The sequence below is a fragment of the Chryseobacterium sp. ERMR1:04 genome (assembly GCF_001297705.1).
Lineage (GTDB): Bacteria > Bacteroidota > Bacteroidia > Flavobacteriales > Weeksellaceae > Chryseobacterium.
The window spans coordinates 346,029-403,699 of record NZ_LIRF01000003.1; the positions used below are offsets into that span (position 1 = coordinate 346,029).

The window sequence follows — 57,671 nt, forward strand, 5'->3', positions numbered from 1 at the left end:
AAAGTATTAAATCAAGATCCTTCTGCAAAAATGGTAGATTCATTTATAAGTAGTATAGAAGATGATATTAATTTGAAGAAAATTACTTTTAATAATATTATTGATATCCTTAGAAAACAAAGAGATACATCTGATTATATATATTATATAGTTTATAAAAAAAATAATATTTATTACCAGATGAATGTTTTTAAAAATCAAACAATGTATAAAGTAAATAAAGATTACAAGGCCACTAAATAATTTATACTATGAAAAAAATATTTACACTATTAATACTTCTACTTTCAACCTTTATCTTTTCTCAGGAATTTATTATGACAAATGATAATTATAAATTAAAAGCTGATAATTCAAAAGATTATATAGTCGTAGAAATTCCTGAGAAAACGAAAGAAGAGCTTTTCATTATGTCTAAAAAATATTTGAACTTCAATTATAAAGGTATTAGGAATGATGGTTATAATGAAGTTGAAAATGAGCAGATTATTATTGATGTTTTGAGTAGAGATTACAGAAAAATTTGGATCAATTTACAAGGTGGTAATCTTTGGAAAGTTTCTAATAGATATGAGTTTAATTTCAAAGATGGTAAGCTTATGATTAGGCCATATTTTTCTCATTTTTCTAATACAGAAAACAATTCTATAGCTAAAATAACGGTACTTTATGATAGTAGAGGAGAAGTTAGAAAAGAGAATATTATGTCATTTGTTGAAGCACTTGCAAATAATTTTATTAGAGATTTTAAAAAAGGAATTGAAGAGTATAAAAGTAACGATTGGTAGTAAGAAATAATAAAACAATATATACAGTACTATCAATTTAAAAGCAACATGAGATCATTGAACAATACATAATTTATTAGTAACGATTATTACATTGAATTAATAATAATTTTCAGCCCACATTCGCTCAGAAATATTATTTTTGTGAGATGGAGCTAGGCCAGGAAATCTTATTTTTTTTTAGTGCATTAGGGGTGTTTAATGGATTCATCATTAGCATTTACCTGTTGTTGTTTAAGAAATCGAAAACTCCAACATCCTATTTTTTCGGATTACTGCTCCTCGTCCTGTCTATCAGGATTGTTAAATCTATCTTTCTGTATTTCTATCCGGACTTACCCCTTATTTATATTCAAATAGGATTGTCAGCTTGCTTTATGATTGGTCCGTCATTGTATTACTTTACGAAATCTGCATTGATTGAACCTGAAAAAACACCTGTTGTATGGAAACGGACTTATTGGGGGTGGTTTTTAGCGATTGTTCTATTCGGTATTATTTTTCCCTATCAAAACAATCCACATATCTGGAAATACCTTTGTCCGCAGTTGATTTATATTCAATGGTCAGTTTTTGTAATCCTGTCGGGATGGCAACTTAGAGGATTATTTGCTAAATTATTTAACTCAACAGAAAAATTATCGGAGACTGAAAAATCACTACTATCGATTTTTATTGGGGTTTTAATTATTCATATTGCTTTTGTTTTATCCATAATGGGAGCCTTTAGAGGGATGTATATTAGTGGAGCGCTCTTCTTTTCTTTCATTTTATACTTAAATATACCGTTGTTCATCAACAGAAAAAAAAGCAATACCGTCTTTTTGGTAGATCAGGATGAAAAACGATATGTTAATAAGAAGATTTTAGACGAATATGCACTGCCTTTAACAGAAAAACTTGAAAGAATAATTACAGAGCAGGAATTGTATAAAAATCCAGATCTTAAATTAGGTGATCTGGCTAAAAAAATGAATATTTCTGCACATCAGCTCTCGCAATTACTCAATGATAATTTAGGAAAGAGTTTTACTGTTTATATTAATGAGTACCGCATAGAGGAGGCTTGCCAACTGATGGTAAGAGAACATGCGATTAAGCTTGAAGCCATAGGATATGAGGTAGGATTCAATTCTAAATCTACTTTTTACGCTGCATTTAAAAAACATAAAAATACCACACCTAAAGGCTACAAAGAACAGCTTTCAGCGAGTTAACATATCTTTATTTCGTAGGGTTTTATAAATTGAAACTCCTGATTTTTAAAATCAGAACCTCGTAGATTTTCTTTTTCTATAGTTTTGGATCATTCCAATAATGGGATAAAAATTTAACTCATTTTAATCCAAAAACTATGAAGAAACTCTTTCTTTTATTCTATCTATTTACGGGATCTCTCGTCATTTTCGCTCAACAAAGACAATCAGATAAACAATTGATCAGGAAAGTCCTTACAAACTATATCGAGGGAAGGAATAATGGAGATACAGCACGTTTGTCAAGTGCATTTCATCCTCAAGCAGATCTTCGCTCGCGCGATGAAAAAACCGGGAAGCTTATGATTTGGCCTATTGCTGATTATATCAGCAGGTTTACTCCCGGAGCAAAAATTAACTGCACCGGCAAAATCATTTCTATCAATATAGCAGGAAACGCGGCTCAGGCAAAAATTAAACTTTACTACCCTGATAAGACGTATGCAGACTATTTTAACTTGCTAAAGATCGATGAAAAATGGGTAATTGCCAGTAAGATATTTTCCATTTACCCAGCTCATCAATAGATTTCATTTTCTTTTTTACTAATAGAATACACTCCAGAGGAGATGATTCGTCCTATTTTATAAATTGAAACTCCTGATGTTAAAACTCAGGACCTCTTGGATTTTCTATTCCTATAATTTTGCACTACTCCAATAAAGGAACATTTTTTTTAACTCATTTTAATTCGAAAACTATGAAAAAACGCTTACTTTTCATTTACCTATTTACTTGTTCGATTCTCACTTTTGGTCAACAAGAGCAATCTGATACAGAACTTATCAGGATAGTCCTCACCAACTATATTGAAGGAAAAATTAACAGCGATACAGCCCGCTTATCAAGTGCCTTTCACCAAAAAGCAGATTTTCGGTATCATGATCTAAAAAGTGGGAAACTTGTCATTTGGCCTACTGCCGATTATGTTCGCTCATTCACACCGGGAAAAAAGAACAATTTTAAAGGTGAAATTATTTCCATTAATATTGCAGGAACTGCTGCTCAGGCAAAAGTTGATATCATGTATCCTAACGCCACCTATGCAGATTATATGAACCTGCTGAAAATAGATGGTAAATGGGCTATTGCCAATAAGGTACTCGGCCAACATGCCATTCGTAGAAAGGTATTGTTTATTACGACCAGTCATGAAAAATTGGGCAACAGTGGTGAAAAGACAGGGTATCATTTCGGAGAAGTAGCTCAGGCTTATAAACCTTTTTATGAAGCAGGTTATGATATCGATTTTGCCAGTCCTAAAGGAGGTAAAACCTACCATTATGGGGCTGATATGAATAATGAAACAGATGCTTGGTTTATGCAGAATATTGAGGCTACTGATAAATTGTTTAATGCGCTAAAACTATCTGAAATCGTACCCGAAAAATATGATGCCGTTTATTTTGCGGGGGCCACGGTGTAATGTGGGATTTGGCTAATGATACCATCAGTGAAATGATCACAAGAAAGATTTATGAAAATAATGGAGTAGTGGGTGCCGTATGTCATGGGCCTGCAGCGCTAACGAATGTAAAACTTTCTAATGGCCAGTTTTTGGTTAAAGGTAAAATATTAACTTCATTTACCAACAAGGAAGAAAAATACATTAAACTGCATAAGATAGTGCCCTTTTTACTACAGGATGAACTAGAAAGAAAAGGCGGTGTATTTAAATCTGTTGACAATTGGCAGCCAAATGTGCAGGTAGATCAGCGTCTGGTTACGGGGCAAAATCCTGCTTCTACAGGAAAACTGGCAGAGGAGATGATTCGCCTTATGGTAAGTAAATCTGATGTGAAATAAAAATAATAAGCCTAAAATTCCTGAATTTTTCAAAATAACGTATCGAGTTTAAAATAAAAATGCACAAAAAGTGCACAAATTAAATTAATATTATATATTTGCCAGATTCTTAAAGTATATAGATAAATATTTTAAGATATAAGAGGTAGAATAGTGGTTTTTCCATATTCACCATAAAATATCAGAATTTATTCCATATAACTATTATAAAAACTATGAAGAAACTATTTTTACTCTTGTTTACCGCTTTTTTGTTTGTTGGTTGTAGCTCTGATGACGATACGATTTACGATTTTATCGGAACATGGTCTGGAACTTATGATGGAAGTGACAAAGGCGATTTTAATTTTGTGGTCGCTAGTGACGGAAAACTAACAGGGACGATGCATTCTACAGTAAAAAATGAAAATTATGTTATTTCAGGAAAGGTAACGAATGCAGGAGATATTACCGGAGTAGTAGGTTCACCTTCAGATGGTGACTTTCATGGGGCTTTAACAAGAGATAAAAAAGGAAGCGGAGGCTGGACGAATTCTGTGCCTACCCCTTCAAGATCTGGAACTTGGTCTGGAGAAAAGAATAAGCAATAAGATAATTATTACAATATACAAAAAGACTATCTACTTGGATAGTCTTTTTTTTGTTTTAAATCTGTAAAAGTGATTTCCTAATCTAATTCATTTACAAACCCCATATTCAAAATTTTTTCATCCTTTTTTGCAATCATAAAATAAAGAATCAGATCTTCTTCCAGAAAATGCTTCCCAAAAGATATTTTTTTCTGGTGTTCTAATAAAATGGCTTCTTCAAAAGATTCTGTTATATAGTTTTCACAATCCACTTTTATAGTCAGCATGACAACTTCATCACTGGATAATTGATTTTCAATAGAAAGGTTATTTCCTGCTGAATCTAAAGAAATTGAAGCCCTGTTTTCAAAATTAGGTTTTATTCCAAATTGAAATTTTCTGAGGAGTAGTTTTCCTTTTTCTGTAATCATTCCTTTGGCAACATTTCTTTTTCCTCTCTCTGAAATGAGGTCTAAGTCTTTAATCTCTGTCATCAATTTGGCAAATTTCTGATAGAGTAGAGGATCTTCCGCCTGTTTAATATAGGGCTCTAAAGCATGTCTGATCATCTTTCCAACTTTAGAACAATGGCCGAATTCGGAGCTGTTTTGTCGTACTTTTTCATAAGCAGGACTTTTCTTAAAAGCCGTTTTATTGAACCCGCTTTTCTTTCGAACAACATTTTTGCCATTCAAAGTATAAAAAACAAGGTCGCCAACAGCACCTTTAATTTTAATTAGACTTTCATAGGTTGCCATATCCAAAATTGAATTCAAATATAATGATAATTAGTTGAATATCATATTTTAACATATATTTAGTATATAGTTCTAGTATAGTTTAAACATAATTTAAATATAAAATGTATATTTGTAAATAATTAGGTACAGTGTTAAAAATCAGATGAATATGAAAATGGGATTATTTAAAGACAACTTACAAATAAAGCAGCTATCTGTTTTACTGATTGCATCTTCACTTATTATTTCTTGCGGAAGTTCAAAAAGTGTTGCGAGTAAAAGAAACACAAGCAATAAAACAATTGCTAAATCTGAAAACATCAGAAAGTTAGATTCCAAGTTCGACGGAAAAGTCCCTAAATCCATCAATAGTGTTTTGAAAGATGCTGAAAAGTATATGGGAACACCTTATAAATTTGGAGGGAATACTTCTTCAGGATTTGATTGTTCAGGCTTCACCGTAAAAGTTTTTGAAGAAAATGATTTTAACCTACCGCGCAGGTCATCTGATCAGGCAGAAGCAGGTCAGAAAATAGATATCAGTGAGGTCAAACCGGGAGATCTTCTGTTTTTTGCCACAGCTGGCGGAAGCAGAGTTTCACATGTAGGTATTGTTCATGATATCAATACGGATGGCGAAGTGAAATTTATTCATGCCTCTACTTCAAAAGGGGTTATCATTTCTTCATTGAATGAAAAATACTGGAATAAAGCATATCTTCATGCACAAAGAGTTTTGTGAAAGTCACCAATAGCAGAAGAAAACAGCGAGGATGATAAATAAAACGTTTGCTTTTATTAAGACTGATAAGAAGTTTGTTAAACTTTTCTTTGATGATATCACAGCCATAAAAGGATTGGGAAACTACGTTGAAATTTACACCACTTCTGATAAAAAATACATTTACTATAAAACACTTAAAGACTTAATTGAAAGTCTTCCTGATGAATTCATGCGGATTCATAATTCCTACATCGTTAATGTAACAAACATTGATTCTTTCGAGGACAACCATATTATATGCAAAGATTTAAAATTGACCGTGGCCAAAAGCTATCGGGAATGTTTGATGAATACTTTGCAGAAGATGATGTTGTAATCCATCTACATCAGTAATTAGGCTAACGGAATAATATTTCCTACAGACCAAATAATAATATTTTCTGATATTCATATTCACTTTAGTTTTGTTAAAAATTAAAATAAAATGAATAAAAATACGGTCTTAGATTACATCAAAACGCATAATCTAATAGGAATAAAAGCAGGTACAAATCGTTCTGCTTTTTTAGAAATTTGGATGGTTGTGGTTGATAATCGAATTTTCGCGAGATCCTGGGGCTTAGCTGAAAAAAGCTGGTACAATAGTTTCCTTCAAAATCCAGAAGGTCAATTACAATGTGGTGATCTTATTGTGAATATCAACGCCATCGTTCCGACAGACATGGATGAACTTACAGAAGGTATTAACAATGCTTACCTAACGAAATACAATTCTGAACATAATATGGAGTACGCAAAAGGAATAATCCAAACAAAGCATGTAGAAAAAACGATGGAGTTTATTATTGATGAATCATAATCCATCTTTCATAGTGCTTCTATATTAAGATAATTTAATGATAAATTTCAACGCTTTCTCCCAGAATTCAACTTGTATACTATAACAAACTTTCGTATTTTTATCGCCTCAAATAACGGGCACATAAGGTTGTGTTGGGTACTGAGAAAATAATTTAAAACAGAAATATGTCGTTACAACAAACAATTGAAAACATTTGGGACAATAGAGAGTTACTACAAAATGAAGATAGCAAAAAGGCAATAAGAGAGGTTGTATCTTTATTAGATTCTGGAGAACTTCGTGTTGCTGAACCTACAGAAAACGGATGGCAGGTAAATGAATGGGTGAAAAAAGCTGTAGTAATGTATTTCCCAATTCAGACAATGGAAACTATTGAAGTAGGTCCGTTTGAATTTCATGACAAAATTCCTTTGAAAAGAAATTATGCTGCAAAAGGAGTGAGAGTTGTACCTCATGCAATTGCGAGAGAAGGTTCTTACATTGCTCCAGGAGTAATTTTAATGCCTTCTTATGTAAATATTGGAGCGTATGTAGATTCAGGAACAATGGTTGATACTTGGGCTACGGTAGGAAGTTGTGCACAGATTGGTAAAAACGTTCACTTAAGCGGTGGTGTTGGAATCGGTGGTGTTTTAGAGCCTCTTCAAGCGGCACCGGTAATCATTGAAGATGATTGTTTCATCGGATCAAGATGTATCGTTGTAGAAGGAGTTCACGTTGAAAGAGAAGCTGTTTTAGGAGCTAATGTTGTATTAACTGCTTCTACAAAAATTATTGATGTAACAGGTCCTGAGCCTATTGAAATCAAGGGAAGAGTTCCTGCGCGTTCAGTAGTAATTCCTGGAAGTTATACAAGACAATATCCGGCTGGAGAATATCAGGTTCCTTGTGCTTTGATTATTGGTCAGAGAAAAGAATCTACAGATAAAAAAACATCTCTTAATGATGCATTGAGAGAGAATAATGTAGCGGTTTAAGATTAATTCTTTACACTAATACCACGCAATTTTGAAAGAAAAATTTCTTAAGATACTATTAAACCCTAAATATATATTTGGGGTTTATCTTATTATATCGGTTGTTACCGCGATTTCCAAATACTTGAGAGGAGATTATGCGATCAATAATTATCTCATTTTTAAGAATGTATTTTTTAATACCATTCATCAGAAAAACCTATTTATTCATTATCCTGATCTCTATTTTGATCTCAACCATTATGGCATATTTTTCAGTGCATTGATTGCACCTTTTGCCATGATGCCAGATTGGTTAGGAATTTCTCTTTGGAATTTAGCGAATACCTTTATTTTCGTGTATGCGATTTATAAATTACCGTTTTCAGATGCTAAAAAGGCAATTTTTGCATTACTTTGTTTGCAGGAATATATTACAGCAGCTTTAAGTTTGCAGTTCAATGTGGCTTTAACAGGGCTTTTATTATTATCTGCAACCTATATTTATGAAAGGAAAGAGATAAAATCTGTAACAGCAATTTTAATCGGAGTTTTCGTTAAAATCTATGGAATTGTTGGTCTTACCCAGTTTTTCTTTATTAAAAATAAGATTAAATTTATTCTTTCAGGAGTAGTAATTGCAGTGGTGTTTTTTGTGCTTCCGATGGCGTATTCCAGTCCGCAGTTTGTGATTCAAAGTTATGCAGATTGGTTCCATTCAATTGTTGAAAAAAACAGTGAAAATCAGGTATTAGGAAACATGCAGGACATTTCTTTGATGGGATTTTTTAGAAGAATTTTAGGAGATGCTTCTATTTCTAATTTGGTATTTTTAGCCGTAGGGTTACCCTTATTTGCAGCACCTTATATCAGAATTAAACAATATAAAAATTATGCTTTCCAATTGATGATCTTGGCTTCCACATTACTGTTTTTGGTATTGTTCAGCTCAAGTTCTGAGTCTCCTACGTATATTATTGCCGTAACCGGTGTTATGATTTGGTTTTTCCTTCAAAAAGAAAGAACACCTTTTACCATAGGATTATTGGTTTTTGTTATTATATTCACTTGTTTTTCAAGTTCAGATTTGTTCCCGAAAAGTGTAAAAAATGCTTACATCATCAAATATTCTTTAAAAGCTGTACCTTGCGTCATCGTTTGGTTTAGGATTATTTATGAGCTTTTAACCAAAGATTTTGAAAAAAACTACAGTCTCAATTAATTATTTATGAAGAAGATTTCTATCGTAATTCCCGCTTATAACGAAGAAGGAAATGTTGCTATGATCCATCAGAAAATCAAAGAGGTTTTTGAAGGATTAAGCAATTATGATTTTGAAATTATATTCGTTAATGATGGCAGCAGAGACAATACGCAACAAAAATTAGAAGAACTTTCCCGACAATTTGATGAAGTAAAGTTCATCGAATTTTCAAGAAACTTTGGACATCAGCCAGCCGTCAAAGCAGGAATGGACAATGCCTATGGAAACGCTGTCATTTCAATGGATGGTGATCTGCAGCATCCGCCTGAACTGATTCCGGATATGATTAAAAAGTGGGAAGAAGGCAATGATATTGTTTTTACCATACGAACGTATCCAAAAGAAATTTCTTTATTTAAAAGAAAAACTTCTGATTTTTTCTACAAACTTTTATCTAGCCTTTCTGATGTAAATCTTACAAAAGGAGGCGGTTCAGATTTTAGGTTAATGGATGCCAATGCGGTAGAGGTGATGCGAGGTTTCAATGAAGATGACCTTTTTCTGAGAGGATTAACAAGCTGGATGGGCTTCAAACAAACAGGAATCGAATTTACAGCGTGTGAAAGATTATCGGGAGAAAGCAGCTATAATCTAAAGAAAATGATCACTTTTGCTTTTACAGGAATTACAGCTTTTAGTGTAAAACCGTTGTCAATTGCAGCTTATCTTGGGTTTATATTCTCTGCATTTTCAGTGGTTGGATATGGCTTGTATGTCCTATATGCGTTCATTGCTAAAACAGAAATCTCAGGTTGGGCATCGTTAATTATGACTATTGTTTTCTTTGGTGGATTACAATTAATTATCTTGGGAATAATTGGGATTTATTTAGGTAAGATCTTTAAAGAAGTGAAACAGAGACCTAATTATATTATAAAAAATAAAAATTTTCAATAATGGTTTTATTAAGTTTTGACATTGAAGAATTTGATATGCCATTCGAATATAAAGGTGAAATATCCTTTGAAAAGCAGATCTCGATCTCACAAAACGGACTAGAAAGAATACTTGATATTCTTAAAAAATATAATGCAAAAGCTACCTTTTTTTCGACTGTAGTTTTTGCAGAAAATAGCAAGCATCTTATCGAAAGATTGCTAAAGGAAGGTCACGAATTGGCTTCTCACACATGGTTTCATTCTGAATTTGAAGAGAAACATTTAAAAGAATCCAGAGAGAAATTAGAAGAATTATTTTCTACGAAAGTAACAGGACTAAGAATGCCCAGAATGATGCCCGTCGACGAAAAAGAAGTTGAAAAAGCTGGATATTCTTACAATTCATCTGTGAATCCTACTTTTCTTCCGGGAAGGTATAATAACTTAAAAGTTTCAAGAACCTATTTTAAAGAAGGAAATGTAACACAGATTCCGGCTTCGGTTTCGCCTAACTTTAGAATTCCTTTGTTTTGGTTGAGCTTTCATAACTTTCCGCTGTCATTTTATAAAAAATTGACTTCAGATACCTTAAAGAAAGATAATTATCTGAATGTTTATTTCCATCCATGGGAATTTGCAGAAATCAAAGATGAAGCATTTAAATTGCCTGGTTTTACAGTGAAAAACTCCGGAAAAGATATGGTAAAAAGGTTTGATGAGTTTATTTCTTGGTTAAAAAATAAAAACTATTCATTCGGAACATTTCAGGAATTTCAAAAACAAATAGAATCATGAAAATAGCTTTCGATGCCAAACGTTACTTTCACAATACCTCAGGTTTAGGGAATTATTCAAGAGATCTCGTAAAAATTCTTGCTCAATACTTTCCTGAAAACGAATATCTTTTACTTAATAAAAATAGATCCGAAAGAGGTTCTGGAATTCTTGATAATCCGCATGTTCAGTTTGTTGAAACATCAAAAGGAACAATGTCTCGCCAATTCAAAATGGGAAAAGATGCACAAAAGCAAAATGCAGATATTTTCCATGGTTTGTCGGGTGAATTACCTTTAAAATGGGATAAAAAACCAATTAAAAAGGTGGTGACTATTCATGATTTAATATTCATGCGTTATCCACAATATTATTCTTTTTTTGATCGGAAAATCCACTTCTGGAAGTTCAAAAAAGCAGCGCAAACTGCCGATAGGATCATTGCGATTTCAGAACAGACGAAAAGAGATATTATTAAATATTTAAAAGTTCCTGAAAGTAAAATTGAAGTTATTTATCAAGGATGTCATCATGCTTTTAAAGAGCAGCAATCAGAAGAATTTATTCAACAAACAAAAGAAAAATTCCACCTTCCTGAAAGATTTATTCTTAATGTAGGAACCATTGAAGATCGTAAAAACTTGTTGAATGTTGTAAAAGCCATCAACAAAACAGAAATTCCATTAGTTGTCGTTGGAAAAAAGACAAAATATTACAGCAAAATAGAGCAATACATCAAGAAAAATAAAATGGAAAATCAAGTTCATTTCCTTGAAGGTGTTTCTATGGATGAGCTTGCTGTGATCTACAAATTAGCCGATATTTTTGTCTATCCAAGTTTCTTTGAAGGTTTTGGAATTCCTGTAATTGAAGCTTTATTTTCAAAAACGGTTGCCATTACAAGCAATACAAGTTGTCTTCCTGAAGCGGGTGGAAAAGACTCTGTTTATATTGATCCTAAAAATTATTTAGATATTCAGTCAAAAATAAAATTTTTATGGGCTAATGAATCGGAGAGAAAACGCCGTGCTGATAAGGGTTTTGAGTTTGTTCAAAAGTTTAATGACGAACCAATTGCCAACGAATTAATGAATCTTTACCAAAAAATTCTGTAGAAAAACCTTTGAAGTTTAAAAATAATTTCTACATTTGTACCATATAATTCAACAATGAAACTTAATTTTTTAACACTACATCATTATCATCATCATCTCTGTTAGACGGAATTGATTGATATTTACATGTGTTAAAATCAAAAATATTTAAAACCGTCTGAGTAATAGACGGTTTTTTTGTTTCTAAATTTCTCTGGAATTTCTTTTCAATAATCAGTTTTTATTTACTCAGACTCAATGTAGAAAAAATGAGTAAATTAAAAATTGCAATCCAAAAAAGCGGTCGGCTTTACGAAGATTCTTTACAACTTCTGAAAGACTGTGGTATTTTCGTCAACAACGGAAAAGATCAGCTTAAAGTTTCGGTAGATAATTTTCCGATGGAGATCATGTACCTTCGAAATTCAGATATCCCTCAGTATTTGGAAGATGGTGTGGTAGATATTGCCATTGTTGGGGAGAATCTTTTGGTAGAAAAACAAAAAAAGATCGACATTATTCAGGAGCTTGGATTTTCAAAATGCCGGGTCTCACTTGCTGTTCCTAAAGAAGTTGAAACGAATGATTTGAGTTATTTTCAGAATAAAAAAATAGCGACTTCTTATCCGAATACCCTTAAAGAGTTTTTAACAAAAAACAATATCTCTGCGGATATCCACGTTATTTCAGGCTCTGTAGAAATTGCTCCGAATATCGGGTTGGCAGATGGAATTTGTGATATTGTGAGCTCTGGAAGTACCTTATTTAAAAACGGATTAAGAGAAACAGTTACTTTGTTGAAATCAGAAGCGGTGTTGGCTAAAACGCCAAATCTCAATCAGGAAAAAGAACTCATTCTTAAAAAATTCTTATTCAGAATTCAGTCTGTTTTAAAAGCAAAAAATTCAAAATACATTTTGATGAATGTTCCCAATGTAAAAATTGCGGATATTTCTAAAATACTTCCGGTGCTTAAAAGTCCAACCGTTATTCCTTTGGCAGAAGAGGGTTGGAGCAGTATTCATTCTGTAATCAACGAAGATCGTTTCTGGGATGTTATTGATGAATTAAAAGAAAATGGCGCTCAGGATATTTTAATTATTCCAATTGATAAAATGGTGATTTAATATGAAAATATACAAATATCCCAATCAGGAAAAGTGGCAGGAACTTACGAAACGACCAGCTTTTACAAGAGAAGAGATTTCAAAAACAATCAGAGATATTTTCTCAGAAGTAGAAAAGAATGGAGACAAAGCATTGCTTGAATTCAATAAAAAATTTGATTCTGCAGAGGTTGAAAATATCACTGTTTCAACAGAAGAGATTGAAAATTCGAAGAGTTTGGTGAGCCAACAATTGAAAGAAGCGATTCAACAGGCTAAAGAAAATATTACAAAATTTCATGCTTCGCAACAGTCTGATATTGAAAAAATAGAAACAACCAAGGGTGTAGTTTGCTGGCGAGAAAATCGAGCGATTGAAAAAGTCGGAATTTACATTCCAGGAGGAACAGCGCCTTTATTTTCTACCGTTTTAATGTTGGCAATTCCGGCTCAATTAGCAGGTTGTAAAGAGATTGTGTTGTGCAGTCCGCCAGATAAAAATGGAAATATTAATCCTGCGATTCTGTATGCTGCCCAACTTTGTGGTGTTGCAAAAATATGTAAAACAGGCGGGGCGCAAGCGATTGCAGCGATGACGTTGGGAACAGAAAGTATTCCGAATGTTTATAAAATTTTTGGACCTGGAAATCAGTTTGTGGTTGCAGCAAAAGAATATGCTCAAAATTATGGAGTTGCCATTGATATGCCTGCAGGGCCGAGTGAAGTTTTAGTGATTGCCGATGAACAGGCTATTCCCGAATTTTGTGCAGCAGATTTGCTATCACAGGCGGAACATGGAAGTGATAGTCAGGTTATTTTTATATCAACGGATGTAAAAGTTTTCAACGAAACGATTGAAGAAATAGAAAAGCAGGTTAAAGAACTTCCAAGGAATGAGTTTGCTCAACAATCGTTGAATAACAGCCATTTTATTCTTCTTAATACCATCGAAGAAGCCATCGATTTTAGCAATTTATATGCTCCGGAACACCTTATTTTAGCGTTGAATAATTTTGAGGCATATATCCCAAGCATTCAAAATGCAGGCTCAGTTTTTCTGGGAAATTATTCATGCGAAAGCGCCGGCGATTATGCAAGTGGTACCAACCACACGCTTCCTACCAACGGTTTTGCAAAGAATTACAGCGGTGTTTCTTTAGATAGTTTTGTGAAGAAAATTACTTTTCAACACTTGTCGAAAGAAGGACTTCAAAATTTGGGAAAAACAATAGAAATCATGGCAGAAGCGGAAGGATTGTTCGCTCACAAAAATGCCGTTACCATCCGATTAAATCAATAAAAAATGAAACAATTTACCCTAAATAATTTCGTTCGAAAGAACATTTTAGCATTACAACCTTACATTAGTTTTAGAGATCATAATGAATTTAATGCTCCTATTTTAATGGATGCTAATGAAAGTCCGTTTGGAGAATGTAACCGTTATCCGGATTCTACTCAGAAAGTGCTTAAAAATAAATTGTCGGAGCTCAAAAATATTTCTTCAAATCAAATTGCTGTTGGAAATGGGAGTGATGAATTGATTGATTTAATTATTAAGATTTTCTGTGAGCCTAAAAAAGACTCGATCCTGATGATGAACCCTTCTTTTGCGATGTATGGATTTTATGCTACCATTAATGAAAATGCGGTTGTGAAGCTTGATCTAAACAATAAATTTCAAATCGAAAAAGAAGAGTTTTTAAAAGTTACACAAGAAAATCAACCTAAAGTTTTCTTTTTATGTTCTCCGAATAATCCCACAGGAAACAGTATTGAAGACATTGAATTTTATATTCAGAATTTTGATGGAATAGTTGTTGTAGATGAAGCGTATATTGAATTTTCAGATCAGAAATCAAGCCTTGAACTCTTAGAGAAATATCCTAATCTTATTGTACTTCAAACGTTCTCGAAAGCATGGGGAATGGCCGGAGCAAGAGTAGGAATAGCATATGCCTCAAAGGAAATTATTCGTTTCATCAATACGGTAAAAGCTCCTTACAATGTCAATTCTTTAAGCCAGGAATTGGTATTGAAAAATATTGACCAACAAGATCAGTTCAGCGAAAGTTTAGAAATATTTTCACAGAAAGAGAATGGCTGAAAAATGAATTCAAAAATATAAATGGTATCACAAACGTTTTCCCTACAGATGCCAATTTCTTTTTGATTGAATTTGAAGACGTTGAAAAAGTATACCAAAATTTGTTGGATCAAGAGATTTTAACGAGCAAAAGAACGCCACAAATCCCCAATTGTATCAGGATTAATATTGGAAACAGAGAAGAAAATATTCAATTGATTACTATTTTAAAAAACATATAAGATGAAAAAAGTTTTGTTTATAGATCGTGATGGAACCTTAATTAAGGAACCTCCGATAGATTTTCAGGTTGATTCTTTAGAAAAACTAGAGTTTTATCCTGGGGTATTTAAGAATCTAGCAAAAATAACCAAAGAGCTGGATTATGAATTGGTGATGATCACCAATCAGGATGGTTTGGGAACCGAAAGTTTTCCTTTTGAAGACTTTATCAAACCTCAGGAAAAAATGTTGAATGCATTTGAAAATGAAGGAATAGTTTTCAACGACATCTTAATTGATAAAAGTTTTGAGCATGAAAATTTACCGACTAGAAAACCAGGAATTGGGATGCTGGGTAAATATGTCTATGGAGATTATGATTTGAAAAATTCTTATGTAATTGGTGATAGACTTACGGATGTTCAATTAGCAGAAAATCTTGGTTCTAAATCAATTTTTATTACTACAAGTTCCAACGAAAAGGCTGAATTAACAACGGAAAGCTGGACAGAAATCTATCAGTTTTTAAAGCAGAAACCCAGAAAATCGAAAGTTTCAAGAAAAACGAATGAAACACAAATTGATATTGAAGTTAACCTCGACGGAAAAGGAAATTCTGAGATTTCAACGGGTTTGCATTTCTTTGATCATATGCTAGAACAGATCTCTAAACATGGAAATTTAGACTTAAAAATTAAAGTTGATGGTGATTTACAGGTGGATGAGCATCACACCATTGAAGATACAGGAATCGTGTTTGGAGAAGCAATTCTCCAGGCATTAGGAAAGAAAAAAGGCATTGAAAGATATGGTTTTTTACTTCCGATGGATGATTGTCTGGCTCAGGTTGCAATAGATTTTGGAGGGAGACCCTGGTTGGTTTGGGAAGCCGATTTTAATCGAGAGAAAATTGGCGATGTTCCCACTGAAATGTTTTATCATTTCTTTAAATCTTTCACTGATTCTTCTAAATCTAACCTCAATATTAAAGTGGAAGGAGGTAATGAACACCACAAAATAGAATCTGTTTTTAAAGCCTTTGCGAAAGCTGTAAAAATGGCAGTGAACCAGACAGATCAAAACTTTAATTTACCCTCAACTAAAGGAAGTCTTTAATATGATTGCAATAATAAAATACAACGGTGGAAATGTAAATTCGGTGCAAAATGCATTGAACAGATTAAATGCAGAATCTATGATTACAGATGATTTTGCAGCGATTAAAGAAGCTGATAAAGTAATTTTCCCCGGAGTTGGGGAAGCTTCTTCTACAATGAAAGTATTACGATATAAAGGGTTGGATACATTGATTCCCACTTTAACACAACCCGTTTTGGGAATTTGTTTGGGAATGCAATTAATGTGTAAAAGCAATGAAGAAGGAAATGCTGAAGGATTAGGAATTTTTGATATCAATGTAAAGAGATTTCCCGCAAAAGATATTGTTCCGCACATGGGCTGGGATACCATTTCACAGCTGAAATCTCCTTTATTTTCGGATATTAATGATGAAAGTGATGTTTATTTTGTTCATAGCTATTATTGTGAGTTATCAAAATATACAAGTTCTGTATGCGATTATATTTTGCCTTTCAGTGCGTCTTTGCATAAGGATAATTTCTTTGCAACACAGTTTCACCCTGAAAAATCGGGAAAGATTGGACAAGAATTATTACACAACTTTTTAAAACTCTAAGGATGAAAATTATTCCTGCTATTGATATTATTGACGGTAAATGTGTCCGTCTTTCAAAAGGTGATTATAGTACCAAAAAAATCTATAATGAAAGTCCTGTAGAAGTGGCAAAAGAGTTTGAAAGCTTTGGAATCCGGTTTCTTCATTTGGTAGATTTAGATGGTGCCAAATCTAAGCATATTGTCAATCAAAAAGTACTGGAAAGTATCGCGAAAGAAACCAATTTATCAATTGATTTTGGAGGTGGTTTGAAAACGTTGGAAGATATTGAAATTGCTTTTAATTCCGGCGCAAAACAAATTACGATTGGAAGTATTGCCGTTCAGGATCCTGAATTTTGCTTTGAATTGATTGAAAAATATGGTGCTGATAAAATAATTCTGGGTGCCGATTGTGATCACCGAAAGATAAAAACCTCAGGATGGCTGGAAAGCAGTGATAAAGAAGTGATTGATTTTATTATTCAATATCAGCAAAAAGGAATTCAGCAGGTTATTTGTACTGATATTTCAAAAGACGGAATGCTACAAGGTCCATCAACAGAGCTTTACAAGGAAATGATCGCTAAGACATCAATCCAACTTATTGCAAGCGGTGGAATCTCGTGTATTGAAGATGTAACGAAAATGAAAGAAATTGGCTGCGCCGGAACAATCATCGGAAAAGCCATTTATGAAGGAAAAATAGAATTAAAGGAACTTCAAAAATTTATCAATCATGCTTAAAAAAAGAATAATCCCTTGTCTGGATATCAAGGATGGAACAACGGTAAAAGGAATCAATTTCGAGGGACTTAGAAATGCCGGAGATCCCATAGAATTAGCGAAAAGATATGAAGAAAATGGAGCCGACGAATTGGTTTTTCTGGATATTACGGCTACCATTGAAAAGAGAAAAACATTCGTTGAACTGGTGCAAAATATCTCTAAAGAGCTGAGTATTCCTTTCACCGTTGGTGGTGGCATTTCTTCTATTCAGGATGTACAAAAACTCTTGGAAGCGGGCGCTGATAAGATCAGCATCAATTCATCCGCCGTTACCAATCCTCAGTTGATTTCTGATTTGGCTAAAGAATTTGGAAACCAGTGTATTGTTGTGGCAATAGATACTAAATTGATCAATAATTCCGATTGGGTTCATGTAAAAGGCGGGCGAGAAATAACCGATTTAAACACTATAGATTGGGCAAAAGAAGCAGAATCTTTAGGGGCAGGTGAAATTCTTCTTACTTCGATGGATGGTGACGGAACTAAAACAGGCTTTGATATAAGAATAACAAAATTGGTTTCTGAAAACATCAATATTCCCATGATTGCCTCTGGTGGAGCCGGAAAAATAGAAGATTTCGATAAGGTTTTCAAAGAAACAAAAGCAACTGGCGCATTGGCAGCGAGTATTTTTCATTTCGGAGAAGTCAGTATTCTGGAGTTGAAAAAAGAATTAAATAATCAAAAAATTGAAGTAAGATGGTAATAGATTTCAGTAAAACCAACGGATTGGTTCCCGTAATTATTCAGGATAACAGAAGCTTACAAGTCTTGATGTTGGGGTATATGAATGAGGAAGCTTTTGAGAAAACAGAAAAAGAAGGAATTGTTACTTTTTTCAGCCGTTCTAAAAACAGACTTTGGACGAAAGGTGAGGAGTCTGGTAATTTTTTAAAGGTTGAAAATATTCAGGTTGATTGTGATAATGATACGATTTTAATAAAAGCCATTCCTAAAAATGTCGTGTGTCACACGGGTAGCTTCAGTTGTTTCGGAGAGAAAGACGCAAAAGGTTTTTTATATGAACTGGAAGATAAGATTTCCCAAAGAATTGATGATAAAGTAGAATCTTCTTATACCTATTCACTCTTTCAGAGAGGCATTAATAAAGTGGCTCAAAAAGTGGGAGAGGAAGCCGTAGAATTGGTGATTGAGGCGAAAGATAATAATGATGACTTGTTTCAAAATGAAGCCGCAGATTTATTGTATCACTTTTTAATTTTATTGAAAACGAAAGGTTCTAGTTTAGAAGAAATTGAGGGAATTTTAGAAAAACGAAATAAAAATTAAACATATTATTACAAGATATTACTATTCAACCGTAACTTATTACGGTTGAAAAAATACTAAGAATAAGCCATTCATTAGAATGAAAAACCATTTTTGCTTCATTTTTAAGTAGTTAAAAATAGTATTTTTGTCATTAATTATTCTAAATAAAAAGAACACGTTGATGACAAAAAAGTTTATTTGCTTAGGAAGCCTTGTATTCTCCGCAACGGTATTCGCTCAAAATAAATCCTCAGTGAATGATACGATACATGCAGAGAGGTTAGAAGAAGTGATTGTTTCGGCAACAAGATCTCCTGAAATTGTAAAGAAAACAGCGGCTACCGTTACTATTCTTAAGAGAAAAGATATCGAACAGCAATCTCTTATTTCTCCGGATCTGAGTAATATTTTAGCTTATCAGGTTCCTGGACTGGCTTTTGGAAATAATCAGACAGGAAATAGGGGCCAAACGCTGAGAGGGAGAAATGTCTTGGTGATGATTGATGGAATTCCACAATCCAGTCCTTTAAGAAACAGCGATAGAGAAATACGATCCATAGATCCATCAATATTAGAAAGAATTGAGGTGGTAAAAGGAGCAACTTCTATCTATGGAAATGGCGCAGAAGGAGGGATTATCAATTACATCACCCTGAAAAATGCAAGCAATAAACCGATTGCTGGTAAAACAGTTTTTGGCTTTACAAGTCATGATGTTTTTGATAAAAATATGTTTAAATCCAACGGAGGTGCCGGCTACAGAATTTCACAAAGCTTATATGGTAAACTGGGAAAAATAGATTATTTGGTGAACGGAACCTTTACCCGAAATGGAGTGAAAATAGACGGAGAAGGGCTTGTACAAAATCCACGGTACGGATTAGGAGAAACCAATATAAGCAACGCATTTGCAAAAATAGGCTATGCTATTAATGAGAATAACAGGCTGGAAATAATGTATAATTATTTCTCAAGTATGCAGGATTCAAAATATATTCTAGATCTTGGAAAATATGGAGAAATACCTTCTACAGGAAAACTGGGAGATAGGCAAGGGGCTAAGGAAGGTACAAAATACAATCATAACGGCTATCTTAAATACACCAATAACTCTATTTTCCGTAATACATCATTAAATACAACATTATATTTTCAGGACTTTTATACAATCTTTGATTATCGAGATGCACCTCGCTGGAAAACGGGTGGGCAATCGGCTATTTTAGAAAAAAAATATGGTTTCCGTACAGATTTCACTACTGAATTTAAGAAAAATGATAAGGTAACAGGTTCTCTTACCTATGGGGTTGATCTCCTTAACGAAAAAACAAGCCAACCTTTGGTAGATGGAAGGATCTGGGTTCCTGAGCTCAATATGATTGCAGCTGCACCTTTTGTTCAGGGAAAATTATTCCTGACTCCGGATCTTACGGTAAAAGGCGGCGTGCGATGGGATGAAATGCATGTGAAAGTTCCTAATTATACAACCCTTCCATCAGGTAAAGATACTGCCGTAGATATTCTTGGAGGAAAATTAAAATATAATAATCTCTCTTATAATGTTGGTTTGAGTTATACTGCTATTGATCTTTTTCAACCTTTTACATCCTATTCAAGAGGATTTAATATCTATGACCTGGGACGCGTTCTGAGAGAGGCAAAAGATAATACCTTAGAGAAGATCAATACAGAGCCTATTGTCGTAGAGAGTTATGAGATTGGTTTCAACAGTAAAATAGGAAAATCAATAGATGTATCTGCGAGTTATTTCTATAATTATTCTAAACTCGGGGCAGATCTTGTTTCTGTGAATGGCTTTTGGGTTCCTTTAAGAGCGCCTCAATATATCAGTGGAGTAGAAGTTTCTATTGACGTTTATCCTGCTAAAAATCTAAATATCGGAGCAAATTACACCTATCAGGAGGGAAAAGTAGATACGGATGGTGATAACAAATATGAAAAATATCTGAGCGGTCTGAGAGTGACGCCTGCGCGACTTAATTCTTATATCAAATGGAATACAAAAAACAACAAGCTTCAAATGGGGCTGTATCATATGTATTCATTTAAAAGAGACCGTTTTGAAAAGGATGCCTCAGGGAAATATCAGGAAGGAGAAGGAACAGTTACTGATTTTAATCTCTTTAATTTTCAAGGAAGTTATAAGCTGAATACCTTTACGACCATTGGGTTAGGAATTGAAAATGTTTTGAATAAGTCTTACTATACTCCAACGGCTCAATTTACAGCAAGAGATGCAGAATACGTGAGAGGAAACGGAAGATATTATACGGTTTCGTTTAGCTTTACGTATTAAATGATTGACTGTTTTATCCGTTTTTTAGGATAATAAATAATTGATTTTTATTGGTGTATTTCAAAAATGGAGAAGTAAAATAAAAGACTATTTTTACATTGAATTAAAAACAATTACCATGTCAGAAAAAGAAAAGAAAGAAAGTCCTCAACCGATAAAAAAAGAGGAAGAAAACACGCAAGGTATTTCTCAGAAAGGCGGTGAGCGTTCAGGGAAAACTATTAATAGCGAAACTGCAAAAGGCGGTACAAGAGGAGGATAAAAAATAGTAAAAGAGCCAATTTTACTGATTGGCTCTTTTTTTTTGTAATATTATTTTTCAATTAAAACCTTTCTGACAACCGTCTGGCCTTCGGATTTTACTACGCCGATATAAGCTCCATTTGCTAGATTCGAAATATTAATTTGGGTTTTATTTGCTTCTTTTATCAATGTATGTCCAATCATATCTGTGATCTCAAAACTGAAATCTTTACCCTTTTTAGGAAATTCGATGTGCAGAATATCTTTTGCAGGATTAGGATAGATCTTAATAGATTCTAAAGTATTCACTGAAAGATTTTTAGTGCTTAGTGTGCTTGTAGTTGTGGCTACAGCAAAGTGTTGAAGGGCTCCCACAGACGCTTTCCCAACATTGTAAATATATACAGGATCTGTGTTGGCAAAGGTATCATTAATGGTGTGTGGGTAGCTACTTCTTATTTTTTCAAAATAACCCGTGATCACTTCTCCTTTTGCTTCAAAAGGCATATAATCGGTGTCTTCTGCTTGGTCAATATCTGTTAAAAGAGGTGAATAAAGTCCTGTAAGGGTTATCAATTCCTGAGTAGCAGCAACTCCTGCCGCTGTATTACTAGAGTTTCCTCCCATATCTTCGTCACAAAAAACGGTATTGTTGTTATTACCCATTTTTCCGCCTACCTGATCCAGGTTAAAAACTAATTTGATATCTAATACTCGATTGTTTCCTTGATAAGCGACTGTATTCGCATAATGCTGACTTCCTTTTAAACCTTGCTCTTCCCCAGAAAAATGAATAAACTTAATTGAATATTCCGTTGGAACATCTTTTAGAATTCTTGCTGCTTCCAGAATAATTGAGGTTCCACTTCCGTTATCATTTACTCCGGGACCATTAAGGGTATCAAAATGTCCACAAATAATCACATATTTATTGGGATATAGAGTTCCTGTTTTGGTAATAACCAAATTTTTAGAGCTTGTACTTCCAAAAGTAAACGGGTCTTCCACAATCTGACTCGCAGAATATCCGTACGATGCATATTTGCTTTTAAGCCAGTTTAGGGCATTTACATTATTAGCAGAACCTGTAGTTTTGATTCCAAGATTTGAAAAATCCTGTAAATTGGTCGTAATATTAGTTTGAGTAACCATATTCGCCCGATCCTGATAAGCTTGAATAAAGCTTTGGGCTTGAAGGTTATAAATTGATAATGAACATAGAAAAAGCGTAACTGATTTTTTCATTTTGTTTAAATTTATTGCATTTGTGTTAATTTTCAGCAAATGTAGATAATAAAAAAATCCCGAGCAAAAAACTCAGGACCTATTAATTTTATTATTGCAAAGAGATTTACTTCTCAATAATTACTTTTCGTGTAACGCTCTCATTTTCTGTTTTTACGGTACATAAATAGGTTCCGTTTACCAGTGTAGAAACATTTATTTTACTTTGATTTTCTACTGAGAATAATGAACGCCCGCTTAGATCTGTAATCTCAACGGTAAAAGCTTTTACCTTTCTTGGTAATTCTATAGTAAGGACTTCCTTTGCAGGATTAGGATATATTTTGATAGACTCTAATGCTTTTTTTGATGAAACGTCATTTACTCCCAAAATAGTAGTTGAAGCCACTGCAAAATGTTGTAATGCTCCAAGAGCAGCCTTTCCAACTTTAAATACATAACCAGGATCTACATTAGCAAAAGTATCATTTACAGTATGTTCATTATGACTTTGAGGCGTTTCATAGAATCCTGTAATAATATCTCCGTTAGCTTCAAAAGGCATATAATCTGATGAATAGGCATTAGACATTACAGTTTGTAATGGAGAATACAAAGTAGTACAATTTGCTAGTTGTTGAGTAAAAGATAAGGATGCAGCATTATTTCCTGATTGCCCGCTTTGATCACTCTCACATTTTATAGAATTACTTGGGCTTGATAATTTACCACCTACCTGATCTATATTGAAGACCAAACGTATGTCTAAATTACGGACTCCATTTTTAAATACTACATTATTGGCGTAATGATCGCTTCCATATAATCCTTGCTCTTCTCCCGAAAAATGAATAAACTTAATCGAATACTCTGTAGGTACATCTTTTAAAATCCTCGCTGCTTCTAAGATAATTGATGTTCCACTTCCGTTATCACTTACTCCAGGCCCTACAATCGTGTCGTAATGCCCACAGATAATTACATATTTATTAGGATAAACAGTTCCTGTTTTGGTAATGATCAGGTTTTGAGAACTTAGACCTCCTGCTGTAAAAGGATCTTCTTCCATCTGGGTTACCGTATAGCCATAAGAAAGATACTTATTCTTTATCCAGTTAAAGGTGGCCGTATTGGCTGGAGAACCTGTTGTTTTCACTCCCAAATTTCCAAAATCCTGCAAGTTTGTAGTGATATTGGTTTGGGTGATCTGGTTGGCTCTGTCTTGATAAGCCTGAATAAAACTTTGAGCTTGCAAACTGTAAGTTGATAATGAAAGGAGTAGTAGAGTAGATATTTTTTTCACTTTTAAATCAAGTTTTATGTATTTAATAATTCAGCAAATGTAGATAATAAAAAAATCCCGAGCAAAAAACTCGGGATTTATATTGATAACAAAAAATTTTACATTATTTTACTTGATCTACAACAGCTTTGAAAGCTTCAGGATAGTTCATAGCTAAGTCAGCTAAAACTTTTCTGTTAAGCTCGATGTTGTTCTTTTTAAGAGCTCCCATAAACTGAGAGTAAGACATTCCGTGCTCTCTAGCTCCTGCGTTGATACGCATGATCCAAAGTGATCTGAAATTTCTCTTTTTCTCTTTTCTACCACGGTAAGCATATTGCATTGCTTTTTCCACGGCATTTTTAGCTACAGTCCAAACGTTCTTTCTTCTACCGAAAAAACCTTTAGCTTGCTTAATAATTTTCTTTCTGCGAGCTCTTGAAGCTACGGCATTTACTGATCTAGGCATAATTTAAATTGTTTTTTTGAAAAGGGCGGTAAACTGTTTCATTACACTTATCTGCACCATTTCAGGGTTAAATATTGAATTGTTATTCTTATAAACCGAATAAAGGATTTATAAAAACTACTGAATTGCTAATTGACGCTTAACGCTTTTTTCGTCCACTTTTGCAACATAAGAAGTTTGCGTAAGATTTCTCTTTTGCTTAGTTTCCTTTTTTGTCAAAATGTGGCTTTTGAAAGCACCTTTTCTTTTAATCTTTCCAGTTCCGGTAAGTTTAAAACGCTTCTTAGCACCTGATTTCGTTTTTAATTTTGGCATTGTCTTGCTTTTTTATGTTTTTGTTATCAATATCTGTATTGGTCTCTGGAGAATCTCCAGAATAATAGGGTGCAAAATTACGAAAAAAAAGTGAGACCTGAAAGATTTTTTTAAGGCTGGGAGAGGAGTCCTCTTATGTCGGAAGTTTCACCGCTTACTGTATATTATTTATAACGTAAAGCAAAAACTGTGAGTGATACAATCACTCACAGTTTTTATGATATGTAAACTAAATTATGATGTAAAAAATTCTAAAAGATCTTTATTAATTGTTGCCGCTTCTGTAGTAGGCATTCCGTGAGGGAAACCTGGATAAGTGATAAGCTTACCGTTTTTCAATAATTTAATTGATTTTAATGCTGCATTTTGATAAGGTACAATCTGATCGTCTTCTCCATGCAATACTAAAACAGGAATCTCAACCGATTGCAAATCTTCTCTGAAATCAGTTTCAGAAAACGCTTTGACACCATCATAATGAGCAACAATACCTCCCATCATTCCCTGTCTCCACCAGTTTCTTTGGATCCCTTCCTTTATAACAGCACCTTCTCTGTTATATCCGTAGAAAGGAATAGTCAGATCAATATAAAACTGTTGTCTGTTGTTCAGGGTCTGTTCTCTGATACCATCAAAAACTTCCATGGGTACACCGTCAGGATTGCTTTCGCTTTTCACCATAATTGGTGGAACAGCACTGATCAATACTGCTTTTTTTGCTCTGCCATTTGCGTATTTGTTAACATAACGAATGACTTCACCACCTCCTGTGGAGTGTCCGATGTGAATGACCTCTTTCAGATCAAGGAATTCTACTAATTCAGCAGCATCTGCAGCGTATGTTTCGATATTGTGACCGTAAATATTCTGGCTGGAACGTCCATGACCTCTTCTGTCATGAGTAATCACTCTAAAACCTTTTTGTAAGAAAAAGATCACCTGTGCATCCCAGTCATCTGATGACAAAGGCCATCCGTGGTGAAACATCAATGTTGGTCCTTCTCCTTGATCTTTATAGTAAATCTCTGTTCCGTCTTTTAATTTTAGTGTGCTCATATTATTTTGTTTATATTGTTATTAATTAAAAAAGTTTCTTTGTTATTTCTAAAGCAAATGTAGAGCTAAACTTCTCACTAGATATTGACATAGGTTAACTTTAATAATTAATTAACGGAACATTCATTAAAACAAAAAACCTCAAATTGCTTTGAGGTTTATATTTTAAAGAATAGATCTAAAATCTACTTAAATTATTTTGCTGGTTTTTTAGGACTCATCATCATAATCATTCTTTTTCCTTCCAGTTTAGGCAACTGATCTACTTTTCCAACGTGCTCTAATTCTTGAGCTAGTTTTAGAAGTAAGATTTCTCCCTGATCTTTAAAGATAATCGAACGTCCTTTAAAAAATACGTAGGTTTTCAATTTTGAACCTTCTTCTAAGAATTTTTCAGCGTGCTTTCTCTTAAACTCATAATCATGGTCATCAGTCTGAGGTCCGAAACGGATCTCCTTTACTACCACTTTTACTTGCTTAGCTTTAAGCTCTTTCTGTTTTTTCTTTTGCTCATATAAGAATTTTTTATATTCTAATATTCTTGCAATAAACGGTTCTGCCTTATCGGAAATTACCACAAGATCCAATTCTTGCTCTGCAGCAAATTGTCTTGCTTTATCAATTGGATAAATTCCCGGCTCTACGTTATCGCCCACCAAACGAAGCTCTCTCACACGAATTTTATCGTTGATCAAGTGTAAGTCCTCCTGTACAGGACGTCTTTGTGGGCCCCTGTTGTTAAATCTTTGTGCTATTGTATTAAATTTTATTGGTTAACTTTCTATTTAGCAATTATTAAATTGCTGCTTCTTTTTTAAAATAATTGACGAAATCTTCCATATTCATCACTCCAAGATCTCCCTCTCCACGTCTTCTTATAGAAATCGTTCCATCTTTCTCCTCATTTTCTCCTACAACCAGCATGAATGGGATCTTGTTTAATTCTGCATCACGGATCTTTTTACCCGTCTTCTCATTTCTGTCATCTATCTGACCGCTAATATCGTGATTTTCTAAAAATTGTGAAACTTTTTTCGCATAATCTACATATTTTTCACTGATTGGTAGAATGATGAACTGCTCAGGGCTTAACCATAATGGGAAATCTCCTGCAGTATTTTCTAATAAAATCGCGATAAAACGTTCCATAGAGCCAAATGGCGCTCTGTGTATCATTACCGGTCTGTGTTTTTCATTATCGCTTCCGATATAATGAAGATCAAATCTTTCCGGTAAGTTATAATCTACCTGAATAGTTCCTAACTGCCATTTTCTTCCTAAAGCATCTTTCACCATGAAATCTAGCTTAGGGCCATAAAATGCAGCTTCTCCGTATTCGATAACTGTTTTTAATCCTTTTTTCTCTGCCGCGTTAATGATCGCGCTTTCGGCTTTCTCCCAATTTTCATCAGAACCGATATATTTTTCTTTGTTTTCAGGATCTCTTAAAGAAACCTGAGTGACAAAATCTTCAAATCCTAAAGACTTAAATACATAAAGTGTTAAGTCAATTACCTTTTCAAATTCTTCCGAAAGTTGATCCGGAGTACAGAAAAGGTGAGCATCATCCTGAGTAAATCCACGTACTCTTGTTAATCCGTGAAGTTCTCCACTTTGCTCGTATCTGTAAACCGTTCCGAATTCTGCATATCTTTTAGGAAGATCTCTGTAGCTCCATTGTGAAGTTTTGTAGATTTCACAGTGGTGAGGACAGTTCATCGGTTTCAATAAGAATTCTTCTCCTTCATTAGGCGTTTTGATCGGCTGAAAACTATCTGCTCCATATTTATCCCAGTGCCCCGAAGTTACGTATAATTCTTTTGACCCAATATGTGGAGACATTACAAATTCATAACCTCCTTTTTTCTGAGCAACAGAAAGGAAATTCTCTAGTTTTCTTCTCAAAGCAGTTCCTTTTGGCAACCAAAGTGGTAAGCCGGCACCTACTTTTTCAGAGAATGCGAAAATCCCTAATTCTTTACCTAGTTTTCTGTGATCTCTTCTTTTAGCTTCTTCTAATCTTTCAAGATGTTCCGTAAGATCTTTCTGTTTAGGGAAAGAAATACCATACACTCTTGTTAATTGAGGATTTTTTTCATTTCCTCTCCAGTACGCTCCCGCTGCATTTAGAATTTTCATCGCTTTTACAATTCCAGTGTTTGGAATGTGTCCTCCACGACATAAATCTGTGAAATTATCATGCGTTACAAAAGTAATTTCTCCATCATTAAGATTAGAGATCAACTCAACTTTGTAAGGATTATCTGCATACGTTTTTAACGCTTCTTCTTTAGATACAGGGTATAATGAGAATGTTGAAGCTTTTTTAGCATTTTCTAATACTTTCTTTTCAATCTTCTCAAAATCTTTATCAGATAAACTTTCGTCTCCGAAATCTACATCATAATAGAATCCACTTTCGATCGCTGGACCGATTGTTAACTTAGCATGAGGATAAAATTCCATAATCGCCTGCGCCAAAAGGTGAGCAGAAGAATGCCAGAATGCTTTCTTTCCAAGATCGTCATTCCAGGTTAACAATTGTACCGTAGAATCCGTGGTTATAGGTGTGGTGGTCTCTACTTGTTTGTTGTTAACAATTGCGGAAATGGTGTTTCTAGCCAATCCCTCGCTTATAGATTTTGCCACATCTAAAGGAGTAACTGCTCCTTCAAATTCTTTGACACTATTGTCTGGAAGTGTAATTTTTATCATTGTTTACTAAGAAATTTTAAGTTGCAAAAATACGCATTTTTTATTTAAAATGGTATATTAACGTATATTTAAGGCAATATTTAATGCTAAAAGTAAATAAAAACTTTTTAAATTTTCTATAAATAATTTATGTACTCATTATGAATGACTTAAATATAGATTTACACTGCGACTTATTATACTATTTATTAAAAGAAAACTCAAAACCGAATGATAAAGAAGTAAGATGTGCGCTACCTTATTTAAAAGAAGGAAATGTAAAGCTTCAGGTAATGGCAATTTATGCTGCTACAGCAAAGAATAGTACAGAAGAAGGAATTCTGCAAAGTGAAATTTTCGCAGATCTATTGAATACCGATAATTTTTTCCTTTTTGACACTGAAAAATACAACAATATTGATAATAATGATCGGGTAGGCGTTCTTGCTGCTATTGAAAATGCATCATCATTTTGTGAAGAGGAAATGAATCTGGATATCGGATTTAAAAACCTTGAAACGATTATTAAAAATACCCAAAAAGTATTGTATTTAGGGATTACGCATCACTCTGAAAATCGTTTCGGAGGTGGAAATAATTCTGAAGCAGGCTTAAAAGAGGATGGAAAAGTACTTATTGATTACCTGGCAGATAAGAAAATTGCGATCGATTTGGCTCATACAAGTGACCAACTAGCCTATGACATCCTGAATTATATTGATCAGAGAAATTACAACATATCCATTCTTGCGAGCCATTCTAATTATAGAAATGTATATAAAAATGATAGAAATCTTCCTGACGAATTGGTAAAAGAAGTGATTAAAAGAGAAGGGGTAATCGGACTTAACTTCATTAAAGATTATATTGATCTTCAACATCCGGAAAGATTGTATGAACACATTCAGTACGGTTTAGATTTAGGCGCTGAAAATTGTATTGCGTATGGAGCCGACTTTTTCTTTGACGCTGAACATCCAGATCAATCCCGTTATCCTTTTTTCTTTGAAGAGTTTAAAGATGCCACAAAATACAATTCCATCAATAAAAAATTAGCAGCAGATTTTTCTCCTGAAATTATGGAAAAGATCAGTCATAAAAATGCAGTGAATTTTATCACGAGATTATGGAAATAAATATAGTAAATGGCAGTAATAAATGTTAAACTGCCATTTAATTTCTCTTTTTATATTTTACTTTTCGTTTAATAATTTCTATAACATCTACATTTTGAACCTTAGATTGTACCCAACCATGAATATCAATGTAGAAAAGTGATCTTCTATAGTATTCATTTTCAGAAAAAAGGGCCAGTTTTTTATCAAAAGCTTCAAAGGCTTCTTGTCTTTTATTTAAAACCAGATTGTTCAAATTTTTAAAAAAGTCAATGCTTTCAAAATGAAACTCTTCCGGTTTCTTCATTTTATGCGTAAACTTCAGTGTTGCTTTGATAAATTCATCATAATCTTCATCGTTTCCTGATTCATGTTTCGACATTAAGATCAGAATTCGGGTATGAAATAATAAATCCTCCTGTACCATTCCTTTTGATTCAATGATTTTCTTAGAATATTCCAGAGATTCATTGTATTTCTTACTTCCAAAAAGCATGGCCGCCATTTTAATATAGAAAATCATAAAATGGTGCTCATCAATTTTATCCCGAAGTTTTTCCATCTTCAGTTCTATTTCAGGGATGAGCTTGGTTCCTGTGAAGAATTCCCCTTTTATAAAGTGAATATTCATCAACGTATTATAATGCGTCAGAAAAATAAGGGACTGCAAGTTTTCATTCTGGGCAAAACTTTGAGAATTCACCATTTTATTAAAATTCTCAAACTGTTTTTCCAAAATATCAATGTTACCATAAAGGAAAAGAATCTTAAGCAGATAGGTGTTTCCTTTGATATACCAAACAGGATGGCTGGCAATCATTTCAGGGTTTTGATGAAATAATTCCACCCATTGAAAGGCGTATTTCAACGTATATTTATAATCCTGTAACAGTTGGTTTTTCCATACATGTGCTTTATAATACCATAATTTCTCTGTGAAATTAAGCTTGAAAGGTTTTATATTTTTGATCTGTGAATTGAATATTTCTAAAATTTCTTCTCGCCCTTCATCATTCTTTACATAACCATGCGTAAGCATTTCACTGTATAATTTCAATGAAAGATTAGAAAGCTGCGTTGTATATTGGTTTTGTTTACTTACTGCCTTAGACTGCTTGATTAATTCTTCAGCTCTTCCTGCGATGCTTCGTGTAATGAATTGTGATTCAATTACTTTCTCTAAATTAATAATTTCGGAGGCGATGCTTTTTTCATCTAATTCTAAGGCAGACTGTTTCGTTTTATCTAAGATTTTTAAGGCTTGTTTGTAAAGGCCTTTTTGATAAAGAATATTGGCGAAATCCAGTTGTTCCCGAAGTTGAATTCGAGAGTTTTGATGGCTCGGATTCATACGAAGACTTACCAAAAGTTGTTTGTAAAGATGCGCTTTGAGGTTAGAAAGCTGTTGTTTCGTAGATATTTTTTTTTCTAGAATAATCTTTTCATCATATTCATTCATTTTGTCCAATTCTGAAAAAAGCAGCAAGAATTTTGCATCTATATTGATTCCTAAGCGGTTCACATAGAGCTTAAATTGTCGTTTTTCGGAAGTTGTTAACGATTTAATGAGTACAAATAAAAAATCTTTTTGTAATTCTGCCATTGTAAATTTTAATGATTTAAATACTTGATTATCATTTGTTTGATTTTAATTTTTCATCTATTGAATATTGTATATTTAAGTTAATATGAAAATAAAAAAAATATTCAATCTTTAGTTTTGATTCAAAATTAAGTAAAAACATCATTATGAATTCCGAAAAAATTGAAATATTTGATACGACGTTGAGAGATGGGGAGCAGGTTCCTGGGTGTAAGCTTAATACAGAGCAAAAATTAACCATTGCAGAAAGACTGGATGAATTAGGAATTGATGTGATTGAAGCTGGGTTTCCGGTTTCTAGTCCGGGAGATTTTCATTCTGTTACTGAAATTTCAAAATTAGTAAAAAATGCTAGGGTTTGCGGATTAACCAGAGCCAATAAAAAAGATATAGAAGTAGCTGCAGAAGCCCTGAAATATGCTAAAAGACCAAGAATCCATACAGGAATAGGGACTTCAGCTTCTCATATTAAATATAAATTCAATTCTACAAGAGAAGATATTATAGAACGGGCTGTTGGTGCAGTAAAATACGCCAAAAGCTTTGTTGAAGATGTAGAATTTTATGCAGAAGATGCCGGAAGAACAGATAATGATTTCTTGGCAAAAATATGTGAAGAAGCCATTAAAGCCGGAGCAACGGTTCTTAATATTCCTGATACTACAGGATATTGCCTTCCCGAAGAATATGGTGCAAAAATTAAATATCTAAAAGAAAATGTAAAAGGTATTGATAAAGCGATATTATCGTGTCACTGCCACAATGATTTAGGATTGGCAACTGCTAATTCAATTTCAGGCGTTGTAAATGGAGCCAGACAAATTGAATGTACAATTAATGGACTTGGAGAAAGAGCTGGAAATACAGCGCTGGAGGAAGTCGTCATGATTCTAAAACAACATTCAGATTTAAATTTACATACAGGTATCAATTCAAAAATGCTTAACAAGATAAGTACGTTGGTTTCGGACTTGATGGGCGTATATGTTCAGCCTAATAAAGCAATTGTAGGAGCTAATGCTTTTGCTCACAGCTCAGGAATTCATCAGGATGGCGTTATTAAAAATAGAGAAACATACGAAATTATTAATCCTGAAGATGTGGGTGTTAATGAATCTTCTATCGTTCTTACTGCCAGAAGCGGGCGTTCAGCGTTGGCCTATCGTTTTAAGCATATTGGTTTTGATGTTACTAAAAATGAACTTGATTTTTATATCATGAATTTTTAAAAGCCGCCGATATGAAAAAAGAAATAGACAACGAAGATCTTCATATGATGATGATGACAGCTTTTAGCAGAAAAATAGGATAGGAGCGTTTTAAATCAAATACCTCAAAAATGAACAATAATAAAAATACACTCTTTGATAAAGTTTGGGATGCGCATGTTGTAGAAACGATTCCGGATGGCCCTCAAATTATATATATCGATAAACATTTAATTCATGAGGTAACGAGTCCTCAGGCTTTTGCGGAACTTGAAGCCAGAAATCTTGAAGTATTCAGGCCTAAGCAAATTGTAGCTACAGCAGATCATAATGTTCCTACGCTGCATCAGGAATTACCGATAGAAGATGAATTATCTAGAAATCAGGTAGAGTGTCTGACAGAAAACTGCAAGAAAAACAATATTGAATTGTTTGGCTTGGGGCATCAGTATCAGGGGATTGTGCATATTATTGCTCCTGAACTAGGAATTACACAACCGGGAATGAGTATTGTTTGCGGTGACAGCCATACTTCTACGCATGGTGCTTTTGGATCTATTGCTTTTGGAATAGGAACAAGCCAGGTAGCGCAGGTATTTGCAAGCCAGTGCTTGTTGCTTAATAAACCTAAAGCAATGAGAATAACGGTGAATGGGAAATTAAAAAATAACGTTCAGCCCAAAGATGTTATTCTTTATATTATTTCTAAAGTCGGGACAAATGGTGGAACAGGATATTTCTGTGAATATGCCGGACAGGTTTTTGAAGAAATGTCGATGGAAGGAAGAATGACTGTTTGTAATATGAGTATCGAAATGGGAGCCAGAGGAGGAATGATTGCTCCGGATGAAACCACTTTTTCCTATATAAAAGGGAAGGCTTTTGCTCCAAAAGAGCAGGAATGGGAAGATAAATTAGCCTATTGGAAGACGTTGAAAACAGAATCAGGTGCTACTTTTGATGAAGAATTTACATTTGATGCTTCAGAAATACAGCCTATGGTTACTTATGGAACTAACCCCGGAATGGGAATTCCATTGCATGAAGTGATTCCTGCACCTCAAAATGAATCCGAAGAAAAAGCGTTGCAATATATGGGATTAAAAGCGGGGCAGTCTCTTTCTGATATCCATGTAAATTACGTGTTTATAGGGAGTTGTACCAATGCCCGAATTGAAGATTTCAGATCAGCAGCCGAATATATTAAAGGAAAAAATAAGTCTCAGGATGTAAAAGCTTTGATTGTTCCCGGATCCCAATTGGTTGTAAAACAATTGTATGAAGAAGGACTTGATAAGATTTTTAATGAGGCAGGATTTCAGATCAGGCAACCCGGATGCTCTGCTTGCTTAGCAATGAATGATGATAAAATTCCGGAAGGGGAGTACTGTGTTTCAACATCTAACCGAAACTTTGAAGGCAGACAGGGGCAGGGTTCCAGAACTATTTTGGCAAGTCCGTTAACTGCAGCGAAAGTTGCCATTGAAGGACGAATTTCTGTCTTTGAAAATTTAAATTAAAAAAAATAATAAAACAAATGATGAGAGAGAATGCTGCTTTTGTGCATGTTCAATGATGTGTTTTCCCTATTCTCAAAAGCAGCTTTTATTTAAATTATTTACAATATACCAATGCAAAAACTAACTACAATACAATCGCGTGCCGTACCAATGCCGGTAGAAAATATAGATACAGATCAAATTATTCCGGCAAGATTTTTAAAAAGTATCGATAAAAAAGGCTTTGGAGATAATCTTTTCCGAGATTGGAGGTACAACGTTCATACCAATGAACCCAATCCTGATTTTGTTTTAAATGATATAAAATACAGCGGAGAGGTTCTTGTTGCAGGTAATAATTTTGGATGTGGAAGCAGCCGTGAACATGCGGCATGGTCTTTGACGGATTATGGTTTTAAAGTAGTAGTATCAAGTTTTTTTGCTGATATTTTTAAAGGAAATGCACTCAACAACGGATTGCTTCCTGTAAAAGTTTCAGAAGAATTTTTAAAAGAAATTTTAACTGAGATCACAGAAAATCCAGAAAGTGAGATTTTCGTTGATATAGAAAAACAGATGATCACTTTTAAAGGCAAAACAGAAAGTTTTGAACTTGATTCTTATAAAAAAATATGCCTTTTAAATGGCTATGACGATATTGATTTTTTAATCAGCAAAAAACAGGTGATACAAGAATTTGAACTAAAAACACAAAAAGTATGAACAGTAATTATTTTAAAATCGCGGTACTTCCCGGAGATGGCGTAGGCCCTGAAGTTACCAATGAGAGTGTGAAAATATTGAATACCATTGGAGGTTTGTTCAATTGTAATTTTGATTTTAAATACGGAATGATAGGCGCAGAAGCTATTTTTCAAACGGAAAATCCGTTGCCGGAAGATACGCTTGAACTCTGTAAAAACTCTGATGCTGTACTGTTTGGTGCCATCGGAGATCCTTCATTCGATAACAATCCTGATGCAAAAGTAAGACCTGAGCAAGGGCTTCTAAGACTTCGTAAAGAGTTAGGTCTTTTTGCGAATATCAGGCCTCTGAAAACCTATTCTTCATTGATTTCAAAAAGTCCATTAAAAAGAGAAATTATTGAAGGGACTGATATTCAAATCTACAGAGAATTGATCAGTGGAATTTATTTTGGTGAAAAATTTACGGAAGAAGACGGAGCTTATGCATACGATGTTTGCAGATATAGCAGAGAAGATATTATTCAGATTGCACATCTTGCCTTTCAAGATGCGCAGAAAAGAAGAAAAAAAGTAACCCTTATCGATAAAGCCAATGTCTTGGATACTTCCAGATTATGGAGAAGAGTGTGTAAGGAAATTGCGAAAGAATATCCTGATGTTACCTTAGATTTTATGTTCGTAGATAATGCAGCGATGCAGTTGATTCTAAATCCAAAACAGTTTGATGTTATTTTAACAGAGAATATGTTTGGAGATATTATTTCTGATGAAGCCAGTGTTATCGGAGGTTCAATAGGATTGTTGCCATCAGCTTCTATTGGAAATTCCAATGCTTTATTCGAACCGATTCACGGATCTTATCCTCAGGCAAAAGGAAAAGGAATTGCCAATCCTGTTGCTTCTATTTTAAGTGCGGCCATGATGTTGGATCATTTAAAATTAGAAGATGCAGCATATAAACTAAGAGAATCTGTAGAACATGCCATTGAAAATAAATATGTTACTGCGGATCTTAATTCTGAGCAATCTTATTCAACAAGTGAAGTAGGAGACTTTATCGTAGATTATATTAAATATTCTGAAAAAACATATTACAATTTCGAGAATGTTAAAATAGGAAAGTCCACGATCGTATAGTATACTATAAGTTTGATTTTATTTTTTTTTATAAAAGTCTGCCTCTTTCGAAGCAGACTTTTAATTTTTTATTGATCTGTATTGTCCGTTTTTCCGGATTTATTTTTAGAAGCTTTCTGAATGTCTTCTTTTTCAATATCCGGAGGACTGGTCTTTTTTGATGAAGCAGGGATATCAGGGAAATCCTGATTTTGCTTTTTCGACTCAGAAGAATTCGTAGATTCTTTCTTTTTGTTGTTCTCTTTTGAATTATTCATAGCTTTCATTTTTTAAAGTTTTACAATACCGAGTTGACTTGTTTTGTCTTATGCAGTATAGTTCAAAGCCTTTGCCAAAATGAAAATATGATAAAATTTCTATCATTAAATAACAGAATTAACCTCCGTTCTTTCCAGATTTATTGGTTGTAGAGTTGGGAACATTCTCTTTTTCGTTTTCTTTTGTCTTTTTCGATAACGAAGAAGTGTTTACATCCTGATCAGCTTGTACTTCTGAAGATTTACCTTTGTTGTTTTCTTTTGGATCCATGGTTTTTATTTTAGAGTCCTAAGGTACCAATTTTCCCGGTCTTATCTTCTATGGTGTAATTCAATGCTTTTGCCAGCACGAAGATATTATTCAGGTTTTCTATTAACTGCTGATGTCCTTCGTTTCTTAGCTTATTTTGATCAATAGAATTAATGGCTACATCTTTAGCCTTTTGAGTTACATTTTTAATGTCTTTTTCAGAGATTCTATTGAAAAAAGAATCATCCAGAGATTGTATTTCTACACTTGGCGTAATTCTTATATCAGCATTCGGCAGTTCTGTAATGATCAATTTTTTATTGATAGAATCTATCTCCATTTTCATTTTGTTTAAGTCGTAAGAAACTTGTGCATTGGTTTTCGTGTACGTAATGATGCTGTTGCTCGAAACCTCACTTCCGAACATCTCATAGCCCATTTTCGTTTTCTGCATGCTTGAAACATTTTGCTCTAAAACCACCATTTTATTCATCTTAGAGATTTGGTTGGTCAGGATGTAATAATCTGATTTCTCCGTTTTTCCTCCAAGGTTCAAACAAGATTTAAGGCTAAAAAACAGGACCAACATGATGAGAATTCCTGCTAAAAATGGGATAATAATTCTAATATTTTTCAAATCTATTTTTTAAATATTTCTTTGATCACAGATTGGTCGTCTTTATTTAAAATTTCAACCAAGTCTCTTTCTATATAACCTGTTGTAGGCATTTCTATTATCCTTCCAACTTCCTTGCCATATCTTTCAATAATAATAGTAGGAACTTTTTGAATGTTATATAAACCTTCCTCACCAGATGGCGATTCTTTCTTGCGGTTTACAGCAATAATCGTTAGTTTACCTTCAGGATATTTTGCAGCTTCTAAAACTTTCATCAATCTTGGAAAGTCTCTGTGGCTATCTTCACACCATGTTCCGATAAAAGCAGTGATATTGTAAGAACCTATTTTATCTTTTTTAAGCTCACTAACCGCTTTTTGATCAATCGCATACTCATCATGCTCTTTCACATACCAATCTGCGTAAGGAGCTTTTGTAAATTGCTGTTTGGTTTGAACACCTAAAAGCATTTTCCCATCTTTTGTAGACTCAACTTCGCGGTTCACCACTACTTTTTGAGCGCTGAACTGTTGGGTTGCCAAGACTAAGCAAGAAATGGTAACAACATTTGTGATTATTTTTTTCATATTATTTTTCGATAATGGTCTTAAGATCGGCAGGAGAATAATATTTGTTTTTCAACACTTTATGGTCTGCCTGTCTGTATACATTGAATTTTTCTCCAGATTTTTCATAGAAAGATTCTACTTCTTTTTCTTTATAGAACGCCACTGTTTCATTGGCTTGCTCTTCATTGTCACAAGCTTTAGACATGTTAGAACGCTGAACTTCGTTGAATAGCTCTACAAATTTATCTCCCAGTCCGAATTCCAGAACCGCACCACTTAAAACATATTGCAAGTCGCAAAGAGCATCTGCAATTTCTACGATATCATTATCTGCAATTGCTTGTTTTAACTCGTTTAATTCTTCTTGTAAAAGCTCAACTCTAAGGTTGCATCTTTCCGGAGAAGGGATTTGTGGGGTATCTAAAATAGGTGCTTTGAAAGTAGTATGGAATTCTGCTACTTGGTTCAGACTATCAATTTTTTCCATGAAATTTTAAATTTAGAGCAAATATAAAATTTTTAGAAGTTAGAAGCTAGAAATTAGAGATTAGTTTTTCAGGTTTTGTCATTGAATGAATGTGGAATTTATTGTTTTAGTTTTAAAATTGAGATGCTTTCAGTATAACAAAGCGAGTGGAAAAACATTGAAAACTAGATTTTAGCTAAAGCTGAATGAAGATTATCTTTGTTTTAAACTGGCAATTGGAGTGTTGAAATTTATTAGATTTAATTCATAATCAAAATTATTTATTACCTATTACTCATTACCGATAAAAAAAAGACTGCTCGTTTCCGAACAGCCTTTTATCTCAAAGTTTAAAATACTGAAGTTTGATTAGTTTTTAATGAATCTTTTTGAGATTTCACCGATCTGGATCATATAAGCACCTTTAATAAGACCGCTTACATTTACAGATCCTCTTTGAAGTTTTCCTGAGTTAATGAGTTTTCCACCCATATCGAAAATTTTATAATCTTCCGAAGTTGTATTAGAAACATTCAGAACATCTCTTACAGGATTTGGATATAATTTAATATCAGTCAATAAGTTTTTAGGGTCTGATAATACTCCTTTTCCTGAAGAAACGATGTTTAATGTATAGTCTTCAACTTGCCCGTAGGTGTATGATCCACAAGATGATGTTGGGATAGAGCTGTATTGCATCATTACTCTCATTCTTGTAGTTCCTACGGTTGCTGTTCCAGGAATCGTGATGCTTCCTGTAGCTGGAGTGGTGGTAGAACCTGCTTTAGACCAAGCTAATTCTCCGCTATCCGTAAAGTCGCCATCACCGTTGTAATCAATATATACTGCATACGCTTCGCTGTAGTTGGTTGAAGTCCAAACCGGTGTTACAGAAATAGCATAAGCACTTCCTCTTGTAACATTCGTAGAAATTGCGGTGAAGTTTTCATAACCCGCAGTTCCTGTGGAGGTGTTATTGATGGTTCCGAATTTTACATTTCCTATTCTCTCGTCAGCAGTATTTGTTGAAGTAGCTGAGCAATAAGAAACGGCACTTCCTGCAAGAGTTGTAACGCTCACAGAATTACTGGCAACCGAAATATTTCCTGCAGCGTCTTTTGCTTTAACCGTGAAATTATAATTCGTTGATGGTGTTAAACTTGTCACGGTATAAGAAGTTGAAGCTGTAGATCCAATCAATGAAGTTCCTTGGTATACGTCATAGCCTGTAACGCCTACAGCATCCGTTGCTCCGCTCCAAGACAAGTTTGTGCTTGTAGAAGTCGTTCCAGAAGCTGAAAGGGTAGCGGCAGTTGGAGCAGTTGTATCAATAATTCCTGAACCTGCATTTACAGTAATATTAGCATTGTTTACATCAAAGAAAATATGATTAGATCCTTTTACCATAATTCTTCCTGTAGTGGTAGCAGAATTTGGAATAGTTACCGCTTGTGTTCCATCGTTTGGAGTTCCTGCTAATAAGGTCGTCCAGGTATTTCCACTGTCTGTAGACCAAAGGATGTCTACATTGGCTGCGTTAACCCCGTTTGCGGTGGTTCCTGCCACATTCCAGGTTACGGTTTGAGAGCTTCCGCCTGTATATGCTATTGCTGAATTTTGAGAACTCACACTGAATGGTCCCGCTGTTCCGTTTACGGTAACAATGGCGTCATCAGAATTATTTCCGGCACCTCCGGCTCTGTTATCACGAACGGTAAATCTGAAATTCAGCGTTCTGGCGACATTAGACAAAGCTTCAACTGTAATTTCTGACCCAGCTGTTGTGGTGGCTCCTGTTAAAACGGAAGCCATTCTTGGAAAGTATCTTACTGGCGAAGCAGTTGGCGTCCAAGATCTGAAATTAGGACCTGTTGCTTTTGTAGCACTTGCAGCTGAGCTTGCTCCTGTCTGAGAAGAAGAGGCGCTATCCATTTGCTCCCAAATATAAGTTAGAGAATCTCCATTGGCATCAGTTCCTGTTCCGGTTAATACAAATGGAGTTCCTTTAGGGATGGTATAATCTAAACCTGCGTTAGCGGTTGGAATTGAATTTCCTGTTGATGTGCTTACCGGACAAGTTTTAGCTTTAATATTATTGGTGATTTGCTGAATGCTTACCGCATGAAAAAACGAATCTGAATGAGGCTGGACATCCTGAGCTGTAATTCCTGCATATCCCATGATCGTTGATCCTGAACCAGGTTCTACATTCACGCCAGTTCCTTCATTGGTATGAGAGAACGTGTGGTTTCCTCCGAATTGATGACCCATTTCATGAGCTACATAATCGATATCGAAATTATCTCCTGACGGAATAGCATCTGCCGGAGAAGTATATCCGCTACCTTTTGAGCCGTTGGTGCAAACGCAACCGATACAGCCCGCATTTCCTCCGCCTCCGGAAGCTCCAAATAAGTGGCCAATGTCATAATTCGCTTCTCCAATAACTGAAGTTAAAGTAGATTGAAGTTGAGAATTCCAGCTGCTCATTCCTGAAGCTGCCGCGTAAGGATCTGTAGAAGCATTGGTATAAATTACCGCATCATTATTAGCGATAAGCACCATTCTGGCTGCAAAATCTTTTTCAAAAACTCCGTTTACACGAGTCATGGTGTTGTTCATTGCGGCTAAAGCATTGGCTTTTGTTCCTCCGAAATAAGCAGTATATTCTCCTGTGCTTGAAAGTGCGAGTCTGAAGGTTCTTAGTTTGGCATCATCAGCGTTGGGTCTTGCTGCGAGGCTATTTGTATTGGCAACACCTTTTTGAGCAACATCAATTACGGAGCACTCAAATTTATTAAGATCATCTTTTTTATCTGATTTTTTGTAAACCACATACGTAGAAAGATCTTTAGTATAAGGTTCAATGAAAACGGCCGATTTATCGCCATAAATTTCCATTGAAGATAATCCTAGTTGGGAAATACTAAAGTAAACGGTAGAATTTGGATCGTCAAGACCTTCACCAACATAAGATTTGATGTCAGGATACTTTGCAGCCAATTGGGGATCGAAGTTTGAATTTTCTTTTACTTTAAAATTTTCCATTTTCCCTTCTGAGTTCGGGAAAGAAATAATGATCATGGATTTTTCACCCACAGCCAGTCTTTTGGGAGCTTTAGCCAATATGCTTTTCAGTCCGTTGATATCAAGGCTGAAAACCTTCGGATTGGTAACAAAATTTTTGTTTTCGAAGACTTCTGAATTTGTTTTTCTTGAGCCTTCAGACCAAAGACGATCTGTCTGAGCGAAAGAAATGCCCGTGATGAGAAGCATTCCGATCATTGATAATTGTTTTTTCATATAAATATTATTTTGATTGTGGAATATCAAAGCTAATAAATTTTTAATCACGAAAAACAAAATTATTTAAGAAGATTTATGATAATATATTCAAATTATTATGCAATACATTGAGTGTAATTTAATACAGAATGTTTTTAAAAATAAAATAGCACACGCAAAACACGTGTGCTATTCAATTATGATCATATAATTCTAATTTTTACATTTTATCATCGAAAACAAATCCGTGATATTTTGTATTCATATAAAATTATTTTGTAATATCTCTACCAATAACTAGTCTTTGGATCTCAGAAGTTCCTTCTCCAATAGTACATAATTTAGAGTCTCTGTAATATTTTTCAGCAGGGAAGTCTTTAGTATATCCGTAACCACCAAAGATCTGAACTGCATTGTTAGCAATTCTTACACAAGCTTCAGAAGCGTATAATTTTGCCATAGCTCCTTCTCTTGTCATTTTTTGCTTAGCATTTTTCAATGTTGAAGCTCTTTGGATCAATAATTCAGATGCATCGATCTCTGTAGCCATATCAGCCAACATAAAGTTGATTGCCTGGAATTCAGAAATTGATTTCCCGAACTGATGTCTTTCTTTAGCATATTTTAAAGCAGCTTTGTAAGCTCCTCTTGCAGTACCTAAACTTAAGGCAGCGATAGAAATTCTACCTCCGTCAAGAATTTTCATTGCTTGTTTGAAACCTTCTCCAACTTCTCCTAAACGGTGAGAATCTGGAACTCTAACGTTGTCGAAAATCAATTCTGCCGTTTCAGAAGCACGCATTCCTAATTTGTTCTCTTTTTTACCAGAAGAAAAACCAGTCATTCCTTTTTCTAATACGAAAGCGGTAGAGTTGTTTTTAGCACCAATTTCTCCAGTTCTTGTCATTACAACAGCAATATCACCAGAGATTGCGTGGGTAATAAAGTTTTTAGCACCGCTGATGATCCAGTCATCTCCATCTCTTACGGCAGTGGTAGACATTCCTCCAGAATCTGAACCTGTGTTGTGTTCTGTTAGTCCCCAAGCTCCGATTACTTTACCAGAAGCCAATTGAGGAAGCCATTTGTGTCTTTGCTCTTCGTTTCCAAACTCATAAATATGGTTGGTACAAAGAGAGTTGTGTGCTGCTACAGAAAGCCCGATAGATGGATCTACCTGAGAGATCTCATCCAGGATCGTAACATATTCGTGATAACCAAGACCAGAACCTCCATACTGTTCAGGAATAACAATCCCCATGAAACCCATCTCTCCTAATTGATGAAATAAATCTTTTGGAAAAGTTTGGCTTTCATCCCATTCCATAATATTCGGTCTGATATTTTTTTCAGCAAATTCTCTTGCCGTTTCAGCTATCATTTTAATGTTGTCCATTGTTTCTGTATTCATAAAGGTAAAATAGTTAGTGCCCAAAGATACTTAAATTGTTGGTATACGAAAAAAAATTATTTTTAACATGTTATTTAATTGACAAAGTTTTAATTATCAATTTTTTATATTTCAACATTTAATGATTTCTTAATGAAAAATTAAAAATTGTAAGGGGTTTAATTTACTATTTTAGCCTCCCAATTTTAAAGCATGAAAAAACTTCTCCTTCCTATCATTTTATTTTCGTCTTATATTTCTGCACAGGCTCCAGCAGGATATTACAACGGAACAACAGGGCTTACGGGTTATGCTCTGAAGTCCAAAATTCACGATATCATTTCTGAAAGGAATATCAACTGGAATTATGATAACCTGCAAGCGCTATATAATCAGACAGATTTGGATATATATTATGATCATGATGCAAGCAATACGACACTATTATTAGATATGTATTCTGAAATACCTTCTGGGCCGGATGCTTACGAATATACAACCGCTCAGATCATTTCTGGCGCCGGAGCTGAAGGGTTGGGGTACAATAGGGAACATGCGGTTCCACAAAGTACATTTAACAGCAATTACCCAATGTATTCTGATCTGCATTTTGTGATTCCTACGGATGCAAGGATCAATCAGTTGCGAAATAATTACCCTTATGGAATTGGTAATTCTACAGTACATTACACTTTTTCAAACTCCTCTAAAATTGCTAATAGCGCTATTCCTAATTATGCGTACACCAACAGAGTGTATGAACCGATTAATGAATTTAAAGGGGATATTGCGAGAATGCTTTTGTATTTTGTGGCACGATATGAAGATAAATTGCCGTCATTTAATTATTTCACTAATATTAATCCGGCCATAGACAGATCTCCTTTGGACGGGACGGCGGAAAGGGCATTTGATCCGGAATATATCGCAATGCTTATTCAGTGGCATAACCAGGATGCAGTTTCTCAACGGGAGATTGACCGAAATAATGCAATATATAGTATTCAAAATAATAGAAATCCGTTTATTGATAATCCGCAATGGGTAAATGCAATCTGGGGACAGTCGCCAGATGCTGTAGCGCCTCAAGCGCCTTCTAATCTTACGGTTTCCCAGACCGGGGCATATTTTGCTAATTTAAGTTGGTCAGCAAGTTCAAGTTCTGATGTTATTGGATATAATATCTATCAAAACGGGACTTTTTTGAAATCAACAAAATCAACAACGATAAGTATTGACCATCTCACACCCTCTACTACTTATAATTATACGGTAAAAGCCTATGATAATGGCTATTTGAATTCTCCGGACAGTAATGTTGCTAGTGCAAGTACCTTAAATTCAGATAGCTTTGCTAAAGATTTAATAATTAGCAAATATTTAGAAGGGACTGCAGACAATAAAGCCATAGAAATTACTAATAGAACAGGACATCCGGTGAATTTAAGTGATTACAGATTGTCTATTCAGGCATATGGGAACAATAATTACTATTTTCCAGCGCCCTTTGAAATGGAAGGGGTTATTCAAAACAACGAAAGTTTTGTTATTGTAAATCCGAATTCAAATTTTAGTTGTTTTACAATCAGTCAGGCGAAATTTGCAACGGCAGCTCCTCAAATGGCTTTTGATGGAAGTAGGTATTTGGAACTGAGATACAAATCGGCCACGGTGGATGCAATTGGCGTTAAGAACCAATCTAATTCTTCTACACTTGCCAATGTTTCTCTTTATAGAAAAAATACTGTCAACCAACCTAATCTAACATTTACTATCAACGAGTGGGATTCTTATCCGTCTGATTACTGTCAAAATATTGGTGGAACGTTATCAACAATTGATCCTGTTGCTTCAAACAAAGAGTTTAAAATATATCCTAATCCTGTTAACGAAAATCTTTTTGTAGATGGGAATGAAATAGAAAATATTAAAACAGCACAGATCATAGATTTCTCTGGGAAGTTAATTTATACGGAGAAAGCTCCTTTTAAAAATAAGAAAAATATTTCTGTACAAAACTTGCCATTGGGAATGTATTTATTAAATCTTGACGGAAAAATATATCAGTTTATCAAGAGGTAAATTGAGACTAAGATATAATTAAACCTAATTTTTGGTTTCATAATTTCATGATAATCTTTGTAAAACCTTGTATGCAAAGCTTAATTGATATAAGCAGATTCACTAATAATCATTATCTATAAGTGTTTCTGCTTATATTTTTTATTTATAAGTAATTATGCTTATATTTGCAAAATGATAGCGGTCCTTACGGGTGATATTATAAATTCGCAACACGCAGACACAGAAGTTTGGATTACCAAGCTAAAGAATCTTCTGGAACATTGGGGAAGCTCTTCCCTTGTATGGGAAATCTACAGAGGAGACGAGTTTCAGTTTAAATGCAACATTGATGATGCATTTTGGCGTTTTCTAGCCATAAAATCTCTTATAAAAAGTCAGGAAAATTTAGATGTAAGAATTGCCATAGGAATTGGTGAAGAAAATTTTTCATCCGAAAAAATCACCGAATCCAACGGAACAGCATATGTGAATTCCGGAAGATTATTAAATGATTTAAAAAGTGATGGGCACACCGTTGCCATTAAAACTTCCAACGACAATGTAGACAGAGATCTTAACATCCTTTTGAAATGGTCTTCCAAAGACTTTGACAACTGGACGATGGCGACTTCAGAAATCATTCACGAAATGATCATGAACCAAGACATTACCCAGGAAGATCTGGCAAAGAAATTCGCGATTTCACAATCGTCAATAAGCCAGCGACTGAAACGTGCAAACTACGAGCTTATCGTAGAGACCAATCAATATTTTAGAAAGAAAATCTCAGAATTGTAAAACATGATCTTTACTAAACTCATATTGGCACATTTACTTGGAGACTTTATTCTCCAGCCAAATTCATGGGTTTTTGATAAAGAAAGCAAAAAACTGAAGAGCAAGTATTTGTATCTTCATATTCTGATTCATACTATTTTAAGTTTTATTTTCCTTTGGGACCTGCAGCTTTGGTGGGTAGCGGTTTTAGTGGGTGTTTCTCATTTTATGATTGATGCTGCTAAGTTGAGTTTCCAAACGATTAAGAATAAAAAGAACTGGTTTTTTATGGATCAACTTCTTCATGTTTTAGTTATTGCAGGAGTATCTTTTTATTTTAATGAATTTAATTTTGAATATTTAAAAGACCAAAATACTTTAAAAATAGCAATGGCAGCTTTGTTTTTAACAACACCTGCTTCTATTTTTATTAAAATATTATTGTCTTCATGGACGCCCGTTCCAGAGACAACAAATAATATACAAACCGAATCTTTATCAAGTGCCGGAAAATATATTGGGATTTTAGAACGTTTACTGGTTTTCACTTTTATTATGGTGAATCATTGGGAAGGCGTAGGTTTTATGGTGGCTGCAAAATCTGTTTTCAGATTCAGCGATTTGGCACAGGCTAAACAAAGAAAATTAACAGAGTATGTATTAATAGGTACATTACTGAGCTTTGGAATGGCAGTTTTAACAGGAATTTTAATTAAGTAAAATAAATATAAATCTAACTAACAAGACATTTAGAAAATGGAAAAGAAAGAAATGTTGTACGAGGGTAAAGCAAAACAAGTATTTGCTACCGATAATCCAGATCAAGTAGTAGTGCGTTTCAAAGACGATGCTACAGCATTTAACGCTCAAAAAAGAGGGTCTGTGGATTTGAAAGGTGAAATGAACAATGCCATCACAACTTTGATTTTTGAATATTTAAATGAAAAAGGGATCAAAACTCATTTCATTAAGCAATTGGACGAAAGAGAACAATTGGTAACAAAAGTATCTATCATTCCTTTGGAAATGGTTGTAAGAAACTATTCTGCAGGAAGTATGGCTCAAAGATTAGGGGTTGAAGAAGGAATTAAATCTCCGGTTACCATCTTTGATATTTGCTACAAAAAAGACGAATTGGGAGATCCGCTTATCAACGATCACCATGCAGTTTTCTTAGGAGCAGCTACGTATGAAGAGCTTGCGGTAATGTATAAATTAACTTCTGAGATCAACGAAATCTTGATCGATTTATTCGATAAAATGAATATCATCTTGGTTGATTTCAAAATTGAATTAGGAAAAACTTCAGACGGTGAGATCATCTTGGCTGACGAAATTTCTCCTGATACTTGTAGACTTTGGGACAAGGATACAATGAAGAAATTAGATAAAGACAGATTCAGAAGAGATCTTGGAGAAGTAACTGAAGCTTACGTTGAGATCTATAACAGATTGAAAACGTTACTTAACAAGTAAGATTTCTGATGCTGGGTTTCTGGCATTTAAAAATGATTTGTTATTCAACAAAATTAAATTAGAAGTCGGTTTTTAGTCTTATCTCTAATCACTGACTTCTGCTATCTATAATAGAAAAAATAGAAATGAAAAGTTTAGACATTCATAAAAGTGAATATTTAAAACAGTTTGAAAATCAAACCTACGGAAGGAATCTTTTCAGAACACAGGAAGAAGAAAGGCTGGATGCTCCCAATGAGGAGTGTGGGATCTTCGGAATGTATTCTGATAATGATTTAGATACGTTTTCTCTTTCACAATTCGGGCTTTTTGCTTTACAGCACAGAGGTCAGGAAGCTTGCGGTATTTCTGTTCTTAAAGACGGAAAAATCACCAATATGAAAGATGAAGGTTTGGTTTTGGATGTTTATAAAGAGATCCAAGATCCTGAAGCTTTTATGGGAAATTCTGCAATCGGGCACACTCGTTACACGACGGCAGGAGACAAAAAGAAATATAATTTTCAACCATTTTTCGCGAAAAACGAATATGACCAGATTATACTTTCTATCGCTCACAACGGTAACTTAACCAATGCGAGAGAATTAAAAACAGAATTGGAAGCTGAAGGCGTTGTTTTCAGAGCAACTTCGGATTCTGAGGTTATTTTAAGATTAATTCAAAAAAATCTTGATCTAGGACTTCGTGGCGCTATTAAAGCAACCATGGAAAAAATAGAAGGTGCGTATTCGGTTGTAGGGATGACGAGAAATAAATTCTTTGCATTCAGAGATTTCAACGGAATCAGACCTTTAGTGTTAGGTGCAGTGAACGAAAACACCTATGTTGTGGCTTCGGAATCTGTTGCTTTAGATGCGGTAGGCGCTCAATATGTTCGTGACATTTTACCGGGAGAAATCATTTATACAAATGAGAACGAACCTGGGAAATTGAACTCTTACATGGTAAATGAAGAGAGAGGAAAGCAGAGAATCTGTTCTTTTGAATATATTTATTTTGCAAGACCTGACTCTACTTTAGAGAATATCAATGTTTATGAGATCAGAGAGAAATCTGGTGAAAAAATTTGGGAGCAGGCTCCTGTAGAAGCCGATATCGTAATTGGAGTTCCTGATTCTGGAGTTCCTGCTGCGATTGGTTTCTCTAAAGCTTCAGGAATACCTTTCCGCCCGGTTTTAATTAAAAACAGATATATCGGAAGAAGTTTCATCGTACCCACTCAGGAAATGAGAGAAAGGGTAGTGAACCTGAAATTGAACCCTATTATTTCTGAGATCAAAGACAAAAGAGTAGTGATCATTGATGATTCTATCGTTCGTGGAACTACATCTAAAAGATTGGTTAAAATTCTAAAAGATGCAGGAGTAAAAGAAATTCACTTCAGAAGTGTTTCTCCACCTATTATAGCGCCTTGTTATTTAGGAATTGATACACCCTCAAAAGATGATTTGATCTCTGCTAACATGACTACTGAGGAATTGAGAGACTACTTAGGAGTAGATTCTTTAGAATTTTTAAGTACAGATAGCCTTAAAGAAATTTTAGGTTCTTCTAATCATTGTTTTGGATGTTTTACAGAAGAATATCCTGTAGCCAAAGGAGAAGAAATAGAATTATTTAATTAAGCTTATTTATTAAATAAAAATGAAAAGGCCAGACTTAGTTTAAGTCTGGCCTTTTCTATTGATATTAAAATTTGTTACTAAAATTTGTAGTTCAATCCTAATTGAAACACTCTGTTTGTAAGAGCATCATCTCCTTTAGGAGAATTTGTTTCAATATTTGTTAAACTGTTTACGTATCTCGCGTTGATTCCTAAGTTATGAGTGATATCATATCCTACACCAAGACCTAAACCTACGTTAAATTTCTTGATATCGTCTTTGTCAATAGTTTCAGATACAGATGTAGTTGTAGTGCTTGTAACTCCTGCTGTAGTAGATTCAACTCTGCTTTCTCCTTTATTTTTACCATTAATAAAATAACTGAATTCAGGACCTGCTTCTATATAAAAGTTTTTAGTAGGTCTCATCTGAAGCATTAATGGTACTGAAACATAATTCAAAGTAGTTGAATAGTCATTTTTTGTTTTAACAGTAGTTGAACCATTAGTTACATCAGTAGATGATAATACACTTTTTGATCCTAATTGGTTATATAAAACCTCTGGTTGAAGGCTTAGTTTTTGAGAAAGTGGAATGTTAACAAATACCCCAGCATGAAATCCTAATTTTTGATTATTAAGACTTACATCTTGATCGTTAAAAGAAGCAGCATTCCCACCCCCTTTAATACCAAATCTAATTGGGTCTTTTTGATTATTCACAGTAGTTACTGTAGGAGTAGTTTTTGTTTCTTGAGCAAATGCTAATGAACCTGCAGCTACTGCTAGTCCTAGAAATAACTTTTTCATAATTGTTTATTTTTAATTTTACTTTTCTATTTTCTTGTCTGGTTTTTCAATCAGATGTGGAGTAATTTGCAAATTGCTTGCCAAAATTGAAAATTTATACGTTTAACCAGTAATGGATAGGGTATTTTAAAAAATAAAGAATGTGAACTAAATCTTAATTTTATGTAAATAAATTAAATATTTTCAATTTAAAATACTTTTTGTGCTAACAGATTCATTAAATCACTATTATATGTATTATATTAATTTTTCTTATTTAATTTGTTTTTTTAAGAAAAAAATATAATTTAACATAAAAGCTGAATCTTAATTGCTTCAGAATTTTGGTGTAAAATGAATTTTTACTCTTCGAATAGAGAGTCTACATTCTGGTAGAAATAGTTGGCTTCCTGGAATAGGTTGGTAATTTTCATTAAAACTAAAAGTATTACGAAAAATAAAAAGCCAAGATTACATCCATAATCCCGGCTTTTCCTATTGAATATAAAAATGTATTCCTTAAACTTATTATCATTATTTCTTTACTTTCAATATATTCCTGAGTAAAAAATGTGAAAAGGTCAGACTTTATGATGAAGCCCGACCTTTTCTGTATTGAAATCAAAATCTGTTCTTAAAATTTATAAGCAAGACCTACCTGGAATACATTGTTTTTTCCTTCAGGCTGATCTCCTCCAACTTTTTTACCTATATCTGTTACCCCTGCAACATATCTTGCATTAATACCAATGTTAGGAGTAAAGAAATATCCTGCTCCAATCCCAATTCCAAAATCAAAACCTTTGATATAATCATTAGCTTTTACGGATACAGATTGGTATTTGAATTTAGAATCTATTAAGAAACTGAATTGTGGTCCTGCTTCAAGATAGAAATTAGGCGTAGCATTATATTGGAACATTACCGGAACCGAAATGTAACTTAAATTTACTTTAAGATCCTCGAATCCGTCTGCTTTTGCGCCAACACCATTATATAAAACCTCTGGTTGAAGACTGAAATTTGATGCTATTGGAGCGTTCAAAAATAATCCTCCATAGAATCCTACTTTAGCTTTTGAATCACCTCCGGAAATTGTAGACACATTTAACCCTGCTTTCACCCCATATTTAAGTGGAGTAGAAGATTGAGTTTTCTCTTGCGCCCATACTAATGAACTTGTAGCAATTGCTAATCCTAAAAATATTTTTTTCATAGTTAATGTAATTAATTTTTATTATTTATATTTTTGATTTTCAAATTTTTATATACAAAATTCTTGCCAAAAAGTATTAATTCGTTTAAGAATCAATAATAAAAGAATGCTTTATAGCCATAGCTATTAAAATATTTTTATTGAAAATCTGCAATTTACTATAAATTATAAACCAAAATAAGTCAGACCTTACGATCTGACTTAGTCTATTAAAATTTGTTTTTTTAAATATATGTAGGCTTATTTGAATTTATAAGCTACACCAACTTGGAATGCATTATTTCTAATTGCATCTCCTGTGTTGTGTTTGTATACATCTGTAATACCTGCAGTAAATCTAGCAGTTACGCCAAAATTCTGAGTGAAATAATATCCTGCTCCAATCCCAATTCCGAAGTTGAAAGTATTGTGAAGATCTTTAACAATCTTATCTGAGATCGTTGTTGTTTCTGTAACAGTTGTATTTCCTGAGTTTCTAGTGGTAGTAATATCTCCTTTGTTTTTTCCTCCTAAAAGAAAACCAAATTCTGGTCCTGCTTCTACATAAAGTTGAGGAAGGATATTATATTGTACCATTACAGGGATAGAAAGATAGTTCAGGCTTTTTTTGTAATCAGCTACTCTTCTGTATCTATCAGCATTAATGTAATAATCTTCTCTTTCTTCAGTTTTTGACCCTAATTGGTTAAAAAGAAGTTCAGGCTGAACGCTGAATTTCTGTGCAACCGGAATATTAACAAACACTCCTGCATTAAAACCTGGTTTCAATTTCTGATCGTTATCATACTGATCAGCTTTGCTAAGGGTAGAAGCGTTGAATCCCGCTTTAACTCCAAAAGTAATAGGAGATGAAGATTTAGTTTTTTCTTGTGCATTCACCAAAAGGCTTCCTGCAAATGCTAATCCTAAAATTAGTTTTTTCATGATTTTAAAGTTTAAACTTATTCCCCCACAGCGCAGCAAAATCCCCGCCAAAAGGAGAAAAATGATAAAAATCATGTTTAAATCAAAAAGTCAGACCTTACGATCTGACTCTTATCTATTAAAATTTGTTTTCTAAATGTTTAGGCTTATTTAAATTTATAAGCTAATCCTACTTGGAATACGTTGTTTCTTACAGCGTCCCCATTATTGTTTTTGAAGATATCAGTTACACCAGCTGTATATCTTGCCGTAATACCTAAATTATCTGTGAAGTAATATCCTGCACCAATACCGATACCAAAGTTAAATGTTTGGAAATCATCTTTGTTTAGTGTTCTAGTAGATGAAGTATCAGTATTTCCGTTTGTAGAAGTTTTGAACTTATCTTTTGCGCTTACCAAGAAACCAAACTCAGGACCAGCCTCTAAATAAAGGTTTGGAAGAGCATTATACTGGAACATTACCGGTACTGCAATATATCCTAGATTTGTAGAATAATCTGCTTTATAATCATTTCCAAAAGCAGTATATTTTCTTGTAGATTTTGCTCCTAGATCATTATAAATAACCTCTGGTTGAATACTGAAAGAACTTGCAATCGGAATGTTAGCAAAAACACCTGCGTTAAAACCAATTTTTGATTTTGTATCGTCTAATCCTTCATTTTTAGATAAAGAAGAAACGTTCATCCCACCTTTAACACCAAATGTAACTGGGTTTGAAGATGAAGCTGTAGTCGTAGTTGTTTGTGCGAATGCTAGTGAACTTGCAGTTACTGCTAATCCTAAAATTAACTTTTTCATAACTTTAATTTTTTTTAATATTTACTATTCTTAATTTTAAATTTTACTACTGTCAATTTTCGTTGACGCAGAGTATCTTTCAAATTGCTTGCCAAAAACTAAAACATGATTAAAATCAGGTTGTATTTTTATTAAAAAACCAACTAATTTGAATTTAAATGTCTGAAATTCAACTAAGTAGAAACTTAAATAAACATTTGTTTAGAAAGGTAAATATTGATAAAATTTTATAAAATGGAGTTAAATAGTATCTAATGTTCTGTAAAAATGTAAAGATTCCACGATGTTTTTTTGATCACATTGATGATCGAAGGTGCAAGAACCTATTCCTGATAGGAGAGAGAAATTAATTTTACTGTCAATATTCTTCTTATCATTTAATAGGAGTGCAAAAATATCTTCATCTTTAAAATCGCTGATATCTAAGTAAGGATAATATCTTTGAACGTTTTCAATAATAATTTTTGAATCTTCTTCAGAAATCAAACCTTCAAGATAGGAGAGATGTGCCTCAGAGATCATTCCCATTGCTACGGCTTCTCCATGTAAAATAGGATTTCCCTGTTCCAGACATAGGCTTTCTATAGCGTGGCCTATTGTATGAGCAAAGTTCAGTGTTTTTCTGATATTTTTTTCGTGAAAGTCTTTTTCTACAACATCCTGTTTAATATCCATAGAAGTTTGAATATGCGGAATAATCCCTTCTATATCTAGTTTATGAATCTGGATGAGGTTTTCCCAATGTAGTTTATCAGCAATCAATCCGTGCTTTAGCATTTCGGCAAAACCACTTCTTAATTGTTTAAAAGGAAGGGTTTCTAAAAATTTAGGATATACAAAGATCTGCTCCGGGAACGTGAAAGTTCCTACCATATTTTTATAATGCATCAGGTCAATTCCTGTTTTTCCACCAATGGAAGCATCACACATAGATAATAAAGTTGTCGGAATATTAATGAACTGAATTCCTCTTTTATACGTAGAAGCTACAAATCCACCCATATCGGTAATCACACCGCCACCAAGATTAATAACAAGTGCTTTTCGGTCTGCTTGCATTTCTGTTAAAATTTCCCACAGCTGATTTGCCGTCTGGATATTTTTCATTTCTTCACCCGCTTCAATCTCCAAAATTTCAAACCCCAGATCGGTTTCCATATTCCCTAAAAGTATAGGGAGGCAATACTCATGCGTATTTTCATCAACTAAAATAAAGATTTTGCTGAATGATTTTTCGTGTAAGAAGTAGTTAAGTTGAGAAAAATTATCGTTTAATATTGTTATCATTTTCAGAATTTCTATAATGTTAATAGTGAAACTATATTGCAAAGTTATGATTCTTAATTTTTAACTCGTAACTAAATTACTATCTTTGCAAAAATATTTAGAATGAGCAGAGACAATAATAATTCAGGAAAACCTAAAAGACCGAGAGTTTCAACAAGAAATTCCGGAAGTTCTCGCGCTCCTAAATCTGGAAATTCTTCAGAATCAAAACCTTTCAAAAAACCTTTTTCTAAAAGCGGTGATAAGAGTTTTGGCCAAAAAGATAGAAATGAAAATGGCAATTCAAAATTTGAGAAAAAGCCTTTCAGCAAAAGTGATAGAGATACCGACTCTAGATCTTTTAAAAAACCTGATTCTAGGAGAGGTGAAACAAATTTTGAGAGCCGTGACCGTGATGAAGATCATGGTTCAAAACCTGGTAGAGAACCTTATATCACTTCACAAAACGAAGGTAGAGAAAGAAAAACATACGCTGGAAAATCAGTTTCACAAAGAGGTGGGGTAAGAGATTTTGATCCTAAAGATAACAAAAGAGATAAATACGAAAGAGGTAGCTTAAAATATGGTAGAAGACCTTCTACCGGAAGCGACAGAGATGAAGACAGAGCTAAATCTTTTGTACAGAAAAGAAGATTAAACAAGATAGAAAAGGATGTTCATAAAGATACCATTCGTCTTAATAAATACATTGCCAATTCAGGAATTTGCAGCAGAAGAGAAGCTGACGAATTAATTACTCAAGGTTTAGTAGAAGTAAACGGAAAAGTAGTAACTGAAATGGGTTATCAGGTTGAAAAGACTGATAAAGTAATTTTTGACGGACAAAATATCACTCCGGAAAAACCTGTTTATGTACTTTTAAATAAACCTAAAGGGTATATCTCTACGACAAAAGATGACAAGGCAAGAAAAACAGTAATGGATCTTGTGGCGAATGCTTCTCCGTACCGTGTTTTCCCTGTTGGAAGATTAGACCGTTCTACAACGGGTGTTATTCTTTTAACAAATGACGGGCACATGACGAAGAAATTAACGCACCCATCTTTTGATGCGAAAAAAATCTATCACGTAACGTTGGATAAAAAACTAACCAATGAAGACTTGAAACTTATTGTTGAAGGTATTCGTTTGGATGAAGGTATTGCTACAGTAGATCAAATCTCATTTATCGAAGGTAAACCAAGAAACGAAATCGGAATTGAAATTCACATCGGATGGAACCGTGTGATCAGAAGAATTTTCCAACGATTAGGATATGAAGTAGAAGCTCTGGATAGAGTAATGTTTGCAGGATTAACGAAGAAAAATATCAAAAGAGGACACTGGAGAATTCTTACAGATTTGGAAGTGAATACTTTGAAAATGCTTTAATTTAAAAAGTAATTTTTAAATTTTAAAAAAATATAAAGACGTTGAAAATTAATTCAACGTCTTTTGTTTTTATATGAGAACCTAAATTGGAAACTTTTTATTTATTTAAGAACTGAGGAACTTTCCTCTGAGGATTTGTCTGTTCAAAAGTATAAGCCATTGTAATGAGCTTGCCTTCTTGCCATTTTTCTGCAAAAAACAATATTCCAACAGGCAATCCATCGATAGATCCCATTGGTAAAGTAATACTGGGATATCCTGCGATGGCAGCAGCTTCCCAGCCTCCAAAAATATCTTCTCTGTCTCCGTTTTTCAAATCGGTTTTCCAAGCTTCTACGGTTGTTGGAGAGATGATAGCATCAAGAGTATATTTTTTCATGACAAGATTAATTCCTTTTTCACGACTGCCTTCTTGGGCAATTTTCACTGCTTTTGCATAGTTTTCATCTTTCGTTCCTTTACTTTTGGCGGAAAGTTCTAAAAATTCTTGTCCAAAATAGTGTAACTCTTCTTTGTTGTTTTTATTAAAAGCAATCAGCTCATCTATGTTTTTTATCACCGCATTTTTACCTAAAGACGCAAAGTAATTATTTAAGCCATCTTTATATTCATCAATCATCAATTCTAAAGATTTTTCCTGAACCTCCGGAGAAAGAAGATCTTTATCTATTTCAACAATAATTGCTCCTTGGTTTTCTAAAAACTTTAAGGTTTGGATAAATAGTTGATCTACTTTTTTACTACTGCCATGGGTCATGCTTTTTAAATATCCCAGCCTTTTACCTTTTAATCCGTTTAAAGTCAGAAATTGGGTGTAGTCTTTTTGATTAAATTGATCAGATCCCATTGTTTCACGATCTGCTTTGTCTTCGCCTACCATAGTACCCAGACTTATAGCAATATCTTTTACGGTTCTTGCCATTGGTCCCGCTGTATCCTGTGAACTTGAAATAGGGATGATTCCTTGTCTGGAAATTAATCCTACGGTAGGTTTTAGTCCAACAATTCCGTTGAGACTGGATGGACAAGTAATAGAACCATTAGTTTCTGTACCCATAGCGATTATACCTAGATTGGCAGAAATAGCAGCTCCTGAGCCGGCGCTGGAACCACAAGTGTTTCTATCTAAAATGTAGGGATTTTTTGTAAGGCCTCCCAAACCGCTCCAGCCACTTGTAGATTTCATTCCACGAAAGTTGGCCCATTCACTGAGATTGGTTTTTCCAATAATGACAGCACCGGCTTCTCTTAATTTTTTTACCAAATAGCTGTCTTGTAAAGGGAATGAGTTTTTCAGAGCCAAAGATCCTGCCGTATTGGGCATTTTATCGTGGGTATCAATATTGTCTTTTAATAAAATAGGAATACCAAACAACGGCTTGTTTTTAAGCTTTGCATCCAGATGATCTAGCGAGTCTGCAATTTTTATCGCATCCGGATTGATGGTAATAATAGAATTTAGCTTCACTCCGTTTTTATCAACATCATTAATCCTTTGCAAATAGGCCTGAACGACTTCTTTTACAGAGGCTTTATTGTTTTTATAGAGGTGCTGAATTTTTTCAATATCGTATTCCAAATATTTAAATTGATGAGCAGATGTATTTTGTGCTTTTCCTGAAAATGTAAAGAGAAATACAGTAAATAGGATACTTTTTTTCATAAAAGTGTTTTTTCAAATATAGATAAAATTAATTATTTGGGTCACTCCTGTTGATTCTTACAAAGTATTGCTAAATAAAAAACGCAACAAATATTTGCTGCGTTTGTATGTTATGTATTGATTAAAAGATTATCCTAAGACTGTTACTCCTTTTTGAATCATATCATAAATTGCGTCTTTGCCGTTATCCGGTTTTACGTTTACCGCACGGGTTCCATTGAAATGAAGGCAAGTTACATATCCGTTGGCTACTGCATCTGTACAAGTGAATTTCACGCAATAATCCATTGCTAACCCTACAATTTCCAATAACTGAATTTCGTGATATTTTAAGAAATCATCCAATCCTGTTTTCATAAAGTGGTTGTTATCCTGAAAACCGCTATACGCATCAATTTCAGTGTTTTTTCCTTTTTGAATAACATGAGTTACTTTGTCTCTGTTAAGGTCTTTATGAAATTCTGCTCCAAAAGTTCCCTGAACACAATGGTCCGGCCACATAAACTGAGGTACCCCATTTAAAATAATACTTTCCCCAACCTGTCTTCCGTTGTTGCTTGCAAAGCTTTTATGATTCGCAGGATGCCAGTCCTGAGTTAGAATAATTTGATCATACGCATTTTCTTCCATCAGAAGATTGATGTAAGGAATTACTTCATTAGCTCCAGGAACTGCTAAAGCACCTCCTTCACAAAAATCATTCTGTACATCTACTATTATTAACGCTTTTTTCATATTTAGATTCTCGAATTATAGATAAATTTATAAAAAATAGTATTCAAATATTTGTCCAAAATATAATTATCGGACAAAACGGCATTTAGATTAATAATTTTTGACTGAGATTTTATTTAAAAAAGGTTTTAAATCGCAAAGGCGCAAAGGTTGATGAAAAAATGCTGTTGTAAGGTGCAAGGATTTTATCTACGATAAAATTTATACTGTTTTAGATGAAAATCTTTGATTTTCTTGCGGCTTAAAAAAGTATCAAGATTAAAAAACTTTGCGCCTTTGCGATTCTCCAACAACACAATATCTCTCTTTATTATAAAAATAATTACTATTTTATTTTCAGGATATAAAACAAATACCAATAGCTTATCTTTGCAGTAAATAAGTATTTTATGTCATTT

58 protein-coding genes and 2 pseudogenes (2 of these 60 cut by a window edge) are annotated in these 57,671 nt (G+C 34.0%); 37 read left to right on the top strand and 23 right to left on the bottom strand.

What is annotated here, in order from left to right:
* From AMQ68_RS01660 to AMQ68_RS01690, 7 genes are all read left to right on the top strand, one after another.
* Positions 1-243, top strand: partial view of a hypothetical protein gene (locus AMQ68_RS01660; protein ID WP_054508899.1) — the 3' end only. Its footprint begins 312 nt before the window's first position; only the last 243 of its 555 coding nucleotides appear in the window; the start codon falls outside the window, past its left edge; it ends in the stop codon at positions 241-243.
* Positions 244-251: 8 nt separating this feature from the next.
* A complete protein-coding gene (locus AMQ68_RS01665; RefSeq protein ID WP_123905579.1) occupies positions 252-788 on the top strand; it encodes a hypothetical protein in 537 nt (178 codons plus the stop codon).
* 362 nt (positions 789-1,150) lie between these two features.
* Positions 1,151-2,005 carry an AraC family transcriptional regulator gene (locus AMQ68_RS01670; RefSeq protein ID WP_160317954.1) on the top strand — a complete coding sequence of 285 codons (855 nt, stop codon included), beginning with the start codon at positions 1,151-1,153 and terminating at the stop codon, positions 2,003-2,005.
* 137 nt (positions 2,006-2,142) lie between these two features.
* Positions 2,143-2,571: a nuclear transport factor 2 family protein gene (locus AMQ68_RS01675; RefSeq protein ID WP_054508902.1), complete on the top strand. Its 429-nt coding sequence runs from the start codon at positions 2,143-2,145 to the stop codon at positions 2,569-2,571.
* A 173-nt stretch (positions 2,572-2,744) separates the two neighbouring features.
* On the top strand, positions 2,745-3,470 hold the full coding sequence (locus AMQ68_RS24775; protein ID WP_054508903.1) for a nuclear transport factor 2 family protein: 726 nt from the start codon (positions 2,745-2,747) through the stop codon (positions 3,468-3,470).
* Between the two features lie 32 nt (positions 3,471-3,502).
* Positions 3,503-3,850 (top strand): type 1 glutamine amidotransferase domain-containing protein, encoded by a 348-nt coding sequence (locus AMQ68_RS24780; protein ID WP_241775020.1) that lies wholly within the window; start codon positions 3,503-3,505, stop codon positions 3,848-3,850.
* 215 nt (positions 3,851-4,065) lie between these two features.
* Positions 4,066-4,440: a hypothetical protein gene (locus tag AMQ68_RS01690; protein WP_054508905.1), complete on the top strand. Its 375-nt coding sequence runs from the start codon at positions 4,066-4,068 to the stop codon at positions 4,438-4,440.
* 77 nt (positions 4,441-4,517) lie between these two features.
* Here the strand turns inward: AMQ68_RS01690 and AMQ68_RS01695 are convergent, their stop codons facing one another.
* Positions 4,518-5,177, bottom strand: a complete 660-nt coding sequence (locus tag AMQ68_RS01695; protein ID WP_054508906.1) for a hypothetical protein — start codon at positions 5,175-5,177, stop codon at positions 4,518-4,520.
* A gap of 151 nt (positions 5,178-5,328) precedes the next feature.
* Between AMQ68_RS01695 and AMQ68_RS01700 the strand changes: the two genes are divergently transcribed.
* The 18 genes and pseudogenes from AMQ68_RS01700 (at position 5,329) to AMQ68_RS25230 (ending at position 21,439) form a co-directional block, all read left to right on the top strand.
* Positions 5,329-5,901, top strand: a complete 573-nt coding sequence (locus AMQ68_RS01700) for a C40 family peptidase (protein WP_123905580.1) — start codon at positions 5,329-5,331, stop codon at positions 5,899-5,901.
* A 31-nt stretch (positions 5,902-5,932) separates the two neighbouring features.
* A complete protein-coding gene (locus tag AMQ68_RS01705; protein WP_054508907.1) occupies positions 5,933-6,259 on the top strand; it encodes a LytTR family DNA-binding domain-containing protein in 327 nt (108 codons plus the stop codon).
* A gap of 108 nt (positions 6,260-6,367) precedes the next feature.
* Complete coding sequence (locus tag AMQ68_RS01710; protein ID WP_054508908.1) at positions 6,368-6,742, top strand: DUF2255 family protein; 375 nt, start codon at positions 6,368-6,370, stop codon at positions 6,740-6,742.
* 167 nt (positions 6,743-6,909) lie between these two features.
* The gene (locus AMQ68_RS01715) at positions 6,910-7,722 is read left to right on the top strand and encodes a 2,3,4,5-tetrahydropyridine-2,6-dicarboxylate N-succinyltransferase (protein WP_054508909.1); all 813 of its coding nucleotides are present in this window, start codon (positions 6,910-6,912) and stop codon (positions 7,720-7,722) included.
* A gap of 31 nt (positions 7,723-7,753) precedes the next feature.
* Positions 7,754-8,923 (top strand): glycosyltransferase family 87 protein, encoded by a 1,170-nt coding sequence (locus AMQ68_RS01720; protein ID WP_054508910.1) that lies wholly within the window; start codon positions 7,754-7,756, stop codon positions 8,921-8,923.
* Positions 8,924-8,929: 6 nt separating this feature from the next.
* On the top strand, positions 8,930-9,862 hold the full coding sequence (locus AMQ68_RS01725; RefSeq protein ID WP_054508911.1) for a glycosyltransferase family 2 protein: 933 nt from the start codon (positions 8,930-8,932) through the stop codon (positions 9,860-9,862).
* Positions 9,862-10,638, top strand: coding sequence for a polysaccharide deacetylase family protein (locus tag AMQ68_RS01730; protein WP_054508912.1), 777 nt, complete (start codon positions 9,862-9,864; stop codon positions 10,636-10,638). The genes AMQ68_RS01725 and AMQ68_RS01730 overlap by 1 nt, the downstream gene beginning before the upstream one ends.
* On the top strand, positions 10,635-11,732 hold the full coding sequence (locus AMQ68_RS01735) for a glycosyltransferase family 1 protein (RefSeq protein ID WP_054508913.1): 1,098 nt from the start codon (positions 10,635-10,637) through the stop codon (positions 11,730-11,732). Before AMQ68_RS01730 ends, AMQ68_RS01735 begins: the two co-directional genes overlap by 4 nt.
* Before the next feature lie 248 nt (positions 11,733-11,980).
* Entirely contained in the window at positions 11,981-12,838 is an 858-nt protein-coding gene (hisG, locus tag AMQ68_RS01740; RefSeq protein WP_054508914.1) for an ATP phosphoribosyltransferase, read from the top strand.
* A gap of 1 nt (position 12,839) precedes the next feature.
* Complete coding sequence (gene hisD, locus AMQ68_RS01745) at positions 12,840-14,117, top strand: histidinol dehydrogenase (RefSeq protein ID WP_054508915.1); 1,278 nt, start codon at positions 12,840-12,842, stop codon at positions 14,115-14,117.
* Between the two features lie 105 nt (positions 14,118-14,222).
* Positions 14,223-15,145: pseudogene (gene hisC / locus AMQ68_RS01750) on the top strand (histidinol-phosphate transaminase).
* A 1-nt stretch (position 15,146) separates the two neighbouring features.
* Positions 15,147-16,241 carry a bifunctional histidinol-phosphatase/imidazoleglycerol-phosphate dehydratase HisB gene (hisB, locus tag AMQ68_RS01755; RefSeq protein WP_054508916.1) on the top strand — a complete coding sequence of 365 codons (1,095 nt, stop codon included), beginning with the start codon at positions 15,147-15,149 and terminating at the stop codon, positions 16,239-16,241.
* Position 16,242: 1 nt separating this feature from the next.
* Complete coding sequence (hisH, locus tag AMQ68_RS01760; protein WP_054508917.1) at positions 16,243-16,821, top strand: imidazole glycerol phosphate synthase subunit HisH; 579 nt, start codon at positions 16,243-16,245, stop codon at positions 16,819-16,821.
* A gap of 2 nt (positions 16,822-16,823) precedes the next feature.
* Positions 16,824-17,546 (top strand): 1-(5-phosphoribosyl)-5-[(5-phosphoribosylamino)methylideneamino]imidazole-4-carboxamide isomerase, encoded by a 723-nt coding sequence (hisA, locus tag AMQ68_RS01765; RefSeq protein ID WP_054508918.1) that lies wholly within the window; start codon positions 16,824-16,826, stop codon positions 17,544-17,546.
* Positions 17,539-18,294: an imidazole glycerol phosphate synthase subunit HisF gene (gene hisF / locus AMQ68_RS01770; protein ID WP_054508919.1), complete on the top strand. Its 756-nt coding sequence runs from the start codon at positions 17,539-17,541 to the stop codon at positions 18,292-18,294. The genes hisA and hisF overlap by 8 nt, the downstream gene beginning before the upstream one ends.
* A complete protein-coding gene (hisIE, locus tag AMQ68_RS01775) occupies positions 18,288-18,878 on the top strand; it encodes a bifunctional phosphoribosyl-AMP cyclohydrolase/phosphoribosyl-ATP diphosphatase HisIE (protein ID WP_054508920.1) in 591 nt (196 codons plus the stop codon). The genes hisF and hisIE overlap by 7 nt, the downstream gene beginning before the upstream one ends.
* 163 nt (positions 18,879-19,041) lie before the next feature.
* The gene (locus tag AMQ68_RS01780) at positions 19,042-21,177 is read left to right on the top strand and encodes a TonB-dependent receptor (RefSeq protein WP_054508921.1); all 2,136 of its coding nucleotides are present in this window, start codon (positions 19,042-19,044) and stop codon (positions 21,175-21,177) included.
* A 118-nt stretch (positions 21,178-21,295) separates the two neighbouring features.
* Positions 21,296-21,439, top strand: coding sequence for a hypothetical protein (locus AMQ68_RS25230; RefSeq protein ID WP_160317956.1), 144 nt, complete (start codon positions 21,296-21,298; stop codon positions 21,437-21,439).
* 50 nt (positions 21,440-21,489) lie between these two features.
* On the opposite strand, the gene AMQ68_RS01790 is transcribed toward AMQ68_RS25230, so the two are convergent.
* The 7 genes from AMQ68_RS01790 to thrS all read right to left on the bottom strand — a co-directional run bounded on the left by AMQ68_RS01790 (position 21,490) and on the right by thrS (position 28,481).
* Entirely contained in the window at positions 21,490-22,665 is a 1,176-nt protein-coding gene (locus AMQ68_RS01790; RefSeq protein ID WP_054509980.1) for a M28 family peptidase, read from the bottom strand.
* Between the two features lie 106 nt (positions 22,666-22,771).
* On the bottom strand, positions 22,772-23,947 hold the full coding sequence (locus AMQ68_RS01795) for a M28 family peptidase (RefSeq protein WP_054508923.1): 1,176 nt from the start codon (positions 23,945-23,947) through the stop codon (positions 22,772-22,774).
* A gap of 103 nt (positions 23,948-24,050) precedes the next feature.
* Positions 24,051-24,395 carry a 50S ribosomal protein L20 gene (gene rplT, locus AMQ68_RS01800; protein ID WP_054508924.1) on the bottom strand — a complete coding sequence of 115 codons (345 nt, stop codon included), beginning with the start codon at positions 24,393-24,395 and terminating at the stop codon, positions 24,051-24,053.
* A 117-nt stretch (positions 24,396-24,512) separates the two neighbouring features.
* The gene (rpmI, locus tag AMQ68_RS01805; RefSeq protein ID WP_054508925.1) at positions 24,513-24,710 is read right to left on the bottom strand and encodes a 50S ribosomal protein L35; all 198 of its coding nucleotides are present in this window, start codon (positions 24,708-24,710) and stop codon (positions 24,513-24,515) included.
* Positions 24,711-24,944: 234 nt separating this feature from the next.
* Positions 24,945-25,766 carry an alpha/beta fold hydrolase gene (locus tag AMQ68_RS01810; RefSeq protein WP_054508926.1) on the bottom strand — a complete coding sequence of 274 codons (822 nt, stop codon included), beginning with the start codon at positions 25,764-25,766 and terminating at the stop codon, positions 24,945-24,947.
* Positions 25,767-25,960: 194 nt separating this feature from the next.
* Positions 25,961-26,461: a translation initiation factor IF-3 gene (gene infC, locus AMQ68_RS01815; protein WP_175549546.1), complete on the bottom strand. Its 501-nt coding sequence runs from the start codon at positions 26,459-26,461 to the stop codon at positions 25,961-25,963.
* A gap of 100 nt (positions 26,462-26,561) precedes the next feature.
* A complete protein-coding gene (thrS, locus tag AMQ68_RS01820; protein ID WP_054508927.1) occupies positions 26,562-28,481 on the bottom strand; it encodes a threonine--tRNA ligase in 1,920 nt (639 codons plus the stop codon).
* 140 nt (positions 28,482-28,621) lie between these two features.
* Between thrS and AMQ68_RS01825 the strand changes: the two genes are divergently transcribed.
* Positions 28,622-29,596 carry a dipeptidase gene (locus AMQ68_RS01825; RefSeq protein WP_054508928.1) on the top strand — a complete coding sequence of 325 codons (975 nt, stop codon included), beginning with the start codon at positions 28,622-28,624 and terminating at the stop codon, positions 29,594-29,596.
* A gap of 37 nt (positions 29,597-29,633) precedes the next feature.
* Here the strand turns inward: AMQ68_RS01825 and AMQ68_RS01830 are convergent, their stop codons facing one another.
* Complete coding sequence (locus tag AMQ68_RS01830) at positions 29,634-31,178, bottom strand: hypothetical protein (RefSeq protein WP_054508929.1); 1,545 nt, start codon at positions 31,176-31,178, stop codon at positions 29,634-29,636.
* A 146-nt stretch (positions 31,179-31,324) separates the two neighbouring features.
* Between AMQ68_RS01830 and AMQ68_RS01835 the strand changes: the two are divergent.
* The 4 genes and pseudogenes from AMQ68_RS01835 (at position 31,325) to leuB (ending at position 35,729) form a co-directional block, all read left to right on the top strand.
* Positions 31,325-32,490, top strand: a pseudogene (locus tag AMQ68_RS01835) (2-isopropylmalate synthase).
* A gap of 27 nt (positions 32,491-32,517) precedes the next feature.
* Complete coding sequence (gene leuC / locus AMQ68_RS01840; RefSeq protein WP_054508931.1) at positions 32,518-33,906, top strand: 3-isopropylmalate dehydratase large subunit; 1,389 nt, start codon at positions 32,518-32,520, stop codon at positions 33,904-33,906.
* Positions 33,907-34,017: 111 nt separating this feature from the next.
* On the top strand, positions 34,018-34,608 hold the full coding sequence (leuD, locus tag AMQ68_RS01845; RefSeq protein ID WP_054508932.1) for a 3-isopropylmalate dehydratase small subunit: 591 nt from the start codon (positions 34,018-34,020) through the stop codon (positions 34,606-34,608).
* Positions 34,605-35,729 carry a 3-isopropylmalate dehydrogenase gene (gene leuB, locus AMQ68_RS01850; RefSeq protein ID WP_054508933.1) on the top strand — a complete coding sequence of 375 codons (1,125 nt, stop codon included), beginning with the start codon at positions 34,605-34,607 and terminating at the stop codon, positions 35,727-35,729. The genes leuD and leuB overlap by 4 nt, the downstream gene beginning before the upstream one ends.
* A gap of 68 nt (positions 35,730-35,797) precedes the next feature.
* On the opposite strand, the gene AMQ68_RS01855 is transcribed toward leuB, so the two are convergent.
* From AMQ68_RS01855 to AMQ68_RS01880, 7 genes are all read right to left on the bottom strand, one after another.
* Positions 35,798-35,986, bottom strand: coding sequence for a hypothetical protein (locus AMQ68_RS01855; protein WP_054509982.1), 189 nt, complete (start codon positions 35,984-35,986; stop codon positions 35,798-35,800).
* Between the two features lie 118 nt (positions 35,987-36,104).
* Positions 36,105-36,257 (bottom strand): hypothetical protein, encoded by a 153-nt coding sequence (locus AMQ68_RS25235; protein ID WP_160317957.1) that lies wholly within the window; start codon positions 36,255-36,257, stop codon positions 36,105-36,107.
* A gap of 10 nt (positions 36,258-36,267) precedes the next feature.
* Positions 36,268-36,873 carry a DUF4230 domain-containing protein gene (locus AMQ68_RS01860; RefSeq protein ID WP_054508934.1) on the bottom strand — a complete coding sequence of 202 codons (606 nt, stop codon included), beginning with the start codon at positions 36,871-36,873 and terminating at the stop codon, positions 36,268-36,270.
* Positions 36,874-36,875: 2 nt separating this feature from the next.
* A complete protein-coding gene (locus AMQ68_RS01865) occupies positions 36,876-37,442 on the bottom strand; it encodes a thioredoxin (RefSeq protein ID WP_054508935.1) in 567 nt (188 codons plus the stop codon).
* Between the two features lies 1 nt (position 37,443).
* Complete coding sequence (locus AMQ68_RS01870; RefSeq protein ID WP_054508936.1) at positions 37,444-37,911, bottom strand: nucleoside triphosphate pyrophosphohydrolase family protein; 468 nt, start codon at positions 37,909-37,911, stop codon at positions 37,444-37,446.
* A gap of 348 nt (positions 37,912-38,259) precedes the next feature.
* Complete coding sequence (locus AMQ68_RS01875; protein WP_054508937.1) at positions 38,260-41,193, bottom strand: reprolysin-like metallopeptidase; 2,934 nt, start codon at positions 41,191-41,193, stop codon at positions 38,260-38,262.
* Between the two features lie 253 nt (positions 41,194-41,446).
* Positions 41,447-42,586 carry an acyl-CoA dehydrogenase family protein gene (locus AMQ68_RS01880; protein ID WP_054508938.1) on the bottom strand — a complete coding sequence of 380 codons (1,140 nt, stop codon included), beginning with the start codon at positions 42,584-42,586 and terminating at the stop codon, positions 41,447-41,449.
* 192 nt (positions 42,587-42,778) lie between these two features.
* Between AMQ68_RS01880 and AMQ68_RS01885 the strand changes: the two genes are divergently transcribed.
* The 5 genes from AMQ68_RS01885 to purF all read left to right on the top strand — a co-directional run bounded on the left by AMQ68_RS01885 (position 42,779) and on the right by purF (position 48,507).
* On the top strand, positions 42,779-44,647 hold the full coding sequence (locus AMQ68_RS01885) for an endonuclease (protein WP_054508939.1): 1,869 nt from the start codon (positions 42,779-42,781) through the stop codon (positions 44,645-44,647).
* 174 nt (positions 44,648-44,821) lie between these two features.
* Positions 44,822-45,427: a SatD family protein gene (locus AMQ68_RS01890; RefSeq protein ID WP_054508940.1), complete on the top strand. Its 606-nt coding sequence runs from the start codon at positions 44,822-44,824 to the stop codon at positions 45,425-45,427.
* 3 nt (positions 45,428-45,430) lie between these two features.
* Positions 45,431-46,126 carry a DUF3307 domain-containing protein gene (locus AMQ68_RS01895; RefSeq protein ID WP_054508941.1) on the top strand — a complete coding sequence of 232 codons (696 nt, stop codon included), beginning with the start codon at positions 45,431-45,433 and terminating at the stop codon, positions 46,124-46,126.
* A 36-nt stretch (positions 46,127-46,162) separates the two neighbouring features.
* Positions 46,163-46,882, top strand: coding sequence for a phosphoribosylaminoimidazolesuccinocarboxamide synthase (gene purC / locus AMQ68_RS01900; RefSeq protein WP_054508942.1), 720 nt, complete (start codon positions 46,163-46,165; stop codon positions 46,880-46,882).
* Between the two features lie 125 nt (positions 46,883-47,007).
* Positions 47,008-48,507: an amidophosphoribosyltransferase gene (purF, locus tag AMQ68_RS01905; protein WP_054508943.1), complete on the top strand. Its 1,500-nt coding sequence runs from the start codon at positions 47,008-47,010 to the stop codon at positions 48,505-48,507.
* 77 nt (positions 48,508-48,584) lie between these two features.
* On the opposite strand, the gene AMQ68_RS01910 is transcribed toward purF, so the two are convergent.
* From AMQ68_RS01910 to aroB, 5 genes are all read right to left on the bottom strand, one after another.
* Positions 48,585-49,295 carry a porin family protein gene (locus tag AMQ68_RS01910; RefSeq protein WP_054508944.1) on the bottom strand — a complete coding sequence of 237 codons (711 nt, stop codon included), beginning with the start codon at positions 49,293-49,295 and terminating at the stop codon, positions 48,585-48,587.
* 613 nt (positions 49,296-49,908) lie between these two features.
* Positions 49,909-50,490, bottom strand: coding sequence for a porin family protein (locus AMQ68_RS01915; protein WP_054508945.1), 582 nt, complete (start codon positions 50,488-50,490; stop codon positions 49,909-49,911).
* Between the two features lie 240 nt (positions 50,491-50,730).
* Positions 50,731-51,414, bottom strand: a complete 684-nt coding sequence (locus AMQ68_RS01920; RefSeq protein ID WP_054509983.1) for a porin family protein — start codon at positions 51,412-51,414, stop codon at positions 50,731-50,733.
* A 146-nt stretch (positions 51,415-51,560) separates the two neighbouring features.
* Entirely contained in the window at positions 51,561-52,217 is a 657-nt protein-coding gene (locus tag AMQ68_RS01925; RefSeq protein ID WP_054508946.1) for a porin family protein, read from the bottom strand.
* A gap of 240 nt (positions 52,218-52,457) precedes the next feature.
* On the bottom strand, positions 52,458-53,504 hold the full coding sequence (gene aroB / locus AMQ68_RS01930; protein WP_054508947.1) for a 3-dehydroquinate synthase: 1,047 nt from the start codon (positions 53,502-53,504) through the stop codon (positions 52,458-52,460).
* A 432-nt stretch (positions 53,505-53,936) separates the two neighbouring features.
* Between aroB and AMQ68_RS01935 the strand changes: the two genes are divergently transcribed.
* Positions 53,937-54,875, top strand: a complete 939-nt coding sequence (locus AMQ68_RS01935; RefSeq protein ID WP_054509984.1) for a pseudouridine synthase — start codon at positions 53,937-53,939, stop codon at positions 54,873-54,875.
* 97 nt (positions 54,876-54,972) lie between these two features.
* Here AMQ68_RS01935 and AMQ68_RS01940 read toward each other — a convergent pair whose 3' ends face one another.
* Positions 54,973-56,538 carry an amidase gene (locus tag AMQ68_RS01940; RefSeq protein ID WP_054508948.1) on the bottom strand — a complete coding sequence of 522 codons (1,566 nt, stop codon included), beginning with the start codon at positions 56,536-56,538 and terminating at the stop codon, positions 54,973-54,975.
* Between the two features lie 129 nt (positions 56,539-56,667).
* A complete protein-coding gene (gene pncA / locus AMQ68_RS01945; RefSeq protein ID WP_054508949.1) occupies positions 56,668-57,273 on the bottom strand; it encodes a bifunctional nicotinamidase/pyrazinamidase in 606 nt (201 codons plus the stop codon).
* Positions 57,274-57,662: 389 nt separating this feature from the next.
* On the opposite strand from pncA, the gene AMQ68_RS01950 reads away from it, so the two are divergent.
* Positions 57,663-57,671: the 5' end (the start) of a DEAD/DEAH box helicase gene (locus tag AMQ68_RS01950; protein ID WP_054508950.1), read on the top strand. It continues 1,134 nt past the right edge of the window; the window shows 9 of its 1,143 coding nt (coding positions 1-9); its start codon is at positions 57,663-57,665; its stop codon lies beyond the right edge, outside the window.

Coding starts and splice junctions, on each gene's coding strand:
- AMQ68_RS01665 (WP_123905579.1), top strand. CDS start 252: ATGAAAAAAATATTTACACTATTAATACTTCTACTTTCAACCTTTATC.
- AMQ68_RS01675 (WP_054508902.1), top strand. CDS start 2,143: ATGAAGAAACTCTTTCTTTTATTCTATCTATTTACGGGATCTCTCGTC.
- AMQ68_RS24775 (WP_054508903.1), top strand. CDS start 2,745: ATGAAAAAACGCTTACTTTTCATTTACCTATTTACTTGTTCGATTCTC.
- AMQ68_RS24780 (WP_241775020.1), top strand. CDS start 3,503: ATGATCACAAGAAAGATTTATGAAAATAATGGAGTAGTGGGTGCCGTA.
- AMQ68_RS01690 (WP_054508905.1), top strand. CDS start 4,066: ATGAAGAAACTATTTTTACTCTTGTTTACCGCTTTTTTGTTTGTTGGT.
- AMQ68_RS01695 (WP_054508906.1), bottom strand. CDS start 5,177: ATGGCAACCTATGAAAGTCTAATTAAAATTAAAGGTGCTGTTGGCGAC.
- AMQ68_RS01700 (WP_123905580.1), top strand. CDS start 5,329: ATGAAAATGGGATTATTTAAAGACAACTTACAAATAAAGCAGCTATCT.
- AMQ68_RS01705 (WP_054508907.1), top strand. CDS start 5,933: ATGATAAATAAAACGTTTGCTTTTATTAAGACTGATAAGAAGTTTGTT.
- AMQ68_RS01710 (WP_054508908.1), top strand. CDS start 6,368: ATGAATAAAAATACGGTCTTAGATTACATCAAAACGCATAATCTAATA.
- AMQ68_RS01715 (WP_054508909.1), top strand. CDS start 6,910: ATGTCGTTACAACAAACAATTGAAAACATTTGGGACAATAGAGAGTTA.
- AMQ68_RS01725 (WP_054508911.1), top strand. CDS start 8,930: ATGAAGAAGATTTCTATCGTAATTCCCGCTTATAACGAAGAAGGAAAT.
- AMQ68_RS01730 (WP_054508912.1), top strand. CDS start 9,862: ATGGTTTTATTAAGTTTTGACATTGAAGAATTTGATATGCCATTCGAA.
- AMQ68_RS01735 (WP_054508913.1), top strand. CDS start 10,635: ATGAAAATAGCTTTCGATGCCAAACGTTACTTTCACAATACCTCAGGT.
- hisG (WP_054508914.1), top strand. CDS start 11,981: ATGAGTAAATTAAAAATTGCAATCCAAAAAAGCGGTCGGCTTTACGAA.
- hisD (WP_054508915.1), top strand. CDS start 12,840: ATGAAAATATACAAATATCCCAATCAGGAAAAGTGGCAGGAACTTACG.
- hisB (WP_054508916.1), top strand. CDS start 15,147: ATGAAAAAAGTTTTGTTTATAGATCGTGATGGAACCTTAATTAAGGAA.
- hisH (WP_054508917.1), top strand. CDS start 16,243: ATGATTGCAATAATAAAATACAACGGTGGAAATGTAAATTCGGTGCAA.
- hisA (WP_054508918.1), top strand. CDS start 16,824: ATGAAAATTATTCCTGCTATTGATATTATTGACGGTAAATGTGTCCGT.
- hisF (WP_054508919.1), top strand. CDS start 17,539: ATGCTTAAAAAAAGAATAATCCCTTGTCTGGATATCAAGGATGGAACA.
- hisIE (WP_054508920.1), top strand. CDS start 18,288: ATGGTAATAGATTTCAGTAAAACCAACGGATTGGTTCCCGTAATTATT.
- AMQ68_RS01780 (WP_054508921.1), top strand. CDS start 19,042: ATGACAAAAAAGTTTATTTGCTTAGGAAGCCTTGTATTCTCCGCAACG.
- AMQ68_RS25230 (WP_160317956.1), top strand. CDS start 21,296: ATGTCAGAAAAAGAAAAGAAAGAAAGTCCTCAACCGATAAAAAAAGAG.
- AMQ68_RS01790 (WP_054509980.1), bottom strand. CDS start 22,665: ATGAAAAAATCAGTTACGCTTTTTCTATGTTCATTATCAATTTATAAC.
- rplT (WP_054508924.1), bottom strand. CDS start 24,395: ATGCCTAGATCAGTAAATGCCGTAGCTTCAAGAGCTCGCAGAAAGAAA.
- rpmI (WP_054508925.1), bottom strand. CDS start 24,710: ATGCCAAAATTAAAAACGAAATCAGGTGCTAAGAAGCGTTTTAAACTT.
- AMQ68_RS01810 (WP_054508926.1), bottom strand. CDS start 25,766: ATGAGCACACTAAAATTAAAAGACGGAACAGAGATTTACTATAAAGAT.
- thrS (WP_054508927.1), bottom strand. CDS start 28,481: ATGATAAAAATTACACTTCCAGACAATAGTGTCAAAGAATTTGAAGGA.
- AMQ68_RS01825 (WP_054508928.1), top strand. CDS start 28,622: ATGAATGACTTAAATATAGATTTACACTGCGACTTATTATACTATTTA.
- AMQ68_RS01830 (WP_054508929.1), bottom strand. CDS start 31,178: ATGGCAGAATTACAAAAAGATTTTTTATTTGTACTCATTAAATCGTTA.
- leuC (WP_054508931.1), top strand. CDS start 32,518: ATGAACAATAATAAAAATACACTCTTTGATAAAGTTTGGGATGCGCAT.
- leuD (WP_054508932.1), top strand. CDS start 34,018: ATGCAAAAACTAACTACAATACAATCGCGTGCCGTACCAATGCCGGTA.
- leuB (WP_054508933.1), top strand. CDS start 34,605: ATGAACAGTAATTATTTTAAAATCGCGGTACTTCCCGGAGATGGCGTA.
- AMQ68_RS01855 (WP_054509982.1), bottom strand. CDS start 35,986: ATGAATAATTCAAAAGAGAACAACAAAAAGAAAGAATCTACGAATTCT.
- AMQ68_RS25235 (WP_160317957.1), bottom strand. CDS start 36,257: ATGGATCCAAAAGAAAACAACAAAGGTAAATCTTCAGAAGTACAAGCT.
- AMQ68_RS01865 (WP_054508935.1), bottom strand. CDS start 37,442: ATGAAAAAAATAATCACAAATGTTGTTACCATTTCTTGCTTAGTCTTG.
- AMQ68_RS01870 (WP_054508936.1), bottom strand. CDS start 37,911: ATGGAAAAAATTGATAGTCTGAACCAAGTAGCAGAATTCCATACTACT.
- AMQ68_RS01875 (WP_054508937.1), bottom strand. CDS start 41,193: ATGAAAAAACAATTATCAATGATCGGAATGCTTCTCATCACGGGCATT.
- AMQ68_RS01880 (WP_054508938.1), bottom strand. CDS start 42,586: ATGAATACAGAAACAATGGACAACATTAAAATGATAGCTGAAACGGCA.
- AMQ68_RS01885 (WP_054508939.1), top strand. CDS start 42,779: ATGAAAAAACTTCTCCTTCCTATCATTTTATTTTCGTCTTATATTTCT.
- AMQ68_RS01890 (WP_054508940.1), top strand. CDS start 44,822: ATGATAGCGGTCCTTACGGGTGATATTATAAATTCGCAACACGCAGAC.
- AMQ68_RS01895 (WP_054508941.1), top strand. CDS start 45,431: ATGATCTTTACTAAACTCATATTGGCACATTTACTTGGAGACTTTATT.
- purC (WP_054508942.1), top strand. CDS start 46,163: ATGGAAAAGAAAGAAATGTTGTACGAGGGTAAAGCAAAACAAGTATTT.
- purF (WP_054508943.1), top strand. CDS start 47,008: ATGAAAAGTTTAGACATTCATAAAAGTGAATATTTAAAACAGTTTGAA.
- AMQ68_RS01910 (WP_054508944.1), bottom strand. CDS start 49,295: ATGAAAAAGTTATTTCTAGGACTAGCAGTAGCTGCAGGTTCATTAGCA.
- AMQ68_RS01915 (WP_054508945.1), bottom strand. CDS start 50,490: ATGAAAAAAATATTTTTAGGATTAGCAATTGCTACAAGTTCATTAGTA.
- AMQ68_RS01920 (WP_054509983.1), bottom strand. CDS start 51,414: ATGAAAAAACTAATTTTAGGATTAGCATTTGCAGGAAGCCTTTTGGTG.
- AMQ68_RS01925 (WP_054508946.1), bottom strand. CDS start 52,217: ATGAAAAAGTTAATTTTAGGATTAGCAGTAACTGCAAGTTCACTAGCA.
- aroB (WP_054508947.1), bottom strand. CDS start 53,504: ATGATAACAATATTAAACGATAATTTTTCTCAACTTAACTACTTCTTA.
- AMQ68_RS01940 (WP_054508948.1), bottom strand. CDS start 56,538: ATGAAAAAAAGTATCCTATTTACTGTATTTCTCTTTACATTTTCAGGA.
- pncA (WP_054508949.1), bottom strand. CDS start 57,273: ATGAAAAAAGCGTTAATAATAGTAGATGTACAGAATGATTTTTGTGAA.